Below are 50,643 nucleotides of genomic sequence, written 5' to 3' on the forward strand. Positions count from 1 at the left end.
GCAGACTGTGGGCACCATAAAACTTTGCAGGTAGGCCCGCTTTTGTGCAATATTTTTTAATGATGCGATAAATATCATCTCCCGTGAGAAAACCACTATTTTTATGTAAACTTGAATTAGCTTCAGAGTGATGTTCTACTATTTGATAAGGGCGTAAATATTTCCCATCACGGGAAAGCGATCTAAATAAATGTCCATCCTCAATATTGGCGAGTGATAACCAATTTTTTACCGCGTTGAGTGCTGCAAAAGGTTCATGATCTGGCAGGTCTTTCCATTCCCGTTGACCTTGCTGATTACTCTTCGAATAAGGTAGGCGCACTTTTAGCTTATTACGTAAAAAACTGACATATTGAACTTTTATATCTGCAAGTTCAGAACGGCGAAACCCACCTTGTAATCCTAACTGAATAATGGCTTTGTCTCTTGCTCGGGTTAATGGCTGCACTTGTTCATCGATAGCTTGAATGAGCATTTCCACTTCATCATACATAATCGGTTGTTGATCATAATCACTCACATGGCGAGATTGATTTCTACTCAAGCCACGCATCACTCTGATCACCAGAGGGTGCTCGGTAGGCGAGTGGAATCCTGCTTGAATATGATGGTAGCGAATCGCCGCGAGTCGAGTCGTTAATGTCTGTTTAGAAAGTTGTACTCCAGTACTCTCTTGGATCAATTCTTTTTGATGACCAATAAATGAAATTACGCTTCTTGGATCTGCGGGCAGGGCCTGCAGTTGGTGCTCCGCACAATAACGGCTAAATAGACTAAAGCTCGTATTATAAACACGGCGGGTGTTGGCTGAAATTTCATATTCAGTTTCTTCGGCAGCACTTAAATAATCACTTCGAACAGATTGTGGCAGGAAAGTCTCTTCAAAAAAACGTAGCTGTTCAGCACGGTTATTATTGTGATGATCTGATCCAGTCACTCTTTCATTCGATACATTGGTGTTATTTTGAGCATTACTATTTGTCCGGATCATTTTAGACATGCCGTTGAAGTCACCTGATATCGAATTAAGAAGGCGTAATTATACGCAAATCACGCCTACATCTACCAGTGATAATCGTCATTATCACTGGTAGAGTGCTTATTTGTTCAAATAAACTTCTGTTATCAGAATAGGGCGCATTAAATAGCATTTAGTTGGTTTTTTAGTTTAAAAAATAGCTAAGATAAAGCCGTTTGAACAATGGCGATTAATTATGCAGATATAGAATTGAAAGCAAAAATAGTATGTAATTCGTACTTCCTACATGCGGTGGTTTCTAACTTGGTTAGCCAAAGAATCACAATTTTAAAGAATGGTTTAACCATTTTATTGGCTTTGTTGAATGGAATGCCGCTAAACTAGGCTTGTATGTTGGATGAAATTTAAGCTAATAAGTACAACAGCTTATTGTGTATTTGACCTGATATGAGTTGAGTTATTCTTCCTAAAGTAAAAGGAAGCACAAGGAATCGATATCACACACAAAAAATGGTTGAACCATATATTAATACTTATCGATTTGTACTAGCATAAGGACCGATTTATTTCATCTGCATTAGACGCATGCTTAGCTAAAGAAACGTATTTATGGAACCGCAAGCCTGGATATATCAACAAGACAAACCAACAGCAGGGAGAAAATTATTATTGCTTGAGGAAGCAGAATTAATTTTTGCCTTACCCTTAATTTATCGCCTTATCAATCCTGAAGTTGTGGCATCTAAACCGGATTGGTTTTGTGACGCTGAGTTACAAACGGTTTTCTATACTAAGTTGGTGACACAACTAAATGAATTGGTCCGATTACGCAAAAAGGCACTGCGGATCGACAACGAGCTTACTAATGTAAACAAAATGCTCAATCAGTATTTTACTGATTTTGGCTGGCGTATGGTTCGCAAAGAATTATCTCAAATAAAAAAACGGCAAAAAAAGTCTCATATTGAGCTGAGCAGGGATATTATTTTGAGGTTAAAACGTTATATGGAAACTCAAAAGTTAGACAGTTTTGACCAAGCCATTGATACCCTATTGTCAGAGCATAATGAAAATATTTCGCTTAATGTTTTACAACATACTGATGAGGATGTTGTAGGTGACATTATTGATGAATAGAACAAAATAACCGCGGATCTATGTTTTGAAGAATATGATTTTAAAGTTGTTTTATTGCCTAAAATGGATTATCTAATAAGGGTAAGTTAGCCGTGACTTATCTGTGCAGACACGTAAAATTACTGTTAAGATCTTATGTTTACGACTAGATAACGCGGGGCATTAGAGATGAGTTTAAGTATTGCAAACGATAGGAAAATTGCGGTTTTATGCCGAATTGAACCTGGCTGTCTCGGACCTGATGGCGTAGATCATATTGAGGCTTTTTGTGCTTTAGCCCAGAAAGCGATGCAACATTTTGACGTCGATGTCGGCACTTGGGTATTGATCCCAAGATATGATAAAACCTTAGAAGAGATGCAATATAGTCTTGCAAATAAGCTGCTTTCGCGTGAGCAGGCAACTAAATATTTAGTTTCTATAGGGCGTGACATTGATGGTTTTGAAGAAAGATTTCAGGACAAACTGACGTCGCTGATCAATGTATATCTTGCTAGAAAACCTTAAATGCTCAATTTATCGGAGATGTATTTTTTTGCTGAGATTCATCTGACGTCTTGTTTTTTCATAGGAGATATCGGATCGAATTTTTACAAATCGGTTTTATTTTCATATTTAATTGCTGACTGAAAAAGTAAATTAATTATATATTAATCATCGTGTTGTAATGAAATCTGCACCTATAATTACGCTGCTGATGAGCAGTTAAGTTGGCTTGAAAACTCAGTTGTTGCTAATTAACTCCGTAAAGTACGTCAAAATTTGCTAGACTAGTCGACTCACTTAATGCTGAATCTTTTTCTTGCGGTATGCCCGAATTTTGTGGGTGGTAAGGATAAGTGTAAAGGACGGTTGATGTTCAATCCCATTCCGGAAACCAATCCATACGTTAGTTTGTTGCAGCAGGATTTCGGGTTTTCTGAATTTCGCCCTGGCCAAGCGCAAACGATAACACAACTGTTAGCAGGGAAGTCGAGTTTAGCGATTTTCCCGACAGGTTCTGGTAAATCCCTTTGTTATCAATTTACAGCATTGCAGTTACCCCATTTGAGTTTAGTGATTTCGCCTTTACTCGCCTTGATGAAAGATCAGCTGGAATTTTTACAATCTAAGGGAATTCATGCGGCTAGCATAGATTCAACCTTAAGCGCCGAGCAGAGTCAGCAAGTGATGACAGATGCGCGCTCTGGCAAACTGAAAATTTTAATGGTGTCGGTGGAACGTTTCAAAAATGAACGCTTTAGGCAGTTTATTCAATCGGTTCCGTTGTCTATGTTGGTCGTCGATGAGGCGCATTGTATTTCAGAATGGGGCCACAATTTTCGGCCTGATTATCTTAAATTACCCGATTATCGGCGCGAGCTTGAGATCCCGCTGGTACTGTTACTGACGGCCACCGCGACACGTAAAGTGAAACTGGATATGGCCAAGCGCTTCGATATCGCGCCCGAACACATAGTACAAACGGGATTTTATCGACCCAATTTAGATTTGACTGTTCTGCCCGTGTCGACGCAAGAGAAAAATTCCTTACTGGTTAAGCAGATAACATCATTCTCAGGTGCTGGTATTGTGTATGTGACTTTGCAGCAAACCGCCGAAACGGTCGCACGACTCTTGAGCCAACAAGGCATCGTCGCCAGTGCTTATCATGCTGGATTTGAAGATGAAAAACGTCAGCAAATTCAAAATGATTTTATGCAAGATAAGCTGCAAGTGGTGGTTGCTACCATCGCCTTTGGTATGGGAATCGATAAGAGCAATATCCGTTTTGTGATCCACTATGATTTGCCTAAATCTATTGAAAACTACAGTCAAGAAATCGGCAGAGCAGGGCGTGATGGTGCGTTATCCCATTGTGTGACTTTAGCCAATCTTGATGGACTCAATACCGTTGAAAATTTTGTGTATAGCGATACGCCTGAGCGAGAAGGTATAGCGCAAGTCATTGAAGCTATTAGACTTGAACAAGATTCTGCTCAGTGGGAATGTCAGCTTAATGGCGTGTCGACTGCGAGTAATATTCGCCAGTTGCCGTTAAGAACGTTACTTGTGCAGTTAGAAATTCTAGGTGTGGTTAAGCCGTTATTTGCTTATTACGCCGATGTTAATTACAAATTTTTAGTGGACAAACACGCCATTTTGAGCCGCTTTAATCCAGAGCGGCAGGCGTTTTTGACGCAAATTTTTAATCATACGCAGATGAAGAAAATATGGGGCGCGTTAGATTTTGATGCCTTGTACAGTGCGACGGGCCATGAACGCAGTCGCGTGTTGGCCGCGCTGGAATATTTAGCTGAACATCAGTTGATTGAATTAGAAACCAAACGAATTACTGATGTGTATCGGGTGGATGTTGCCGCATTAGCGCGTCCGGAACTCATCGATGAGCTGTACCATTATTTTATTGATAAAGAGCAGAAAGAAATTGCGCGAATAGCGCAGTTAGTCCGCTTTTTTGAACTTGAGACGTGCTTAAGCCACAATTTATCCCGTTATTTTGATGATAATGAGACGCCGGCTGTCTGCGGTCATTGCAGTGTTTGCCGCGGTCATTTCGCTAAGTTGAGTTATTCGACGGAACCTACTTGGCCGACAGATCAGCAGATATTGGCTGATTTACATGAATTGAAGCACCATTTAACGGCCAAAGGCATAGATGCTTTATCACTTGATACCTATTGTCGTTGCCTCGCTGGTATGTCAGTTCCTTTGGTGAGTCGTTTTCAAGTGCGTAAGTTGAGTGGTTTCGGCCGCTGTGAAAAATTGAGATATGCTGAAATTAAACAGAAAGTTGAGTCACTGTTGTCGCAACTAGATGATAAAAGAGTTGAACATGAATAAGGCCGTAAAAAAGATGTTAGCCACCCATGAACATTTAGTTCACTCTGAAGGTGTGACTGTGGTTTCCCATATGCAAAGGGAAAAGGCAGAGTGGGTACAACATACTGTTATGATTGAAGATTGTGATGTACCGTTTAAATTTAGACGGGTGAAAAAATATCGTAATCTGCAAGGGCAAAAGATCAATGTCATCTATTACCCAGAGACAGAAACTGTGGCAGGTTTTGAAATAGAAATTATGCAAGTCGTTAGAATTAAACGATTCTAGTTAATGCGCTTCGAGTCTTTGCTTTTATCAATCAGCAAAGACTCGAAGCGCATTTGATTGATGACGCAAGAGTTAAATTTGGCTATTTACTTGGAATATTGATAGGTTGAGTCTACTTTCCAAGTTCTGAAACGCAGTTCAGCGCCTTCTGGTAGATAAAACACCTTAGGCAAGCGACTGTCGTAGCGCATTTTTAGCTCAGCTGGAATACGTACAAAAGCTTCTTTCTTCGCCAATTCGAAACAGGCCATCATAGTGCTCGGGCCTTCAGCGATTTCATCTACTTGATAGTAGTTATAACCCCAACCTTGCACTGTCAGTTCCTTCAATTCCCCGTTTAATCCATGCTTATTGCAATCAACCATTTGAGTCTGACCAATTTGGATTTCGACCATGTAGTCATCTTCGTTTTCTAATTTAGGTAAACTTAAAATGTGCTGCACCATACCTGCTGCCGGAGCAGGGAACATCTTAGTGGCTTCCTGTGCGCTGTAATCTTTTGGATCGAAACGTTGAATATTGATCATAGGCGCATTTAACCCTGTTGGATGTGGTGGGCTCACCGCCGCGGCATTGAATGACAATAGTGCAAATGCAAGGGGGACAGCGCTAACGCTAAATAAGGTCTTCAATTTCATTTTATTTCTCCTAATCGAACTGAATTGATGTCGATAAATTTGTCTGTGTGTTCTGCTCCCTATAAACGCAGCAGAGGTAAAAAAGGGTTAAATTATTCAATAAAAAATCGATTTTTTATTCAAATAATTTTTATCAATCTGAATAATAAGGGTTAATTACACTTTCCAATGACTTATTTTGTTAAGTTCTCAGCTATTTCAATTCTTTGCTGTGGCTGTTTTATGACTCATATCATGCGAAAAATATACGAAATAGCCTAGATAAAAACCTTAAAACTTGGATTTCAACTTGCACTGAAAAGCCACCGCTGTGTCTGTCTATAACTGCGTAAGGCTGTAATAACAGCGATGTGAGCTGTTTTTACCCATAAATCAAGCGCTAATCCATTAAACCTTGCCTGATATCCTTTGCCTAGTCTAGCTGCCTATCTTAATTTACATATCAGTGTCTCGACTGATGGCAGGAGGGCTGATGCATTATGGGGATTCAAATACACGTTTAAAAGTTTGAAAACAGTATATCTTGATAAATAGTTAATTTGATCTTCATATATTTTGATTTTCAAACTATAATTCAAGCGACGAGTTTTTCACCATTAATAGCGATAGAAATGGAACAGGGGCCATACAATGAAATCAATGACAGCCGAGCAAGCGACAGGGCATCAAGCTACTACGGGAAGCCGCCAAGGGCACTCACTCGCCCAGTGGCAGCACGCCCATGAGTTTTCCAGTCAGAACCGCGATGGCGAGAAGAACACTCGCTATGTACTGTATTTAACCGTGATCACTATGGTGGCTGAAATTGCTGCCGGAACCATCTACGGTTCTATGGCACTGCTCGCCGACGGTTGGCACATGGGAACCCATGCCGCAGCCTTTATGATCACGCTATTCGCCTATTCGTATGCCCGTAAACACGCTAACGATCCTGCATTTGCTTTCGGTACTGGCAAAGTGAGTGTGCTTGGCGGTTATACCAGCGCAATAGCGCTAGGACTTGTGGCACTGGTGATGTTGATTGAATCGGGAATGCGACTGATTAACCCTGAGCAAATCCATTTTAACGAAGCCATATTTGTGGCTGTTATAGGTTTGAGCGTGAATGTGCTGAGTGTATTTTTACTCAAAGATCACCATACCCACGACCATGGGCACACTCATGGTCATAGTCACGATCATGGACATCAAGATGATCATGAAGACGAGCATGCTCATCACAGCTGCGAAGCACACTCCTCCCATGACGATCACGTCCATACGGCTCATTCACATGGTGCGGGTCCACATACACATGATGACTCACATGCACACGATGAAAGTCATCAAGATCATAGCCATTGCCATCATAAACAGGAGCACCATGTTGCTCAGCATGAGCATGAGAGTCAGAAGGCACACGGTGGTCATGATCACAACCTACGCGCCGCCTATTTTCACGTATTAGCCGATGCGTTAACGTCAGTGCTCGCCATTGCGGCCTTGTTGTTTGGTAAATACATGGGACTGACTTGGCTCGATCCGGTTATGGGTATCGTGGGTGCTGTAATTATTAGCCGTTGGTCATGGGGACTCATTCAGCAAACGAGCCCTATCTTACTTGACGGTGGTGTTAAAGCGTCATTGCAGCGTAAGGTCGTGGAAACTCTTGAGGCCGTACCGGATCATCAAGTGGCCGATTTACATCTTTGGCGAGTGAGTGCCGATCACCATGCTATTATGGTGTCTATCGTGTCCCATTCACCGAAAGATGTCAGTTATTTTAATCAGTTACTGTCACAATTTCCTGAATTGGCTCATATTACTATTGAACTCCATACTTGTCGTCAGCGCGAGTGTATGGCTAAGGAAGCCTAAATGACTGTTGAACATCATCATTCATCAAACCTGAATTCAACGACTGCTCATTCAACGGCCGCACATTCAACAGATCATGCATTAAATCATGTGATTATTGAATTTTATGAAAAGCTGTCGTCTTGGGAACACGCTATTGTGCGTGACAAAGGTTTTAGCCTATCGCAGGTGCACACCATTGAGTTACTCGGCGTGCACGGCGCTATGAGGATGAAAGAACTGGCAGATAAAATTGGTGTCACAACAGGCACACTAACGGTTCAAATCGACAAAATGGTTGAAGCTGAGTGGGTTGTACGTCGTCCCCATGAAACCGATCGTCGTTCAATTCTGGTGGAGTTAACCGAAAAGGGCCAAATTTTGTTCCTCGAACATGATGCATTACATCTACAACTCACTACAGATCTCACCGCTAAAATGAGCAGTGAGGAACGAATCGTACTGCTCAATTTGTTGTCTCGTATGAATAACGAGTTTTAATTTACCCTATTTCATCCACTAAAAAGCGTCCCTCGTGGACGCTTTTTTATAGCATGACATTTTTAAAAACGCGATTCATTCTAGATTAATCATCAGCTATTACAGTACCTTACCTTTTGTTACATTCTTGTTGGATTAATAGTTGAACTGGATATTAATTAAGGTAATGTAAGGGCAGATCTCAAGATGGACTTTGTTTAAAAGGAATAGAATGAATAATAAATTACTGCCTTGGTGCATTGCAGGAGTGCTCGGTATGAGCGGTCAACTTCACGCAGAAGAAGATAAATACATTTGGTTAGAAGATGTTGAAGGCGCAAAGCCGATGGAATGGGTGAAAACCCAAAATGCAGGATCTGCCGCCGAAATTAAAGCGTTTAAAGGTTTTGATAGCTTAGTGGCGAACAGTCTCGCCATCCTGAACGATAAAGAACGCATTCCCTACGCGACCCACATTGGCGACAAGTTATACAACTTTTGGAAGGATGATACCCATGTGCGCGGTATTTACCGCCGTACTACCATGGAAGAATATGCTAAACCCGATCCCAAATGGGAAACCGTGCTTGATATCGATGCCTTAGGTAAAGCCGAAGCCGTCAATTGGGTATTTAAGGATATTAGCTGTCAATATCCCGAAAATGAGCGCTGTTTTGTCTCACTTTCCCGCGGTGGTGCCGATGCGGTGGAAGTGCGAGAATTTAATTTAAATACTAAATCCTTTGTTGCCACCAAAGATAAGCCATTCTTTTTGAAAGAAGCCAAATCAAGTCTGAGCTGGATAGATAAAGACCACGCCTTTGTCGGTACTGATTTTGGTGATGGTCAAAGCATGACTGACTCAGGTTATCCACGGGAGGTGAAACTCTGGCAACGTGGTACAACACTCGAGCAAGCGAAACCGATTTTCACTGGTGACAAAACCTCAGTCGCAGTATCAGGCTGGGTTTTATTCGATGATAAAACGCCGCTGAGTTTAGTCACCGAGGCACATACTTTTTATACCGCCAGCCAATATGTCTATCAAGATGGCAAACTCATAGGGTTGCCATTACCTCAAGATGCTGAGATTAAAGGTTATTTTAAAGGTAAGTTATTTATTGAGTTAAAGAGCGATTTAACCAATAAAGACGGTAATTTTAAGCAAGGCGCGGTCGTATATGCCGATGTGGCGGATCTTATCGCCCAAAAAGCCAAATTCAGTTTATTTGTGAGCCCGACTCAGACCGCATCGATAGCGCAGCTTAGTTTTAGTAAGAGTGCGATTTTCGTGAATTGGCTCGATAACGTGAAAAGCAAATTAGTACGGTATGAGCAAGACGAAAAGGGCGCTTGGCAAAGCACCCAAGTCCCATTCGAAGCGAATGGCGCCTTGACGGTAATGGACGTTGAGCAAGACAGTGATGATTTTTTTGTGAATTACACCAGTTTTCTTGAGCCTTCAAGCCTCTATACGGTTAATGCAAAAACCTTAAATCCGAAGAAAATTAAAGGTATGCCGCAACAGTTTGCTGCGGATAAGTTTAAAACTGAGCAATACTTTGCGACGTCTAAAGATGGCACTAAAGTACCGTACTTTGTGGTGATGGCTAAGGATCTTAAGTTAGATGGCACTAATCCTACGCTACTTTATGGCTATGGTGGGTTTGAAGTCTCACTGCGTCCATCCTATTCGGCCACCATTGGTAAGAATTGGTTAGAGCAGGGCGGCGTATATGTGTTATCTAACATTCGTGGCGGTGGCGAATATGGCCCAGCTTGGCATCAAGCGGCGTTAAAGCAAAATCGACATAAAGCCTATGAGGATTTCGAGGCAATAGCGGAAGATTTGATTGCCCGTAAAATTACATCAAGTAAACATTTAGGCATCCAAGGTGGCAGTAACGGTGGCCTGTTAATGGGAGCGGCATTTACCCGCAGACCGGATCTGTACAACGCTGTCGTGTGCCAAGTACCTCTGCTTGACATGTTTAGATTCAATAAGTTACTCGCCGGTGCCAGCTGGATGGGCGAATATGGCAATCCGGATATTCCTGAGGAATGGGCTTACATTAAAACGTACTCTCCGTACCATAATCTGCATAAAGACGTGCATTATCCAAAGGTCTTTTTCACCACATCGACCCGTGATGATAGGGTTCACCCAGGTCACGCCCGTAAGATGGTTGCTAAGATGAAAGACATGGGAATTGATGTCTTGTACTACGAAAATATTGAAGGTGGCCACGCCGGCGCTGCAGATAATAATCAAGCTGCGGAACTTAATTCAATGGCGTTTGCCTACTTATTACAGCAATTAAGATAATTACCGCTGGGTTAGCATGAATTGTTAACTCTTCACTGGTAAAACCGAGCAAGACCCTAATAGGTTGGGGAGCAGAAAACGGTCGAACTTATTGAGGTTCGGCCGTTTTTTTAAGTTTATTATTTAATGTTAACAATACCCACAGATAATTTGAGCCATTGCCAAGAGCTTGCTACTATTGCGAAAAAATTTCACTGTCAAAGGCTAAGACTACCTTAAGAATACTAAGTTATTCTCGACAAACAACTAATTTGAGTGAGAGCTATCAGTGTTAGCAAGATTTAAGACTCTATCGGTGAATCGATTCACTTTTATCACAGCGTTATTTTACGTCTGTATTTTCAATATCCCATTGTTTGGCATCATTAAGAAAGGCATTGAAAAACAACCTGATGTCGATCCTATCTTCATCGCTACTGTGCCGTTGTTTTTAACCTTTGCACTCAGTTTTATATTTTCCTTATTTACGGTGAAGTATCTCGTTAAACCGTTTTTCATCTTACTCACCTTGTTATCATCGAGTGTGTTCTTCGCTGCCTACCAATACAATGTCGTCTTCGATTACGGCATGATAGAAAACACTTTTCAAACCAATCATGCCGAAGCGTTCATGTATGTGAATTTTGCTTCGATAATGAATATGTTACTGACTGGGATTTTACCCGCGTACCTTATCTATAAAGCGGATATTCAGTACAAACCTTTCCTAAAAGAACTACTGCATAAAGTGCTTTTTATGCTGGCGATGTTGGCGGGACTGGGCATTATTGCTTTCTTCTATTTTCAAGATTACGCGGCCTTTGGCCGTAACAACGACGAGCTAAAACGTTACATCGTGCCGACATATTTTATCGGTGCTGTGTCTAAGTACATCAATGTGCAGTACTTGCAAACGCCAATGGAATATCAGCAACTTGGCCTCGATGCAAAAAATGTCAGTGCCAACTCAAATGGTAAACCGAATTTATTAGTCCTCGTCGTGGGGGAAACCGCGCGTTCAATGAGTTATCAGTATTATGGCTACGACAAGCCAACCAACGCCCATACCCAAGACCAAGGATTAATAGTCTTTAAAGATACCCATTCATGTGGCACGGCAACGGCGGTATCTTTGCCTTGCATGTTTTCTCGCATGGGACGGGAAGATTACGATTCACGCCGTGCCTATGCTCAAGACACCGCCGTTGATGTGTTGGATCATGGTGGTATTAAAGTGCAGTGGTTTGACAATGATTCTGGCTGTAAAGGGGTGTGTGACCAAGTTGAAAACATAACCATTGATTTGAACAGTGATCCTCAGTTGTGCACTGGCCAATATTGTTTCGATCAAGTGTTACTGAACAAATTAGATGAAGCCTTAGCCAACGCAGAACGCAAAGATACTGTGATTGTATTGCATGTTATTGGTAGTCATGGCCCGACTTATTTCTTACGTTATCCAGCAGAACACCGTAAGTTCACACCGGATTGTCAGCGCAGTGATATACAAAACTGCAGTGAAGATGAGCTGATGAATACCTATGACAATAGTATTTTGTACACTGACTATATTATTAGCGAAGTGGTTAAAAAGTTAGAAAACCAACAAGATAAATTTGATCCAGCCATGTTGTATCTGAGCGATCATGGCGAGTCTTTAGGCGAAAAAGGCATGTATTTACATGGCGCGCCTTACAGTATCGCACCGATTGAGCAGACGAGCATTCCTATGCTTGCTTGGGTGTCAAAAGATTTTAGCAAAGATAATCAATTGGATATGGATTGTTTGGCTGAGCATGCGGCGAAAGGTGGTTTCTCCCATGACAATTTATTCGATAGTCTATTAGGACTAATGAATATCAAAACTGAGGTATATCAGCCTGAATTAGATATCTTTGCTCGCTGCCGCGGTTAATTGTGGACTTAATTGTCGCGAGGTTTAGCTCGTTCTAGTTGGTTCGGTACCGTGATGAGGAAGAGGATGGCAACATCCTCTTTTCTTTTGCTCCCTGTCATAATAATTGATTTCTCCCATATCCAAATCGAACCAGTTGAGTTAACTTAATATATACAAAAACATAACAAATTTATGGTTCGCGATTTATGTCTTCTACTGCAGAAAATAAAGAACTTGATTCTGCCGCGCAAATTTTGCGTTTGGCCGTGCCGCAAATGTCTGCCCTCGATATTCCTGTTACTCCTGAAAATTACACTGTTTGGTATGAATATTTTGCAGGTACAAATCTCGATTTAAATCGCGCGATTGATGGTTTTTTGGCGAATTCGGTCTCTTTTACCAAGGAAGTTAATACCAGTCTTTATAAAACCTTTATCCAAGAACAGTCACCAGAAGTGATTGAAAATGTTCAGATTGAAACACAAATATTGATCAATAGCCTGTTGAATAAAATCAGCCAGTTGAGTCAAGGAACCGCGGCATTTTCTGGCTCATTAGCCGAGTTTGGTTTGCGATTACAGACTAATCCCGATATCAATACCTTGAACGAGCTGGTTGATGGTGTGGTCGATGAGATGCAGATGCTACTTATCAACAACCGTGAGATGGAGCAAAGTCTGTGTACCATGGGTCAAGAAGTGCAAAATCTTAAATCTGAAATGGAAAATCTTAGCCTCGCGGCTATGACAGACCAATTAACGTCTCTGCATAATCGCCGCGCCTATGAATTGAGTATTCAGGATCAAATCTACCGTTCTCAAGATCACCAGACCCGCTGTAGTCTCTTACTGATTGATATCGATAATTTTAAAGCCTTTAACGACACCTATGGTCATTTAACGGGTGATAAAGTATTGGCCTATGTCGCATTAGCCTTAAAGCAATGTGTGCGTGGGGATGACTTTGTTGCGCGTTATGGCGGCGAAGAATTTGTGGTGGTGCTACCTAACACCCATTTTCACGACGCATTGCAAGTGGCTGAAAATCTGCGTGAACGTATTTCTGAGCGGCGCTTAACGGTAGGGAAAGACAAAAAACTTTCCCTTGGCGCGATTACTGTCTCGATTGGGATGGCCTCATTGCAACAGGGGGATGATGCTGAAACGCTGTTTAGTCGCGCCGATAAAGCACTGTACCAAGCTAAGTCCGAAGGCCGTAACTGTGTTAGAGGCTGAGAATGTGGGTGCGAGTGTCGATGTTTCAAGGCGTTAAGTATTAGCTCGGTCGCTATTTCGTTAAATAATCATTTACTTAGGATAACAAAACGCCGCAATGATTTGCGGCGTTTTTGTTCGTCTGGATAGGTGCTATTGATCACTGGGCGGTTTTAAATCCATGTGCATTTTGATCAAATGCTCCTCCATATCGAAGGTCACTTTAAAACCGAGACTCTTGGCAAGACTGGCCATATTGCGATTCTCAAACATGGTAAAGCCGGTGAGCACGGGCGTGTCGTTGGCCTGATAATATTTGATTAGTTTTTCGAGTAACAACTTACCTAACCCTATACCTTGATGATCGCCACGCACCGCCATGGCAAACTCGGCCTCGGTATTATCAGGGTCAATAGATGCACGCACGGCACCTAAGGTGATGTCATCGCCATCGGGTCCCTTAGCCGTGGCGATAAAGGCCATCTCACGGGCGTAATCGATTTGAGTTAATACCGCCATTTCTTCATGGGTCATTTTCGATCGCACCCCAAAATAACGTTTGTATCTGTCTTCATCGGAGAGCGAATTATCGAAGGCCAAATGTTTAGGTTCATCTTCGGGCAAAATCGGCCTTAGCATTACCTTAAGGCCATTTTTTAGCTCGGCGAATTCTTCTAATTCCTTCGGATAGGGCATGATGGCCATCCGCGATGAACTGTCGGCATTGGCATCATGCAAACGGATATTCACATCGAGCAGAGTGATGTTTTCACCCGCGGCCAGTACTGGGTTTAAATCTAACGAGGCGATTTCAGGGCAATCGATAATAATATGGGATATTTGCGTTAACATCACGCACAGGGCATTCATGTCTAGACCCAGTGGTAAATGTCTGTCCTTTAACTTATGGGTCTTTAACGCTTGGATCACCATATAACGCGCCAGTGCCATATTCAGGGGAGGCAGGGCAACGGCAGCATCATTGGTGGGGTCCCATTCTGAGCCACCTTCGCCAAGGCAAATCGCAGGACCAAAGACGGGATCGCTTATCACGGCCACGCGGATTTCCTGTGCGCCAGCGGTCAACGCCATTTTCTGCACTATCATGCCTTCAATAATGGCTTCGGGATTGGCTTGATGCACCCTCTGGGTAATCGCATTCGCGGCGTGGCGGATATCTTCAGCCGAGGTTAAATTGAGCATCACTCCGTGCACATCGGACTTATGCAAGATGTTAGGGGATTGCACTTTTAACGCTAAGGGATAGCCCGCTTCATTCGCAATGGCCACCGCTTCATCGGCATCTTTCACAAACCAAGTGTCTATGGTGTTAAGCCCATAAGCCCGCAAAATAGGGCTGGCCTCATGGGTTTCCAGTACTGATTTTCCTTTAGCTTGAGCCGCTTGCAGTAATTTGCGCGCCGTGAGGCTATCTGTCGGAATATTGTCGGGGATCGATTGCGGCACTTCTTGCAGCAGTTTTTGGTTACGACGGTATTCAACCATGTGCATAAAGGCACCCACAGCACCTTCGGGTGTACGGTAGGTTGATATACCGCCCTTAGTGAAGCGTTTTCGTGCCTGATAAGCCGAGTCTTCACCGCTCCAGTTCGTCAAAATATTGAGGCGATTCTTTTTGGGATGCGCGTGGATCACACTCACCAAAGCATCAGCTATCTCAACACTTTCACCGAGTGCTGAAGGGGAGTGCAAGACCAAAATAGCGTCAAGTTCATTGGAATCCATCAAGATAGTCAAAGCTTTAGCATATCGTGATGCGTTCGCATCACCAATGATATCGATGGGGTTTTGCCTTGACCAAGTATTAGGTAACACCGCCTCTAATTTCGCTATGGTGTCTTCTGATAACTCCGCCAGTTTACCGCCGCGCATAATGAGTTCATCTACCGCTAATACGGCAGGACCGCCACCATTACTGATAATCCCTAAGCGCTCACCTTGCAGCGGATTGGAATGCGCTAAACTTTCAACCGCGGCAAACAGTTCAATTAAATCGTTAACCCGCAACATACCTGCACGGCGAAACGCCGCTTCATATACTGCATCGTTACCGCCAACACCGCCCGTATGCAATTTTGCGGCGCGGGCACCTTCGGCGCTGCGGCCCGATTTAATCACTAGAATTGGCTTATTGCGTGAAGCGGCTCGAGCAGCCGAGAGGAAATGGCGCTTCTCATTCACTGAGTCGATATAAAGCATGATGGCGCTGGTGCGGCTATCGCGGCCAAGGTAATCGAGCAGTTCGTCAAAGTTAATGTCGGTGGCATCACCGAGGGAGATAAAGGAGGAAAAACCAATACCTTTGTTATTGGCCCAATCGAGTACCGTTGTACAAATAGCAGCCGATTGAGACACAAAGGCTATTTTGCCCGGTAGGGCGCTGGCGTGGGCTAAGCTGGCGTTTAACCCCAACGGGGGTAATAGCATTCCTAAGCTATTTGGCCCCAGAATACGCATCCCGTAACGCTTAGCATTTTGCATGGCAAGGTCGAGCAGGCTCACGCCATCTTCGTTAAATTCCTGCGCCATCCCTGCTGCCATAATAATGGCCACCTTACAGCCAAATTGCGCAAGGGTTTCAACGATGGCGGGCACACGGCAAGCGCGGGTACAAATAACCGCTAAATCCGGTTTGATGGGTAAGGCTTCAATATTGGGATAGGCGAGCACACCCATCACTGCCCGATACTTAGGGGTGACTGGCATGATAGGCCCCGAAAAACCACTCGATAGTAGGTTTTTCATCAGCACATTACCCGCGCGTTTTTCGGTATTCGAAGCGCCGATAATAGCAACGGAAGTCGGTTTAAATAAGGAGTTTAATGTACGTTGACTCATAAGCGATCCCATCCCAATCCATGACGCTTCCAGTGTAACCTAGGGTATGAGGACTGCACAGTTAAGTTTCGGGTTCCATTAAGACAAGTTTATTAGCAAATCATGAATTTACGGCAATTTACTGAGAATTAGCGCTCAATGATGGGGATTTCTATCGCGATAACTGCATTTTCCGCATTGCGACACGTAACAATGTGAATAATTTCACTTTCGTGTTTGAAAATCACCCAATATGAAACTACTTTTTAATCACTGTACAATTATTGTGAAGTCCATATGACATACAAGGATGGGGTCGTTGCGGTGCTCGCGGCAGGCGTTGGATTTGCGCTGAGTTTGATGACATTGTGGGCTATCGGTCCGGTTATTTCTGTATTGATGATGTTGCTGTGGCAATTTTATCAGCATAAGCAAATGCAGTCAGTTCAACAGCATGATGATAAGTCCTTCAATAACCAACTTGCCGCAGATTGGCAAGCCCATATCAATCTGTATCAAGAGTCAATCACGACGCTTAACGGCTGCGAGGCTAACATTGACAGTGTGCTAGCGGTGCAAGGTGACGCAGTCAATTTGCTCGGTGAGTCATTCGATGGTTTAGGGCGGTTAATGACGGAGCAGACAGGATTTATTTCAGATCTCGTTAAGAGTACTGATGATGCTGAGTTATTCCATTCAGATCAAATGAAGCAATTTGCCAACAATACCTCAATGACGTTAGAGCGCTTTATTCAATCCACCATAGAAATGTCGGCATCAACTATGGAATTGTTGGAAAAAGTGAATCTCATCTACGAGTCTATGCCTCAAGCAATGAAAGCCTTGCAAGACATAGATCAAATCTCGTCCCAGACTAATTTGCTCGCTTTAAATGCGGCAATTGAAGCGGCGCGGGCGGGTGATGCGGGTAGAGGCTTTGCTGTTGTGGCAGATGAAGTGCGCGCTTTATCCACTCGTAGTGCAGGTTTTAGTGAAAGCATACAAAAACAGCTTAAATCAATTCAAATTCAGATTGAGCAATTAACCGTACACGTGAGTAAAGTCGCCGCCCAAGATATGACTTATATTATTGATGCAAAAAAGGATATAGATACTGCACTAAGGCAGATTATCGTTAAAGCAGAGAAGGATTCTCAAGTGATTGAACGTATCGATTCATCGGCACATGAACTAGAACAAGCCATCTCGGATACTATTCGGGGATTACAGTTCAGTGATATTACTTCCCAAAGCCTGATTTACACAAATCAGTCCCTAAACCATTTAAAAGAATCGCTCAATCGCGTCACCACTATGTCACAACAGGAGTTTGGCATTAAGGGGGATGACATCACAATACAAATGAGTCGCCGACGTCAGGAGACTCATAATCCCGTTTCAAGGGATCAAATAACCTGTGGTGAAATTGAACTCTTTTAATTAGGGATAACACAATGTCAAATATTAAAGTTATTTCATTGCCAGAGCGCTTTGACTTTTATTACCACAAGAAATTCACCAGTGATTATCAAGATATTTTAACGCTTCCAGAGGTTAACCATATTATTTTAGATTTTAGTCGAGTGCTTTACCTCGATAGTTCTGCTTTAGGCATGATGGTACTGCTGCATCGTAAGGCGCAGGAGTTACATATTTCTACGTCGGTAAAAGGTGCACATGGTCAGGCGAATGAAATCCTTAGTATTGCCAATATGCAGAAAATCTACATCATAGAGTAACACTCATTATGGTATCGCTTACTCAACCGGAAAATTTTATTTTAGTTATCGATGATGACGCTATTGCGAGTCAAAGGATCAGTGACTTTATTCACAGCAAAGGTTACAACGTTATTGTTTGTAGTGATCTAGAAGAAGGTTTATTTGAAATAACGCAAAATACGGTTGATTTAATTCTGATTAACTATTGGTTAAAGGATGGTACCGCACTGGCGTTACTGGATAAGTTGAATAAGGATAAAAAAGAAACACCTGTTATCGTCATGAGCGAGACAAAAGAAAATCAATCCGTGTTAGCCTGTTTTAGAATGGGGGTTTTGGATTTTGTTGTTAAACCGATAAATGTTGAAATATTTTGGTACAAGGTTGAATGTTTACTTACCCGGGTGCAACTTCAGCATAAAGTAGAGCATCAAAGAATTGAACTTGAAAAAATGCTTTATGAAAAGGCCAGAGAAGAACACATGGCCCGGCATTTATTTGAGCACTTAGTCAATATTGATAATACTGACTTTGATTTTGTACATACTTACTGCCAAGCCAGTGCCAATTTTAGCGGTGATATTATCCTCAATGGCATAGCACCTAATGGCAATTTCTTCTTAATTCTCGCCGATTCAACGGGTCATGGCCTGAGTGCAGCCATGCCCATCATGCGTGTTGCCAGTACATTTAGGGCCATGGTTTCAAAGGGATTTTCTTTAGTTACGTTTATTTATGAACTGAATGCTAAGCTCCACCGAGAAAACCCTGAAGACAGATTTGTTGCCTGTATTATTTTAGAAGCCGATTTTAATCGTAATAAATTACACATTTGGAATGGTGGTATGCCCCCCGTGTATATTCAAACGGGGGGGATTGACTGTTTAACAAACCACAATATTAAAGAAATTGACCATCCTAATTCAGTCAGTAATCAATCCATTGATAAATTTAAATCGACAAATATGGCCCTTGGCATTTTACCTCCGCATACTTTTATAGCGGATATTGTTACGGTTGATTTACCATCCCATGGGCATGCTTGTCTTTTTAGTGATGGTTTAATAGAGCAATATACCCATGACGGCAATCCATTTGGCATTGATAAATTAAAAGATCTATTTATTCATTTGTCAGGTGGTTTAATAAAGTATTTAGAGAAAAATATTCATGAGTACTGTTCTGCTGAAAATATTGCCGATGACATCACTATTTGTACCTTAGATTTTGAACGATTAAACACTTGGCATCAAGATCGTGATGTCAATCGTATTAAAGCCATTATGGATGGTGAGTTCTGCTGGGATGTCAGTATTGCAGGGCCTATGTTACTCAGCGCTGATTATTTAAGTTCATTGAATCAGTTTCTCAGTATATTGGGATTTGCGACCAATTTCTGTCAACGGGTTTTTACTGTTGTCGCAGAGTTATTTAGCAACGCTATTGATCATGGTGTACTAAAATTAGATTCTCGACTAAAAAATGATCCAGAAGGCTTCGAACTGTACCATAGTATTAGGGACAGTTTTGCAGATAGGCTCACGGCAAATGATTGGGTAAAAGTGAGCATCATCTGGCGTTCATCGCAGGATGAATTACATATTAGCGTGGCTGACAGTGGCAAAGGCTTTGAGGGTGATGAAAATTTGATGGCGGACATTCCTCAGTTGTCTGGGCGCGGTCTATCGCTGGTGAAAACATTATCTAAGACATACGAATTAGTACCGCCAGGGAATATAACTAAAGTCATAATGGAATAGCGCATGAGTAAAAGAATATTAATTGTTGATGATTCCGCAGCGATTCGACAAATGGTCGAAGCGACCCTTAAATCGGCTAATTATCAAGTGGTACTGGCCAAAGATGGTCGAGAAGCCCTCGATATCTGTAATGGGCAGAGATTTGACTTCATTCTGACTGACCAAAACATGCCTCGAATGGATGGGCTGACCTTAATTAAATCCTTACGTGCTATGTCAGCATTTATGCGTACGCCGATCATTATGCTCACCACGGAAGCGGGCGATGACATGAAGGCCCAAGGGAAAGCCGCGGGTGCGACGGGATGGATGGTAAAACCCTTTGATCCTCAAAAGTTGTTGGCTATTACGGCTAAAGTGCTGGGTTAACTGCAACGGGGTGCGCTATGTCCATCAATATGGCCGAGTTCCATCAGGTCTTTTTTGAAGAAAGTCATGAACATCTTGAAAATATGGAACAATTGCTATTGGCATTGGACCTTGCTTCTCCCGATCCTGAAGAACTGAACACCATTTTCCGTGCTGCACATTCTATAAAAGGCGGCAGTGGTATTTTTGGTTTTACCGCATTAACCAGTGTCACCCATGTGATGGAAAATCTGCTGGATAAAACGCGTAAGGGTAACTTCCTATTAACGTCATCTATTATCGATTTACTGCTGAGTACTGTGGACACGTTATCCCATATCTTGAGCTTGTACCGCGAAGAAGATCAGATTGATTGGCAGGAGGTCGAATACAGTAAAAGTCAGTTGGTTGCAGCGTTAAATGGTGAGCCTTTTAGTTCATCAGTTGCGATACGTAATGGTACAGACGCCGCTACTAGCACTCCCATCATAAATGCAACACCCACCGTACCAGTGGAGGCAGAAGATCTGGGTTTTGGATTTTTTGAAGATGAAATGGCACGTGATATTGCCATCGAAGGTGAAGACTTTGGATTTTTTGATGAGGCTTATCAAGCGGAAGACATCAGCGCTGACAGTGTGGCAAATAATAAAGAGCGTACTGCTGAGCTGTGTGATGTGACAATTGACGATGATGAGTTAGGCTTTGGTTTTTTTGAAGCATTAACGCCAGAATCCTTCGCCAATGAAATCGAGTTATTAAGTTCAAAACCGCTAGTGCAGAAGGTTTATAAGCCAGCGACCACTCGAGCACATCAAGCCCAGGAAACTGGAAGTAGCCAATCCAAAAACACCCTATTTAAAGCCAAAGCGACTGAGCCCACCGTACCTGATTCAACCGTGCCCACGAGTCCTTCTGTGAAAGCAAGCTCGCCTGCAATACTGAGTTCAAATGCAACATCAAACTCATCCGTTGCCCCAAAGCCCAATACCACAGAGGTGAAAACAGCGACTAAAAAATCAGCCACGCCAGCCCAAGATGCCACCTTAAGGGTCGAAACCTCCAAAATAGATACCCTGGTTAATCTCGCGGGCGAGCTGGTGATCACTCAGTCTATGTTGACCCTCATTGGTAACGAGATGACGGGCGATTTAGGTGAGCGACTCAAGACCGCACTCAATGAATTGGAACGTAATACCCGTGAGATGCAAGAAGCTGTGATGTCGGTACGTATGCTGCCGGTATCTTTTGTGTTTAACCGTTTCAATCGTTTGGTGAGGGATCTTTCTGAGCAACTGGGTAAAAACGTCAATCTCGTGATTGAAGGTGGCAACACAGAAATTGACAAGGGAATGATTGAAAAGCTCGTCGATCCGCTGACCCACTTAGTGCGCAATAGTTTAGATCACGGTATCGAAAAACCTGAAAAACGGCTCGCAGCGGGTAAATCCGAAGTAGGTGTGTTATCCCTTAAAGCCAGTCAAAGGGGCGGCAATATCGTTATCGCTGTGCACGATAACGGCGCAGGCTTAAATCGTGAACGCATTATTCAAAAGGCGCGGGAAAACGGTTTGCAAGTGGCTGATAACAGTAGCGACAAGCAAGTTTGGCAATTGATTTTTGCCGCAGGATTTTCAACTGCGGAGGAAGTCACAGATGTGTCTGGCCGTGGTGTCGGTATGGATGTGGTGCGCCGTAATATTGAAGCCTTAGGTGGACGCATTGATATTGAGTCCACTGAGGGCCAAGGCTCAACCTTTGAAATACAGTTGCCACTCACGCTCGCCATTGTCGATGGTATGACGGTTTCTGTGGGAAATCAGATCTACATTTTGCCCTTAGTGCACATCATAGAATCTATTCAGCCGCAAACGGAACAACTTAAATTTCTCGCCAAAGAAAGACTCTTAAAAGTACGTGAAGAGTACTTACCTCTGCTCAATCTTTATCAGCTGATGGAAATTGAGCCCAATGCCCGCTGCCCAGAAGAGGGCATAGTCGTATTGCTCGAAAGCAACCACAAGCGCTTTGGCCTGTGCGTTGATGCCTTAGTTGGCCAGCAGCAAGTGGTGATTAAAAGTCTTGAAAAACATTATCGCAGGATCCCCGGAGTTTCCGGCGCCACCATCATGGGCGATGGTAGCGTCGCGTTGATCCTCGATGTCGAATCGCTCGCTCTGCACATTAAAAATTAAGGAAATAGCCATGGAGAGTCGATCAACTATGACCGCCAAAGTGGAATACAACGCCCATGATGAGGTGGAGTTTTTAAGCTTTATGTTAGGCGAAGAGCACTACGCCCTTGACATTATGTCCGTCAAAGAAATTCGCGGTTATGAGTCGGTCACTAAAATCGCCAACGCCCCCAGTTTTATAAAAGGCGTGATTAATTTGCGCGGTGACATAGTGCCCATAGTGGATTTGCGGATGAAATTTGCTGTTGGAACCGCCACTTATAACGAGTTCACTATCGTTATTATGCTCAACGTGTTTGAACGTATAGTCGGCATAGTGGTCGATGCCGTCTCCGATGTGATTAAGCTGTCGGCGGAGGAAATCTTACCCGCCCCAGAATTTGGGGTGGCGTTCGATAGCCGCTACCTCAAAGGCTTAGCCACGGTCGAGGATAAGATGATCATTTTAGTAAATATTCAGGCTCTGATCAGCAGTGATGAGCTGGGTCTAATTGATGCAAATAGTCTGACTGATCAGGAGTAACAATAATGAGTATTTTCAATTTTTTTGGCAATGATGAGGCGCGTGAGCAAAGGGATGAAGAGCGTCAGCGCTATTTTCAGCTACTTGATAACAGTGGCAACAGCTTTATGATCGCTGACAGTCAGCGCAATATTATTTATGCGAATAAAGCCGTCGTCCGTTTACTGCAAGAGGCAGAGGACGATATTCGTAAAGAGTTACCTCAGTTCTCGGTTGCCAAACTGATCGGCAGTAATATCGACATTTTCCATAAAAATCCTGCACATCAGCGCAATTTATTAGAACGTCTAACCCAATCCCATACCGCGCAAATCACCATAGGCAAACGTACCTTTAGGTTGATTCTGACGCCGATTATCACCGCTGAAAATAAGCATTTAGGCACAGGTGTTGAGTGGATAGACCGCACCGAAAGTATCGAAGCCGAGCGAGCAACCCAGCGCATCCTCGAAGCGCTCAATAATACCAGTACCAACGTCATGATAGCCGATGCTAACCGTACGATCATTTATATGAATCGCTCGGTCGAAACTATGTTGCGCCATTCTGAAAGTGAGATCAGACAAGCCTTACCGCATTTTTCCGTGGATAAAATCCTCGGCAGCTCGATGGATATCTTCCACCGCAATCCTGCCCACCAAGCAAGTTTACTCGATAAATTAGACCGTAAATATGAATCGCTTATTAAGGTCGCGAGTTGCCACTTTCGTTTAACCGCTAGCCCCATAGTGTCTAAAGAAGGTGAGCGCTTAGGGACTGTGGTTGAATGGCTCGACCGCACCATTGAAGTCCAAACTGAGCAGGAAATTTCCCGCATAGTCACAGCCGCAGCGGCAGGTGATTTCTCCCAAAGGGCGGAAACAGATGGCAAGCAAGGTTTCTTTTTAATGCTGGCGAACAATTTAAACTCGTTAATTGAAACCTCGGAACGTGGATTGCAAGATGTGGCGCGTGTGCTGATGGCGCTAGCGGATGGCGATTTGACCACTCGCATTTATAACGATTATGAAGGCACCTTTGATGATTTGAAAAATTACTCAAATCAAACTGCTGAAAAGTTATCCTTCATGATCCAAGATATTCAACGAGCTGCGGATACCATCAATACCGCTTCGGCAGAAATAGCCCAAGGTAACGCAGATTTATCCAGCCGCACCGAAGAGCAAGCTTCGAGCCTAGAGCAAACCTCGGCCAGCATGGAGGAACTCACAGGTACAGTGAAACTCAATGCGGATAACGCCAGTCAAGCCAATGCCTTAGCCTCTAAAGCGGCTGAAGTCGCAGTGGATGGCGGTGAGCTTATCCAGCAAGTCGTCCAGACCATGGCATCGATTAATGAATCGGCGCGTAAGATTGCCGACATTATTGGTGTTATCGATGGCATTGCTTTCCAAACCAATATCTTAGCGCTCAATGCTGCGGTTGAAGCGGCGCGGGCGGGCGAACAAGGCCGCGGCTTTGCTGTAGTCGCATCAGAAGTGCGCAGCTTAGCCCAACGCTCGGCCAATGCCGCTAAAGATATCAAGGCATTGATATCGGATTCCGTGTCTAAAATCGAGAGTGGCAACAGCCTTGTCGGTAAGTCCGGCGATACCATGAAGGAAATTGTCATCGCCATTAAACGGGTGAACGACATCATGGCGGAAATTGCCTCAGCCTCTAATGAGCAGGCCATCGGTATCGATGAGATCAGCAAAGCCGTAGTGCAAATGGATGAAATGACGCAACAAAATGCGGCATTGGTTGAAGAAGCGGCCGCTGCAGCGGAAAGCATGCAATCCCAAGCGCAGCAACTCTCAGACAGTGTTGCCAGTTTTCGCGTGGACGACGAAGATGAAGCCCCAAGACGCAGCAACGCGAGATTAGCGGCGCCCAAAGCGAAGGCGATGAAACCCATCAAACAGCAGCTTCAACCTATGGTAAGAGCCAGAGTGACAGAGAAACCTAAAACCAATGCGATGAAGCCCATTAAGCAAGATCAAGATGAATGGGAAGAGTTTTAATTGAGTGAAAACAAACCATTGGAACGAGAGTTTGCCTATACCTCGGTGCACTTTAATACCGCGAGGACGACGCTGTACCGCTTAGCGGGGATCAAACTCGCCGATAGCAAGGATGCTATGGTGTATAGCCGTTTAGTGCGGCGGATCAGAACATTGAAATTAGCCGGATTTTCGGCTTATTTTGAGTATCTGTTAAGCCATGAAAACGAACACCAAGAATTTATCAATGCGTTAACCACTAATCAAACAGCATTTTTTCGGGAGCCACATCACTTTGAGGTGTTAAAACAGTATTTAATCGATAACCCAGATACCCGCAGGATCTGGTGTGCTGCCAGTAGCACAGGGGAAGAACCTTACTCGATTGCGATTGTCGTCGCTGAACATTTCAACAGTTTTAAAACGCCTATCGAGATCATTGCTTCCGATATCGACAGCGGCGTGCTTAAAAAGGCTGAAATGGGTATTTATCCCTTAGACAGGATCGATACTGTTAGCGATATCCGCAAGAAACGTTTTTTTCACCGCGGACGCGGTTCACAGTTGGGCAATGTGCGCGTGGTGCCAGAATTAAAGCAGATGCTCAAGTTTACCCGCATCAATTTACTCGATTCTTTTTGGCCGCTAAAAACGCCAATTGATGTGATTTTTTGCCGTAATGTAATGATTTATTTCGATAAAGAAACGCAGGAAGTCATATTAAAACACATGATGAACTCCCTTAGTGAGGATGGGCTTTATATTGCGGGACATTCGGAAAATTTTAATATGTTCCCGCAAATCATCACTGCCGTTGGTCAAACAACCTATCGGCCAGTGAAGGGGCTCATGAGTGCTAAAACCTAATATCGAATATGCTATTGCAGAGCCGAATCGCTATCACGATCATCATTTTGGTTGCGATGCGGTAAAAATATTACCCGGCGAGTATTTTGCGACCCGTGAAGATACCATGATAGTGACAGTATTAGGCTCCTGCGTCTCAGTGTGCTTGTATGACCCTAAGCTCAAAATTGGCGGAATGAATCACTTTTTATTGCCAAGTGACAATAGCAATTGTACTGGGGTGCTCGCCGATTCAGCCCGTTACGGCGTGTATGCAATGGAGTTGTTAATCAACGACTTGCTCAAGCTTGGCGCACAGCGTAATTCACTCGAAGCTAAGGTGTTTGGGGGCGGCAATATGTTACGCAGTTTTACTGTGCACAACATTGGTGAGCGTAATGCTGAGTTTGTGATTGAATACCTCAATCTTGAAAATATCCCTATCGTTGCTGCCGATTTACTCGATGTGTATCCGCGCAAAGTGTATTTTTTCCCCCATTCGGGCAAAGTGAAAGTCCGCAAAATTAAATCCATGCATAACAGCACAATTCTTGACAGGGAAAGTGAGTACCGTTTACGGGTTCGTAATTTACCTTCGGGCGGCGACGTTGAACTATTTGGTGATTAAGTTATGACGATCAAAGTGTTAGTTGTTGACGATTCTGCGCTGATGCGCAGCTTGCTCGGTAAAATGATTGAGGCTGACTCCGAACTGTCTCTGGTTGGGCTCGCTGCCGATGCCTATGAGGCCAAGGATCTGGTGAACCAATTTTGCCCCGATGTGATTACCTTAGACATTGAAATGCCCAAAGTAGACGGTTTAACATTTTTGGACCGCTTGATGAAAGCCAGACCCACTGCGGTAGTGATGATTTCATCGTTAACCGAGCAGGGCGCTGATGCGACCTTTAACGCTTTGGCCTTAGGCGCGGTGGATTTTATCCCTAAACCGAAATTAGACTCGCCCCAAGGTATTCATGATTATCAGGATTTGATTTTAGATAAGATCAAATCTGCCGCGAAAGCCAAAATCATCAAGCCGCAGAAATTTGTTGAGCCAGTACGCCCTGTTTCAAGTAAGCGGCCAATATTGGCCAATACAACCCTGACACAGCATTTAGTCGCGATAGGCGCATCTACTGGCGGTACTGAAGCCATTCTTTATGTATTACAACATTTACCTGCGGCTATGCCGCCGATAGTGATCACCCAACATATGCCAGCGGGGTTTACCCGCACTTTTGCGGAACGTTTAAATCGACAGTCACGGATTACTGTCAAAGAAGCCGAGCATGGGGAACGACTCTTACCCAGTTATGCCTATGTTGCCCCTGGCGATCATCACCTTGAGATCATCAAAGTGGGTGGTAGTTATAAAGTTAAATTAACCCAAGATGAAAAGGTCAGTGGCCACAGACCTTCGGTCGATGTGATGTTTACGGCCTTGGCCCAATGTGCCGCGCCCAATATCAGCGCGATGATTTTAACTGGCATGGGCAAAGATGGCGCCGAAGGCATGGTGGCGCTACACCAAAAAGGAGTCACTACATTTGCCCAAGATGAACAAAGTTGTGTGGTATTTGGCATGCCACGAGAAGCAATAAAGTGCCGTGCGGTAGATTATGTGGTGGAGTTATCGCAGATGCCGAGCAAGCTCATTAACCATTTAAGCTCACTGTGACCGCCCACGCTGAGTGGGATTCAAAAGTGATGAATAGAGCGTGAGTCTCGCAGGAAGAGCATTACGCCGAACTGATTTGTGCGCTGCAGTGGCTCATTCTATCTAGTGCTAGTCAGTCGGAGAAACCACGAGCTGATTTCTGCCTAAACGTTTAGCTTCGTAAAGGTTTTTATCTGCTAGTAACAGACAATCTTGAAATTCCTCACATTGATCCGAAAAGGCTAAACCGCCGCTGAGCGTCACCTTAAATTCGACGCCATCTTCAACAAATACGATATGGCTAAAGCTTTCACGGATCGCATTCAACTTGGCAATCGCCAGTGGTTTTTGCATATCTGGCAGCACTAACATAAATTCTTCACCACCGTAGCGGCCGGTAAAGTCAGTTTGACGTAAGGATTGTTGTAACAGGTGGGCAAATGCCAACAACACCTTATCACCACCGGAATGACCATAAGTATCGTTGACCTTTTTGAAGTGATCTAAATCGAACATAGCGATACAAACTTGAGAGTTAATCCGTTTCGCTACGTTAAAACAGCGTCTCGCAGCCACCAGAATTTGGGTATGATTTAACAGCCCAGTTAAGCTGTCGCGACTAGCCGAACTGCGAATATCATGACCCCGTTGCGCACGGGAAATCACCTGCGCGACGAATAAACTCGGCGCGGTTTGCTTTGAAATTAAGTCATCTGATCCCGCTTGTATGATGCTGACTTTATTCTGCATCGTATCATCAGAGCTCAACACGAGAATTGGGCTCGAGGTGTATTTGTCCAATTGACGGATCATCTTTGCCAGCTCAAGCCCGTTCACTTCGGGCATGTACAAATCGAAGATAAACAAATCAGGCTCAAATTGCTCAAGGGCAGGCAAGACTTGCTCGGCACTCGATAACCCTTTTACCATCAAACCGTGACTGCGTAACAGACTTGAAAAGTAATCCACCATAGATTGTTGATCATCCACCAGTAACACCTTCAAGGGTTGTTTCTCTGACATTTTGAGGGATTGATGGATTTTGCGCACTAATAAAGTGGTCTCAGCGGGTTTGACAAAATATTCGCTGACATTGGCACGAATGGCCAATAGCCGCATGTCAAAATCTCCCCGCGAGGATAAAACAAACACTCGGGTATTATTCTTCTCAAACTCAGTGGCGGCTTCGAACAAGGCCTCTTCAGTCCAATCGGGTAGAATTAAATCTAATAAAATCAGATCAAAGGGCGTTTTATTTTGCACTACCAGAAAGCTCGTGAAATTCAAAAAATGCTGCACACTAAAACCGAACTCTCGCAGCTGCTTTGTGATCATAGCGCCGACATTACCATCGTCTTCTATGATGGCAATATGGTGCTCATGGCGCGCCTTTGATGGTTTATAGGGGCTTTGCTGCATTTGCGCCTCCACTACCGGCGCCGACGGTTGGCCGCGCATATTGTTTTGTAACAACTGGTGGAAGAGGGTATCTAAGCCTTTGATCGTAGGAAGTTCGGGGGCTGGCGCATTGAGCAGCCCCTTAAGCAGCAACTCCAGTTTATCGACTATGTGTTTGGTATCTGACAACCCAAAGGTCTCGCTCGACCCTTTTAAGTTATGCACCTCTCGGTATACGGCAGACAGCATGTGTGCGTCCCAATTTTTACGCAATGAAATCCACAAGGTAATGATTTGTTTCTTTTTATCCGGCAGTGCATGTAGAAACTGTCGTTTAAGTTGCTCTAACGAATCTTCAAAACTCATAGGCAATAGATATCCTAAATAATTGAGCCCTAGGTCTTAATCTCTATATAGACGCTACGCCAAGACGTTAAAACCCGTTCACTCCAACACTGAAATGGAAACTACTCTGGAGAAGCATGTAACAGATTCAATCAATTGCACTTATCTTTACACTCACTCATAGAGTGTAAACCACTGCAAAAAAAACGATGGGGAAATGCTGAGATTGCATAGGCATTGATAAGAATATTGGGTCGAATAGCCGAAATCAGCACAGTGATCGCGAACAGTATAATGCTAAATATTTTATGCAAAACAGCATGATAATGATGGCATGTATTTTTTATCAAATACGACTGTGATAAGTTAGCGTCTGTAAAAACAATCACTTGTTGCAAAAGGATCGTTGTCAGTGAGCACAGTGTTTTATAATGACCACGCCGAAATACTCGCGGCACAGTATTTGTCTAAAACCTTTGAAGAAGTGCATTCGAGTTGGTTGCATCATCTTTTGCCTCTACTTACTAAAAATACATTGTCGATATTGGATGTGGGAGCTGGTTCTGGCCGGGATGTGTATTATTTAGCCGAAAAAGCACAGGGCAAAAAGACACAAATTATTGCAGTCGAACCTGCGGTTGTTTTAGCAAAAATGGGGCAGGTGTTAACGCGGGATCTACCCGTGCGTTGGATTGAGGATGGTTTACCTCAGTTGCAAAAAGTGGTTGGCCTAGCGCAACAGTTTGATCTGATTTTACTCAGCGCTGTGTGGATGCATTTATCTCCCTCAGAACGCCCACTTGCACTAGCAACACTCTCACGCTTACTCAATTCGACTGGACTTTTAGTCATCAGTTTGCGCCATGGCCCAAGCCCCGATGCGCGCGTTATGCACCCAGTCAGTGCCGATGAACTGCTCACACTTGCTGCAGATTGTCAGCTACGACTTTTAGATTTGAGCCAAGATGAAACCGATAAACTCGGTCGCTCACAAGTGCATTGGCAGACGTTAGTTTTTACACCCAAACTGATGCCAAACGTAAATGCACCTGAAGCAAGCGTTATTATTCAGGAGCGACTGAATGCCGATTGATGCGAGAAGACAAGTTGAATTTATTAGCTATTTACAACGTCTGTTAGTTGAAGGGGATTTCGTTGCAACTTACAAATTTGCCTTACTGCATGCGATCGCCGATATCTGTATCGAACGGCCATTAATACTCAATGCCGATCCTGCGCTGAAAACCGCCATCAGTATTGATGATTTGGTAGAGAAGTTTATTGAACTTTACTGGCAACACTCTTTGCCTTTTGGTGCCAATGATGGGTATTTTGTCTTGATTCAAAATAGTGGAAAGCAATCAGCCTTGATCAACAGTTTGATTGAACTACGCCATCAAGGTGTTAACAGTCTATCCCAGTTAAAAGCGCATCTTAGTTATCCAGCTTTATTGCGTAAAACGCGCGGTACGTTAAAAGATGGCCCCTTATGGCGCTTACAAAACTTGTCACGTAATGAAGAATGTTTTCTTTATCCCCATGATAAAAAGAAAAATTACATCGAGTTGAATCCGGGGATCGCATTTTGCTTCAGGCGATTTCACGATTTAGTGGTGTCATTGGCTCGTACTCAATGGGTACAAAAAATCGCCGAGTTTCCCGCAAATCAGGTCATTATAGGCAGTAAAGGCAATTTAAGTGAGTTTCTGTTTGGTAGCGACAGACAGACGATCACCCATGCTAGACCTGTACTGCTTGATATCCAAAAAGGCCAATGCTTCTATTGCCAAAAATCATTAAAAGAAACAAGCGAAGTGGATCATTTTATCCCTTGGGCACGATATCCTAATGATTTAGGCCATAATTTTGTCCTCGCACATAGCAGTTGTAATAATCAAAAACGCGATCATCTTGCCGCTCAGCACCATAAAGATAACTGGTATGAGCAGAATATTATCCAGCATGGCCAAACGTTACACTCTGAACTCAGTCGATATTTTGTCTGTGAGAGTGATCGCTCTGAAGCCATTACGACTTGGGCTTATCAGCTAGCAGGACAAAATCGCTCGCCTCTCTGGCTCGATAAAAAGACCTTTGTGCCTTTTAATGCATTAGACAATGACCTGTCAAATACAGCAATTTAGAGCATGCTCACAGTTTTATGGCACTTATTTTTAGCACTCGCCAAGGTAAGCAACTGTGCTGCAATTGAATGAGCAACGCTGCCAAGCTAAAGTAATCAATGAACTATTTACATGTTATCTTGGTGGCATTACATTTTATCTTCATTGATTTTGTTACCTGTTGATAGTAAAGGTTTACTTTCTGCCAAGGTAATTGATTTCAAAGAGAATAAGGAGTATTTGGTAGACATATATGGCGCACTCGTTCAGTGACAACAAGCAGATGAATGCACCATGGAATTTATTGATAATACATGTCTAGTTTTGGAGGTTAGATGATGAAATCGATTTTCTTACTGCCCATATCTGTGCTTGTGCTGATAGGTTGTACAACGCCTAAATCGCCGAGTGAAGTGTATGACGAGTATAATGCTAAGGTACAGCAGGGGATAAGTTATCAAGAGGACAAGGCTTACTATACCCAACGTAAGCAAGCGGATGTTGAGTCTAAGTTCCCGCAGTATATGCAGCAGATGAAGCTGTCCCGCGATGAAGTGATCGCATCTTATCTTTCATTTTCAAAAGCGGCTGCCAAGTGCAAAGCACTCACCTTAGTGTCGCAGGTGATAGATGGGGATACGGCCGTCCTTGAATATGCACAAAAAGATCTTTGTGGTAATGCATCGGAGGCGAATGAAAAACAAAGAATTAGCATGATAAATGAAGGTGGTTGGAAAATTGATGAGCTCCAAATTAGTCTCTAAATCATTTGGAATGTCGTATCAATGACAGGATTTTATGAGTTTTTTAGCCTGCCAAACGGAGTTGAGGTTACTTGCCCCCATTGTACTGGCTGCGCCACTTTTACCTTTGCCCATGTTTTTCGTTTAGAGAAAAAAGATGTGCATTTATTTGAGGGTAGGCAGTTTGAGATCAAGCAGTTTAATCAAAGGTTTGCCCATAAATGGCCTGGTGTGCTGTTTTTCCCTCCGCTATTGGATGCTTCTTGGCGGGAAAAATTGCCAGAAAAATACCAAGGTACTTCGACTTGGGAACATAGGGCGAACAGTGCTTTTACAGATGGTACAGATCTTGGTCTTATTTGTTGTTATCAGTGTATGGCAAAACAGAAACATCGACTTGAATGGCCCAATGACGCATTTTATTCCCTTGAGTTTAAAGGTCATTCACTTTGGGCATTTAATAAACAGATGATGCTTCAGATCCGTGATTATATTCAGGCCAAAGATCGCGATGCGGTATTCGAGTCTGAGCCGATAGTCATTCGACATTTGCCGACAATTTTTAAACTGGCTAAAAATCGTGAGATATTGGTTAAAAAAATTAATAAGCTAATTTATAGCCCATAGTTTCTACATACCTATTTCAAAGACTTGTGTGGTCAATCTCATCGAGTAGTTGTGTTAAGTTGTCTGTGACTCGGATATTTGCTTTTCTATTAGTTATTACAGTTAGCGGGTCTATTATCATGTCGAAATATCATATTGGCACTACCGAGGATGAATTCGAACCCGGTTCCGGCGGCCATATACTTCGTAACAAACTCGCGATAACCGATGAAGAGGATATGGCAGAGGTAGAGACTCAGTTGTTACTAAAGCTTTATGAGTACGTGTTTCAATCTGGTGTTATTGAAAGCGAGCATCTATCGGTTGGTATGCTCTTTGAGTGGCATCGAAAATGGCTCGGTAATGTTTATTACTGGGCTGGTGAGCGGCGTACAGTCAATATGGGAAAAGGTGGTTTCGAATTTACGGCAGCGGCTCAAATACTTAAGTCTCTCACTCAGTTTGAAAAGGAATATTTAAGCAAGTTCAATGGTTTAAATTCGTTTTCTAGAGACGAAGTTGTGAGTTACTTGGCTGAAAGTCATGTGGAATTTATCCTAATTCACCCATTTAGAGAGGGAAATGGACGTTTGTCACGTTTGATACTCGATGTGATGGCAGTAAAGGCGGGTTATCTCCCACTTGATTATGGGATTTGGGAACAAAATAGAGATTTTTATTTTAAGTCAATTCAAGCAGGGTTGGGTGGGGATTATCAACATATGGCTCGTTTGGTAAACGATGTGCTCAGCGCTAAAAACGAATGAAGTTTAGGCTAAGGTCAAATGACTGAAACGGCTTTTTTTGGCCTTCAATTTTGCTTCAACTTCAGCCGTAGTTTTACCCGTCTCAATAGCGGTTGAACTGGCCACAGCGCGATAGAGTCGATTTTGAGTCACTTGTGTGTTTTTTGATTTAGTTTTCATAGGATCAACCTCAATTAAGTGCATGAATTATAGCACTCTAGATAACGAATAGACAGCTGTGTATCCAAGGCCCAAAGCAGCAATACTTCATGTTTTACCAATCATATCGCTCTTTAGATATCGATAAAAAGTCGTCAGTAGGTTCTCCAATGACGACTCTTTTAATCAAGCTGACATAGCCGATTAAGGTTTATCAAAGCACAACATTACGCGCTTTTTCTCGCTTCCATTTCTGCTTGGCTTGAAAGGTACTCATCGAAAGTGCCTTGGAAGTTAATCACTTTTTTATCTTTAATATCAATGATACGTGTTGCGAGTGACGATACAAACTCACGGTCATGACTGACGAATATCAAAGTGCCTTCAAAGTCTTTCAACGCATTATTGAGTGCTTCGATGGCTTCCATGTCCATGTGGTTAGTCGGTTCGTCCATGATCAGCACATTGATGTCTTGCATCATTAACTTACCGAATAACAAGCGGTTTTTCTCACCGCCTGAACAGTTACGGGCTTTCTTGTTCGCGTCATCTTCGGTGAACAGCAGACGGCCTAACATGGCGCGTACCATAAGATCGTTGTGCTTAGGTTGGCGCCACTGTGACATCCAATCCATTAACGTGTAGTCATTATCAAATTCGTCACTGCTGTCTTGTGGACAGTAGCCGATTGATGCGTTTTCTGACCACTTGATCACGCCTTTATTATGTTCTAAATCATTGACTAAGCAGCGCAGGAAAGTGGTTTTACCCACGCCGTTTTCGCCGATAATCGCTAATTTTGCACCGGCTTCGAGGATTAAGTCGCCGCCTTCGAATAGCAGCTCACCATCAAACCCGTGGGCCAAATCTTCGAGGATCAGTGCTTGGCGATGCATTTTCTTGCCGGCATCGAAACGAATAGAAGGGTGAATACGGCTTGATGATTTCACTTCATCAAGCTTGATCTTGTCCATTTTCTTCGCGCGCGAGCTGGCTTGTTTTGCCTTAGATGCGTTGGCACCGAAGCGGTTGACGAAGTCTTGCAGTTCTTCGATTTCAGCACTCTTCTTGGCGTTGCCCGATAATAATTGTTCACGGATCAAAGACGATTGTGCGAGGAAGTATTCGTAGTTACCAGGGTAAATGCGCAGTTCGCCGTAATCGATATCGGCCATGTGGGTACATACGGCATTTAAGAAGTGCCTATCATGGGAAATAATGATCATGGTGCATTTGCGTTTGTTCAACTCGGCTTCTAACCAGCTAATGGTATGTATGTCCAAGTTGTTGGTTGGTTCGTCGAGCAGCAAAATATCTGGGTTGGCAAATAGTGCTTGTGCCAACAGGACCCGCAGTTTCCAACCCGGTGCGACTTGTTGCATTAGGCCGTAATGGAAAGATTCTTCAATACCCGCTTCGAGCAGAATTTCACCGGCGCGGCTTTCGGCGCTGTAGCCATCCATTTCGGCAAATTCACTTTCAAGATCGCCAACGCGCATGCCATCTTCTTCGGTCATATTCGGATTGGCGTAGATTGCATCGCGTTCCTGTTTGACTTTCCACAGGGCAACATCCCCCATGATCACTGCATCGATCACACTGTATTGTTCAAACGCGAACTGATCTTGGCTTAGGGTACCGACTTTTAAGCCGGGCGTGATGGACACATTGCCAGAGGTTGGCGCTAACGCTCCGCTGAGGATCTTCATAAAGGTCGATTTGCCACAGCCATTCGCGCCGATCAAACCATAGCGGTGACCGTTGCCAAATTTCGCTGAAATGTTTTCAAACAATGGCTCAGGGCCAAACTGCATCGTGATGTTCGCGGTAGAGATCAAAGGAGCTTTCCTAGGTATTTGCTAACGGGGATTGTGACAAACAAGCCTCAAAATGAAACATGCGCTTCACCCACTCTAAGCCAAAACATTAAAGTTGGGATAATAAGGTCGCGGAGTATACAGACTAAGGGCTAAAGATGCGAGCAAGGATGTGATGCGCAGCTATAAATCGAGCCGTTTCAGTTGCGTTTATTTTGAGGCTGACCCAAGGCATCAGCGGATCATAGGTAAAATTTAGAAACGGGTTTGAGCTTGATGCTGAGTTCATACCTGTTAGCGTGATATCGCGGATATGTAGATTAAAACCGTCAGCTGCGGCGTATTTTCTTTGCCCTAAAGCCGATACCAAACCTCGCTAGCGCAAATAAAAGAAGGCGTTTAGCTTATTTACCGTTATTATTCCCGCAGTTTTGTCGAGCAGCAGATTTTACGGCTAATATTTAATGGCTCTGTTTGGAGGCTTTAGGCCCTTAAGATTTAAGATCTAAGCATCACGAGTAACAAGGCTTAACGCCCTATGCTATTGCCGTAACAACGTCAGTGGCTCATGACTTCATAACTTGAGTGATTTCTCTAATCGCGAGTTTTAGTAGCGAATTGAGTCACTCGTTTAACAACTCAAAACCGTAAACTAATACAGTAAAATCAGCCAATAGGGCTGAACTTGGAATTCCCATGATTGAAGAGCAACAGAACAACCCATTACACGGCCTTAAACTCGAGACAATGATCACTGAGTTAGTCGATTTTTATGGCTGGAAAATTTTATACGCGGCATTAAAGCTAGGTTGCTTTAACACCAACCCGACCATTGAGGCCTGTATTATTTTCCTCAAGAAGACTGAGTGGGCGCGGGAGAAAGTGGAAAACTTTTACCTGTATCGATTCAAGCGTATGCCTAAAGCCGTCGGTGAGCAGTTTGACCTTAAGCCACGCGAACGAGGTTTTGCTTCAGGTATCGCGCCGCGTAAACCGATGGAACTCACCATAGAATCTATCGCTAAAATGCAGGCACAAGCCAGCGCCGAGTACGAAGCGGGTAATAAACGTCCTAACTCTGGTTATGGCTCAGGTAAGAGCTTTGGTAATGGTTCAGGTAAAAGCTCAGGCAAAAAACCTACGGGGGGACGTGGCACCGGCTCTGGATATGGTTCATCGAATAGCAACTCACAGCGCCGCAGCGAACCCCGAAACGATTTAAAAATGGCTGAGCGTTCAGGACCAAGCCCATCGACGGATGACAACGATCCGTGGGGCACTAAACGCGGCTAATCCCATGTCTGCCGAATTGAGTGGGCATGGTTTTTCACAGGCGTTAGTTTTACATTCGTTATTTACAGTGACGAGCCTCAGCTTGCTATTTTCGTACCCGTAAAAAATTAGCTCTGGTATGAGTTAGCTTTTGTAAGAGTCGTTTTGAAGTCATGGCTCTAGTTGTATGATAGAACATCTGATTTATCGCCTGATTTAAAGAGAAGAGGTTAGCTGTTGAATACAGCTAACCTCTTTTTTATGATTAACTATTCACTTTATTGCATTGAGGTGAGAAAAATCTCGGGGATTATAGTTTTAGACTTGCATATATAGTGCATAACCAGTTAATTCATCAATTTGCAATCAGATGTGCCGGTTGCTCATTTTTAGGACCAATACCAGCGCCTTCTCTAACACCAGTGCTTTATACTTTGTGCCTTTTGTTCATCTTAGTCTGCTAAATGCCAAGAGTTAACGTCAAGGTGTTTGACGATACAACTCCAAGATAACCATTTAAATGTTTGATTCTCATCGGGTAAGTAGTTTTAGCCGTCTTGCTCCACCAGCGTTCCCTGTTGCCAAACGCCGCTGCCGACTTGCAGATGCGTAACGGCCAAACCATCGGTTTCGGCGCTGCCGTCATTCAGCGCCAAGGGATATGTCAATCACTACTATATGCGAACTGCGGTTAGGCTTAGCGGCTGGTATTCGTTTGTGTCTAATGCGGGATAACTTAAGTTTGCCCGAGATGGATTTAAACTTTGGCCAACTCGCTGATACTTGCTGATGAGACCCGTTTACTCAAAGCACGCTATAACTTGGCGAGACCTGCGCAAGATGCTCACAGTATTCTTCTTTATCCTTCTGCGACGCCAGTGATTATAGGCGTTCCTTTAAACGCTGGACTGGCCAATTCCCCACTTTTTCGCAGCTGGCTTGCTTAAGCCATAAGCTATTAAAAACTATCCTAGTAATATCTCTAAGCTGATACTGTCGCGGTTTGCCTATTCCAAACGTGAATAACCATGCGTGAAAAACGTGGTTCAGTGAGAATAACCCCGGAGTTATATCCCGTATTTTGAATTTTTAGCGCATAAATAATCAATTTGGCGTTTTGTGGCCATTGCTGGTGAATCTTATATTTTATGCGGTTTTATAGGGGGTTCTGTTGATTGCGGTTTTATCTATGATGCAATGATTTAACCGAACGAATAACTAGACACTTTTTTCCATCGCTTTTTTGACTGTGCCATGGTCTCAGATAAACAATGGCATTTATACTCGTTTTCCTATTGCAAAAAAACGTGGTGAATAAAAGGCTGAGATGGAGGAACTGAGTGATGAGTGACGAAAAAATCACTGGACTTTATTTCATCGAGAAACTTCAACGCATTTGGATTACTTTTACATTTAGACATCCAGAGCCAGTAGATGACATCGACCATAAGACGTATATGGAGCTGCTAGATAAAATAAAAAATTCAGATGGAACGCGATATGATTTGTACACCTATCTCCTATCAAAGCAAAACAAGTGCACAGACATTCTCCAATTTCTTAAAACACACCCGCAGTGAGAATAATTTATCTCAAGAAGATTTATGTAGTCTGCTCAGGCAAAAAAGCTGCCTGTTCGATATGTTAGATTCCATCACTATTAGCCGTTGGGAGCGGGGAGTTAACATTCCATCCTTAGCTAAACAGTCTGAAATCGTTGAAATATTTGGCTCTGAACTGTTTGATATTTATCGGGAGGACAAAAAATTCATCAACGAAGGTTTAGCGTTAATTAACCTTTTTGAATCGACCATAGAACGCAGTGATCATCCGTACTACCGTAATACTCCTTATCGTGTCGAGTTTATCGAAAGCCACCATCAAAACTTTATGACCCTGCTGCAACTTAGTTTGATTTATGAAAGTAACCCGCGTTTATCCTTTGTGAGCCGTAAGTTATCTCAACCTTTTTTTCGTGGACTCTCATTGGTGGTGGCTTTTAGCTTTGGGGATCAAATCATTGGACACAGTCTATTCTGCCGCACTCAAGGCAAAATTGCCCTTGAATTTATGAATGATGAGGTGGACTTGTTTGAGGTCATTAACCATAACAGTCAAGCTTTGCCAGATACCTTAATGGTGTTCTCCTCCTTTGGTGTAACGCCTTATATTGAAAATTATATGATGTCTGTTTATCTCAATGAATTGGCCACGAGTCGCTCACTTAAGTTTTTGAGTTTTAATATCTGTGATGAGTCACTAAAACGAAAATTGACGCAATTTAAGTTGCCCATATTTAAAGTAAGAACGATAGAAGGCGGCTTCAAACCAGTCAAAAACTATTCGTTTTTCTCCAGTCGCACAGAAGTCATGGCGAATCGTAATTTACTCAAGCTTTCTGTCATCCCTACATCCAAATCCCAGACGATCGATCCCATTTTCTTTATGCAGTTAGAGACCAATATATGAATATTCTCATCATAGATGATCAACGCTTTATTAGAGAAACCATGAAAGCTGATATCCATAAGTACTTAGCAGAGGACAATGTGGAGATCTATGAAGCCAGTAATGGTAATCAAGGAATTGAACTGATCTTAGCTGTAGAAGCAAAACTTGATTTAGTCATTTTAGATTTAAAAATGGATCAAGGTGACGGTATTGCGGTGATTAATATGTTGGCCTCCGAGCCCCGATTTACTGCCATTCCGATTGCGGTGATAAGCTCCTCGGATAAACGGACTTTAGAACTGGTGGATAGCATTATCACGGGTTTGAAGCTCAACTTGCTTGGCGTATTTGCTAAACCTATCAATGTGAATGACATTTTAACGCCATTGCTAGACGCCTCCGACGATAGAAACCTTGCCCATCAACATGAGTCTATCGTGCAAGACATGGCGGCGAATATCAATGTGCGGCAATTGCTCAAAAATGAACAATTAATTTTGTGTTATCAGCCTAAGATTAACCTTAAAACAAAGGAGATCATCGGTTTTGAAGTGCTTTCACGGCTTTGCGATCAATCCAATGGCTATATTTATCCCGACGTTTTTTTGCCACTGGTGAATCAGCAGGGGCTAAATAGCTTGTTTTCGCGGATGGTTATTTCCCAAGCATTGCAATGTTGGTCGCGTCAACCGTTATTAATGGCGTTTGCCCTGTCGATTAACATTACCGCAGATGATTTGACCTGTGATGAACTCATTGAGTACATCATCGAATGTGGTCGTGAGTATAAACAAATCCATTTGATTTTAGAGCTCACCGAATCACAGGAAATCATTAACCAAGATAGAGTGCTTAACTCAATTGCACGGCTGATCATCAATAATATTGATATTTCCCTCGATGATTTCGGTAAAAGTTATTCTACTTATGATCGTCTTGATGCCATTCCCTTTAAAGAGATCAAAATTGATAAAAGTTTTGTCTCCGATATGGATATCAATCACCAACATTATCTCATCGTAGAATCCACCATCGCGCTTGCGCAGAAGATGCACGTAAAGGTGGTTGCAGAAGGCGTTGAGACAAGTGCAATAGAGTTAATTCTCTCTGAGTTGGGGTGTGATGTTGCCCAAGGTTATTTGTACAGCCCCCCGATTGAAGGTCGTTATCTTATTGATTGGATTGCTCAATATAATAGGAGTGCCTAATGTATGAATGCTAATACTGAGTTACTCAAGGCCTTATCTGTATTCTTTGAGCAATACAGCCAAGAACAGCAATCGCGACTGCGATTGACACTGATTGCTGAATTACAGCGAATGCGACTTGAGCTAGAACAATATGAGTCCTCTGACAGTATCGAAGGGCTGAAACATCAATTTACGGGTATTGCGCGCTACTTGGAGCTTAAAGATATGCTGTCTGTCATGGATGTTTGCGAGCGAGAGCAGTTTGAGTATCAGTTATGCAGCTTGCTAAAGGCCGTAATGGACTACGCTAATGAGCATTAAATATAGCGCTTGTATCAATATGTTCAGTGGTTTATGGGTCACTCTGTTGGTGCTGTGGTTAACCTTGTCCCACTCACGTTATGAATTTGACTCCATTTACAATAAAAAAGCAGAAGCGGTTTTTACTTCTTCACGGGATATGTTCTTACAACATGAAATTATGTTGGATGCGCTAAAATCGTTTTTTTATGCTTCGAGTGAGGTAACGTCACAGGAATTTGAGATTTTTGCAAAGGACTTACTGAAGATCAAATCTGCTGTCGCTTTTACACTGACCCCCGAACTTGAACTGGCCTATATCTCTGATCAGACAATGGCGCCAGAACTTAAGCCACTTAAATTAGTCAAGAATAGTAAAGGGGAACTTCAGGCTAGCCTTGCCGATTACACGTTAGCGGTTGTTAATATCGATGGGCCTAATATGCTTTATTTAGTCTATGCCATTTCTCATCAGCGGATATTAGCGCGGATTGAGCAGGAGCAGGGTGTATGTATTAGCTATCAATTTGAACAATCGTTATTGCAAAGTTCATCCTGTAACCATGAGTTTTCCACAGGCATATTTTCAATGTTTAGCTACTCAGATAACCGAACTTTGGATATTCCTGGATACCAAACCCGTGTAGATTTACGCATAGAATATCAAGTGCCACAAAAAGAGGTTGTCGAGCTAATCGTGATTATCTTACTGATTGCTTCTCTTGGTATTACTCTGTCTTTTCTTTTGTACTTTAAGTCTAAAAATCAGCATATTGTAGAGCAGATTAAGCTCGATAATCGATCTAGATTAGCAGTACTTTCCAGCATAAATCATGAGATCCGCACTCCTATCAATGCCATTCTTGGCTACAGTCGCATGTTAAAAAAAGCGCGCTCACAACCACAAAAACTGGACGAAATTATCGATAAAATGACCTGGTCAGCTAACTTACTTTACTCGGTTGCCGAAAATACGTTGAATTACAGTAAGGCTGAAGCTGGGCAGTTAAAATTGAATCGGCATTTAGTCAATTTACACGAATATCTGAGCAATATTGAGGATTACTATCGTGCTTTTAGTGCGACATCGGGTAAACGTTTACAGGTTGTCGTGAATGAGTCTCTGCCGAAGTTTATCGAGCTCGATGGGACTAAGTTATTCCAACTCATGACTAACATTATCAATAATGCCTTTAAATACAGTACGGGTAGCGAAGTGCATTGTTATATGGACTTACGCCTTAAACGTCACCATAAAGACCATAGTCCTATGCTTAGGGTACTGATCCGCGATTTTGGTGAGGGAATGTCAAAGGAAGCGCAGCGCGCTTTAGTTGATCCCTTTATGCACGCATCTAACTCATATACAACAACATCGGGCATGGGATTAGGACTCTATACTTGTAATCGATTGCTTGAGCAAATTGGCGGTAAGTTTATGTTGCGCAGTCAAAAGGGCAAAGGCACCACAGTGCTGTTACATTTTCCCTGCCAACTTACCGAGGTGAAAGAACGATTAATGATTCAATATGATCAACAAAAAGTGTTAATCATAGATGATAATCTGTTTAACCTTGAGATTTGCAAAGCCATGCTAGAGCACTATCATTTTCAAACCTTCAGTGTTGATAACGCCGCGCAAGCACTTAAGATGTTGATTCACTCATTGCCACATATTGTTATTGTGGATTACCGTTTACAAGATATGAATGGCTTGCAACTTATCAAACAGATGCAACAAACATTACAAAACCTTGCCAGTGATACCCAGCTTGAGCATCACTGTCGCTTCTTTTTGCTTTCAGCTAATGATAGCGATGATATTCCTGAGTTAGCATTATTCCCTGAGGTACATTTCATGCAGAAACCTTTTAGTGCTGAAATATTTCTCAGTAAATTGGCCGTAAAATCGTAAATTATCAAAGTATTGGATCTGATTTTTAAAGCTTATTTGCCGAATGTGTGGGATTTACATCGCGGTAGAGCCAATCCCGTTGCGGTAATATGGGGGTAAAGACAAAGACGCTGTGATTAGTGTAGAACGCTGCTAATCTAAACATGTCGGAGATCTTCTCTAAAAGCGTCATTGCTAGGAATAATCGATGGAAAAAGAATCTCTTGAGTCTGTTTACCCCTTTTTAACCGAAGCCTTACGGCTAAGCGAGAATGGCCTCGCTGTTTTGGACAAGCACAATCATTTTATCTTTTATAACCATACCTTTGCGAAAATGTTTGGTTTTGTTGATCAAGACATGGCTGGCCGGCATTTTGACGACATGATGCACTTTGCCTTCACCCATAAGCAAGGGCCTAAAATTGATCATGAAACCATAGAGGAATGGCTTGAACTTATTCATGCGAATCAACGTAAATCAGCTTTTCGACGTTTTGAAGTGGATCTGGTCGACGGTAGCTGGTTGCAACTTTCTGAGCAGGTTTATCACAATGGCGATATGGTCATTGTTTGCACCGATATTACCCAGTTAAAACAGGTCGAATTTGCCCTAAGGAATGCGCAGACTGAGTTGAATCGACTCGCACTCACCGATGAATTAACCGGTATTGCCAATCGACGGCATTTTTTCCAGCAGTTAGAGCATGAAATCAAACGCTTGAGTCGTCTACAGTTACCTTTGTGCCTGGTCATGATGGATATCGATTATTTTAAACTCGTTAATGATCGCTATGGGCATCAAGTGGGTGACAAGATATTGCAGCATTTTACCCAATTTATCAGTGCTCGCACGCGCCCATACGATATCTTTGGTCGCTTCGGCGGTGAAGAATTTGCGCTATTACTGCCAGAAACGTCGGTCGATGTCGCGCAGAAAATTGTGACGCGTATGATGTTAGCGCTTGCGAATGAAGATATTTCAGCGATAGTCGCCGATTTTCACTATCAATTTTCGGCAGGAGTGAGTGCGTTAACACCTGTAATGACTCATCATGCCATCGAAGAAAACAGCGGTATTTTAGCGCTTCAGTCTGTGCCTTCACCGATTGAAATCGGGAGTCAGTGCCGTTCAGATGCTGAAAAGCTGGTGGCCGAGGCCGATAAAGCCTTGTACCACGCTAAAACTACGGGGCGAAATTGTGTCGTGGTTTGGGATGATGTGATATTAACGGCTAAAGCTTAGCGAACCCAATGGTTGACGAAATCTAAGCATCGCGATACCAAACCAAGAGTAAGCGCTGCTTGGCTCCTATTCTTAACTTGATATTGCACTTAATGCAGCGTTTTGTTCCTGTGCATTTTCACCTAAAATAGTCAGCTTAATTTGTCTCTCATTGCAAAGGGTTCAAGGGAAGCCGTGTTAATCAATCAGCAATATAACCGCCATGGACCCGATTATCGATTTGGTGAGCAAGTCACTTTTCTTGATATTAAACAAACCTTTGGTTTTAGCCATGTGCGTGTTGGCCGCTGGGTGACGCGGGATGAATCGCGGATTGCTGCGGATTTAGTGTTTGATTCGCTCGCCGATTTGGCCTTTATCTTAAAATTACCACCTTTAACTTTAGGGCTGCGGGAAACCGTCAGCCTGGCCTTTGGTCATGGCGGCCAAAAGGGCGTTCAGGCCCATTATACACCCGCGACCCGAGAGTTGGCATTGGCTAAAAATGCAGGTGCTGGTGCTTTAGCCCATGAGTTTTGGCATGCGTTTGACCATTATATTGCCGCTAAATCATTCAAACCTACTAATAAGCGGTTTCAGTGTGCGAGCGATCTTTGGCTATCCGATCTGCCCATCATAGAGCATCCATTAAATGCTCGATTATCTGAGATCTTCAAAGTGACATTGTTGAGTGGACAGGGTGATGAGCCCCATGATTATGTTCGCCGAGCGATTGCATTAGATAAAAAACATGGGATGCAGTACTTCTCTCGGCCAACGGAGATGATGGCGCGAGCATTTGAAGCCTGTATAGAATCCTATACTGATATTTCGAATCCGTATTTAGTGTCGGGAACCCGTTTTTCAGCAATGGCAAAGGAGGGGGCTTATCCCGATGAGGCCCACAGGCAAGTGATTTTTCAGGCGCTGATCAATTACTTTGAACCGCTGGGGATCGCATTGGGTAAAAATCCCCTTAACTAGGGTGTGTTGACGTTTTGAGTCATGCATTTGAACAGAGGTTAATTTAGCGTCGCTAGAGGGCAAGGCAAAATGTAAAACGACATTCGCCTTAGGTATTTTGAATGCGAATGGCAGTGGACAGGGGAGGGTCACGAGCCGTTTGAAGGCTCGTTTCCAATTAAGCTCGCGTGCTTAGTCGACAACGTTTGCCAACAATAGGCCAAACTATGGCGAATCGCATCAAGATATTGAGATGCCTGAATATCCATTAAATACCAATAGCTTGGTTTTGATTCTGGCATGTGGTTGAAAAATAAAGCTTCAGCATTGATGAGCTGGCTAGGATGAGCAAATTGCTGCCAAATGTTGATGGGTGTATGCGCCAGTGTGATTAGCCATTCAAGTTGCATCTGCCGCGTGGCTGGATTTAGCGCATCTGCGATTAATAAGCTCGACTCCTGTAAACGCTCAAGCAAATCAAAGGGATTATCTGCGTTTATCCTAGGTGTAACTTGGCATGGTTGCATGTGGTTTATTGCGGATAGGCGAGGTAAAAATACGGACGCTAAGCTAAATTCAGGCCAGTCGACCGATGGTACCAAAGCTTGGGCAATCCGCCGCTCGCCTAACCAATTATGCACCATGCAAGGTAAGTGATCGTCAGGTGGTAAATCATTGGGTCTTGCTAAACTCGGAAACAGCGACATACGCTGCACTTGCACATGCTGAGACAACTGCTGCATCAACACGATTGTGGTTAACCCAGATGAAGGCCAGCAGCCAAGCTGAGGCGTTAATTCAATCGCAAATTGTGTCAAGGCTTGCGTAAGCAGACCACTTTGTGGATGACCTTGTACTACAAAGGCATATTTTGATTCAGCAAAACCACCATTGGCGATATTCACTATCTGATTATTTACATTGCTGTTTTCAGCCCATTGAGTACCGTTAAAAATAAATGTCGTACCTGTGGTCGCAGGCTGCCAATCGCCAGAAGCATTACCAATAATGGTCACTTGCTCAAAGGCAAGGGTGCCCGCTAGAGCTTGCAGATCTAATTTAGCATGTGGCATCTGCAAATGTTGATGCATGTGGGTGTGAGACTTAGGCATAGGCGGAACATCTGTTTTACGAACTCAAAATGGACTTCATTGTAATGGATTATCCCCCTGAGCCCAAAGGGTTAATCCATTGAAGTTTACCGGATGCTGTTTTAACGCAGGATAGTTTAGCTTTAGGTATACCGCGCATAAAAGTGATGCGCGGTATTGGCGATTAACAATTAGACTAAAAATTATAACTCAGGCTAAGTTCGACATTTCGCGGTTCGCCGAAGAAACCTTGATTGTAGAAATCGATACTAGAGTAGTAAGAAGCTATTTGGCGTAGGAATTCGGCGCTAACAATAGGCTCGAAATGAGCGCTGCTAACAAGGTTTTATCCATCATGATTCCCCATCATAGTATTTTGTGACCGGCATTCTAATTGAAAACAATTCCCAGCACATCGTATTGATAACAATTTGCATTACCTTTACACTCGCGAAATACGATAAGTGTTAGGAAAGTCACAAATGGCGAAGATCAGTAACCGATTCTGGTTTATGTTGCATGGTTGGGTGTCGCTCCCAATTTGGTTGTTATTTTGTTTTATCTGCTTGACGGGGACGATTGCGGTACTGAGTCATGAGATCACTTGGTTAACGAATCCAGCATCGAGGGCGTTGAACCCTAATGATTTACCCGTAAAACCGGTTAGTGAATTAATGACGATTGTTGAGGAAGCCTACCCAAGTGCGGCAGTCTCTGGTGCTATGACCTTAGAACCGTATATGGTCAATGTGATCATGTTCAGTGACGTGGATAAACCCTATGCCATGGCCTATGTCAATCAATACACTGGTGAGATCCAACAGATTAATGAAGGCATGACATTTGCCGGCTTTATCAGATCTTTACATGCTTGGTTATTATTTCCTTGGCAAAGCGGTTACAGCTTGGGCTATTACCTTGTCTGTTCGATGGCGCTGTTTATGCTCGCGTCTTTAGTGACGGGACTCATTGTTTATAAACGTTTTTGGCGAAGTTTTTTTGCTCCGAAATTGCGTGTGAGTCAAGGTAAAAAGACACTATTGGCCGATTTGCATAAATTGTCTGGTGTGTGGTCTATTTGGTTTATCGCGATTATGGCCGTTACCGGATTATGGTATTTAGTCCAAGCCATTTTTTGGCATGCTGATATTGATATTGAGCCACATGCGCCATTGGTTGCAGCTGAGCAATTGCCCTTTATCCAAAAGGGTGATGTGAATCCAGTTGATCCAAGCGTGTCATTTGCACAAGCCTTAACATTAGCGCAAACGCACTTTCCAGACTTTCAACCAAGCTATGTGATGAAACCCGAGCATAATCGTGACATGTATCATCTGAGCGGTAGCGGCGAGCACATTTTTTACGATCAGTATTCTTACAACCTTAGCATTAACCCTTGGACGGGGGAGATTGCAAGAGCGACATCACCTGAGACGATGACAGGGATACAAACGCTAATGCATATCGCAGATCCTTTGCATTACGGTACCTTAGGTGGTATCTGGACAAAAATCATTTGGTTTATTTTTGGGGTGATCCTATCGGGTATGTCAATCACCGGATTTATGATGTGGGGACTGCGTAATGTGCGTGCAATTAAAAAAGTGGAATCCCCCAGTACTGTGGCAGATAGGTTAGAGGAGGTACGTTAATGGCTTTCATTCATTCAACTTTTTGGCAAAAAAATAAATATAAACTGAGTGGGTTTATTCTATTGCTCCCCCTATTGTTTTTGTATCAGTCGCTAACACCTACATTTCCACCGGCCTGGCAGACTCAAGAGTTAGGTGAATTTAAAATAGCCCCTTTACCCTTAGATCTAAAAGCACCCTATGTGCATCATGATGACTATGTGAAAGATTTCATGTTGGTTTTTGAAAAAGGTGAGGTAGGCAATATACGCCAAGGCTATGCCAATATTGGAACGCAGGCTTTGCCAATAGCAGATTTACAGCGCAGTGAGAATGGTATTTTGCACGGTAATAAGCATGGCCAACACGTACACGCCATCGCAACTAAGACGCTAACTTCCGCCGATAGTCTGTGGATATCGATAGAGAATTGGCAAGGTGAGTGGCAAGTGGCAAAGTGGCCTCTGCCTGCCGAGCTAATAGTACAGACACACTGATGAGATAAAAACTAAACACTAAACACTAATGGCGATCCTATGGAGTAATAATCTCAGGGTCGCTTTTAGTGGCGTAGATTAAGAATGATTAACCGAATACGGGTAAAGAATAACCTTTTTCACCGTAAACGCTCACTTTTGAAGGCATAAACACAACGGGGACGTTTATTCCTCATTAATAAATGATGAATTTGTTATATTCATCACCAAAATACAAATGAAAGTGATTCGCAATAGTGTTACCGTATGTTCATCCTAAATAAACTCCCTAAATTACTATGCGCTTTTATCTACTACCTCTCGCGTCTGCCATTACTTTGGCATTAAACCCTTTGTCAGTTTTGGCTGCAGAGCCGTCTTCTGCTGCAGATGCAAATGATCAAAATATTGAAAAAATAACAGTGATGGGCAAGTACACTGTGAGTCGAACTATTGATACCGCCACAGGTTTAGGGCTGTCACTGCAGGAAACGCCACAGTCAGTGAGCATCTTGACCGCTGAACGGATCCAGGATCAGGCACTCAATACCGTTGTTGATGTGGTTAATAACACAGTAGGTTTGTCTTCATCTAAAACAGATAACGTTCGAAATGGCTTTATGGCCCGTGGTTTTGCGGTTCAGAATTACCAGATTGATGGCGTACCTTTATCTTGGAGTTTGGGTGGCGATGCAGGTGAGACTGTGTCTGATATCTCTCTGTATGAGCGTGTAGAGGTGGTGCGTGGTGCAACAGGCTTACTAACGGGGGCAGGGGATCCTTCTGCTTCAATCAACCTAGTACGCAAACATGCCGACAGTGACGAACTTAAGGGCTATGTTGATGTTGCTACGGGTAGCTGGGATAAAAAACAAGTTACCGCAGATGTTTCTAATGGCCTCAACGACAGTGGCAGTGTGCGCGGTCGCATGGTCGCGAAATATGTCAATAGCGATTCTTATCAGGATCTTTATCAAGACCGTAAGACCATTCTTTACGGCGTAATTGATTCAGACATTACTGACAACACTATGCTGCGCGTTGGCGGTAGTTACAATAACAACAACCCCAAAGGAGCGATGTGGGGTGCGTTACCAGCAGTATTCAGCGATGGTTCGGCTACTGATTGGGATGTTTCTACTACAACAGCGGCAGATTGGAGCCGTTGGGAAACGACTAACATCAACTATTTTGCTAACTTGAACCATTATTTCAGCAATGGTTGGCAGTTGGTGGCGAACTATAATCGCATGGAATATGAAACCACCACCAAAATGATCTATATGTCTGGCTTGCTGAATAAAGAAACCGGTGCAGGTTTGAGCGGTCAGCGTTATCACAGCCATGGTGAAAGTAACTCTGATAATTTCGATTTTCAGTTGAAAGGCGATTACCAACTCTTTAACCGTGAGCATCAATTTGTGACTGGTGCCTTATACAGCAAACAGAAATCCTATGCTGATACCTATGAACCCATCCGTGAGAATATGACGGGCTGGGACTCAAAGGCAGTTGAAAACTTTTATGATTGGCAAAGCAACGCCTTTGAAGAGCCTGAATGGTCAACAAACGCCAATCGCCAGTTGAATATGGATACTGAGCAGAAAGGTTTCTACGCAGCAACTCGGCTAACACTTACCGATGATTTAAAAGTGATTGCCGGTGGCCGTATTTCTAGTTGGAACCGCGAAGGGATCAGTTATGGTACTGATACTAACTTTGGTGATGATGGCGTGTTCGTTCCTTATGTTGGCGCCTTGTATGACATAAACGAAGAGCATCGTGTTTACGCCAGTTATACCGAAATATTTAATCCGCAGAACAGTAAGGATATTAACGGTGATTATTTAGATCCACTCGAAGGTAAAGCCTATGAAATTGGTTTAAAGAGCGCTTATCTAGATGATCGTCTGCACACTGCTGTGGCACTGTTTAAGATTGAACAGGATAATTTTGCTAAGCAAGATACAGACTTTGAGCCGACGGATGAGCAAAAAGCAAATGGTCAGACAAGTGCTTATTATGCAATACAAGGTACTAAAAGTACTGGCTTTGAGTTAGAAGTTGTGGGGGAGTTTATTGATGGCTGGAATATTTCGGCAGGTTACTCTCAATTCACCGCAGAAGATGCAGAAGGCAAAGAACTTGAGACCACGAGCCCTCGCAAACAGTTTAAACTCTTTACTACTTATCAGTTTGTCGATCATTTACCTGAATTAACTGTTGGCGGTGGCGTTAACTGGCAGAGTGATAGTTACGCACAAAATGGTAGCGTTGTAATTGAGCAAGATGCTTATTCACTAGTTAACCTAATGGCTCGTTATAATCTGGCGGAAAATATGGACCTACAACTAAATCTCGAAAACCTGCTGGATGAAAAATACTATGCCTATATGTCTGCAGCATCCTATATGCCTCTTGCATACAGTGTGTATCACTACGGAACCCCACGTAATGTGACCCTGAGTTTTAATTACCGCTTTTAAATTTTCCGCTAAGTAAAGAATCCGCCTTCTTAGAAGGCGGCTTTGACTTGCCCCTGGAAGGGGCTATTCCAAGAACCTACATCATCTGCAACGACAATTGAGCCTCATGTTCCTGATCTTGTTTATCTTGATGGCGCACATATCGTCTAATGATTTCTTCATTAACACCTACTGTATCTACAAAATAACCTCTGGCCCAAAAGCTATTGCCCCATAGCTTTTTACGTACATGAGGAAATTTATTGAATAACCTTATCGC

General features: G+C 43.2%; 41 protein-coding genes and 1 pseudogene (1 of these 42 cut by a window edge). 34 read left to right on the forward strand and 8 right to left on the reverse strand.

Going from position 1 to position 50,643, the window contains the following annotated elements; genetic code table 11:
* On the reverse strand, positions 1-1,000 hold the 5' portion of the coding sequence (locus L5L98_RS04600) for a tyrosine-type recombinase/integrase (RefSeq protein WP_263138875.1). Its footprint begins 116 nt before the window's first position; 1,000 of the gene's 1,116 nt are visible here — the first part of the coding sequence; the start codon lies at positions 998-1,000; the stop codon falls past the left edge of the window.
* Positions 1,001-1,588: 588 nt separating this feature from the next.
* Here L5L98_RS04600 and L5L98_RS04605 point away from each other — a divergent pair.
* From L5L98_RS04605 to L5L98_RS04620, 4 genes are all read left to right on the forward strand, one after another.
* Positions 1,589-2,116, forward strand: coding sequence for a hypothetical protein (locus L5L98_RS04605; RefSeq protein ID WP_263138876.1), 528 nt, complete (start codon positions 1,589-1,591; stop codon positions 2,114-2,116).
* Between the two features lie 168 nt (positions 2,117-2,284).
* Positions 2,285-2,623: a hypothetical protein gene (locus tag L5L98_RS04610; RefSeq protein WP_263138877.1), complete on the forward strand. Its 339-nt coding sequence runs from the start codon at positions 2,285-2,287 to the stop codon at positions 2,621-2,623.
* A gap of 348 nt (positions 2,624-2,971) precedes the next feature.
* Entirely contained in the window at positions 2,972-4,960 is a 1,989-nt protein-coding gene (locus tag L5L98_RS04615; protein ID WP_263138879.1) for an ATP-dependent DNA helicase RecQ, read from the forward strand.
* Positions 4,953-5,228: a hypothetical protein gene (locus L5L98_RS04620; protein WP_006081699.1), complete on the forward strand. Its 276-nt coding sequence runs from the start codon at positions 4,953-4,955 to the stop codon at positions 5,226-5,228. The genes L5L98_RS04615 and L5L98_RS04620 overlap by 8 nt, the downstream gene beginning before the upstream one ends.
* Before the next feature lie 86 nt (positions 5,229-5,314).
* On the opposite strand, the gene eco is transcribed toward L5L98_RS04620, so the two are convergent.
* Positions 5,315-5,866 carry a serine protease inhibitor ecotin gene (gene eco, locus L5L98_RS04625; protein WP_263138884.1) on the reverse strand — a complete coding sequence of 184 codons (552 nt, stop codon included), beginning with the start codon at positions 5,864-5,866 and terminating at the stop codon, positions 5,315-5,317.
* A 630-nt stretch (positions 5,867-6,496) separates the two neighbouring features.
* On the opposite strand from eco, the gene L5L98_RS04630 reads away from it, so the two are divergent.
* The 5 genes from L5L98_RS04630 (at position 6,497) to L5L98_RS04650 (ending at position 13,619) form a co-directional block, all read left to right on the forward strand.
* Positions 6,497-7,723: a cation diffusion facilitator family transporter gene (locus L5L98_RS04630; protein ID WP_168827088.1), complete on the forward strand. Its 1,227-nt coding sequence runs from the start codon at positions 6,497-6,499 to the stop codon at positions 7,721-7,723.
* The gene (locus L5L98_RS04635; protein WP_263138886.1) at positions 7,724-8,203 is read left to right on the forward strand and encodes a MarR family winged helix-turn-helix transcriptional regulator; all 480 of its coding nucleotides are present in this window, start codon (positions 7,724-7,726) and stop codon (positions 8,201-8,203) included.
* A gap of 211 nt (positions 8,204-8,414) precedes the next feature.
* The gene (locus tag L5L98_RS04640; protein WP_263138888.1) at positions 8,415-10,508 is read left to right on the forward strand and encodes a prolyl oligopeptidase family serine peptidase; all 2,094 of its coding nucleotides are present in this window, start codon (positions 8,415-8,417) and stop codon (positions 10,506-10,508) included.
* A 268-nt stretch (positions 10,509-10,776) separates the two neighbouring features.
* The gene (locus tag L5L98_RS04645) at positions 10,777-12,402 is read left to right on the forward strand and encodes a phosphoethanolamine transferase (RefSeq protein WP_263138890.1); all 1,626 of its coding nucleotides are present in this window, start codon (positions 10,777-10,779) and stop codon (positions 12,400-12,402) included.
* 188 nt (positions 12,403-12,590) lie between these two features.
* Positions 12,591-13,619: a GGDEF domain-containing protein gene (locus L5L98_RS04650; RefSeq protein ID WP_028759897.1), complete on the forward strand. Its 1,029-nt coding sequence runs from the start codon at positions 12,591-12,593 to the stop codon at positions 13,617-13,619.
* A 132-nt stretch (positions 13,620-13,751) separates the two neighbouring features.
* On the opposite strand, the gene L5L98_RS04655 is transcribed toward L5L98_RS04650, so the two are convergent.
* Complete coding sequence (locus L5L98_RS04655) at positions 13,752-16,457, reverse strand: acetate--CoA ligase family protein (protein WP_105252534.1); 2,706 nt, start codon at positions 16,455-16,457, stop codon at positions 13,752-13,754.
* Between the two features lie 276 nt (positions 16,458-16,733).
* Here L5L98_RS04655 and L5L98_RS04660 point away from each other — a divergent pair, with 276 nt between their 5' ends.
* From L5L98_RS04660 to L5L98_RS04705, 10 genes are read left to right on the forward strand one after another with little or no spacing between them, the layout of a single operon-like run.
* On the forward strand, positions 16,734-17,876 hold the full coding sequence (locus tag L5L98_RS04660; RefSeq protein ID WP_263138896.1) for a methyl-accepting chemotaxis protein: 1,143 nt from the start codon (positions 16,734-16,736) through the stop codon (positions 17,874-17,876).
* A gap of 14 nt (positions 17,877-17,890) precedes the next feature.
* Positions 17,891-18,175 (forward strand): STAS domain-containing protein, encoded by a 285-nt coding sequence (locus L5L98_RS04665; RefSeq protein WP_028759900.1) that lies wholly within the window; start codon positions 17,891-17,893, stop codon positions 18,173-18,175.
* A gap of 8 nt (positions 18,176-18,183) precedes the next feature.
* Positions 18,184-19,917, forward strand: coding sequence for a SpoIIE family protein phosphatase (locus tag L5L98_RS04670; protein ID WP_263138901.1), 1,734 nt, complete (start codon positions 18,184-18,186; stop codon positions 19,915-19,917).
* A gap of 3 nt (positions 19,918-19,920) precedes the next feature.
* Complete coding sequence (locus L5L98_RS04675) at positions 19,921-20,286, forward strand: response regulator (protein WP_028759902.1); 366 nt, start codon at positions 19,921-19,923, stop codon at positions 20,284-20,286.
* A gap of 17 nt (positions 20,287-20,303) precedes the next feature.
* A complete protein-coding gene (locus L5L98_RS04680) occupies positions 20,304-22,460 on the forward strand; it encodes a chemotaxis protein CheA (protein ID WP_263138905.1) in 2,157 nt (718 codons plus the stop codon).
* Between the two features lie 10 nt (positions 22,461-22,470).
* The gene (locus tag L5L98_RS04685) at positions 22,471-22,983 is read left to right on the forward strand and encodes a chemotaxis protein CheW (RefSeq protein WP_049821692.1); all 513 of its coding nucleotides are present in this window, start codon (positions 22,471-22,473) and stop codon (positions 22,981-22,983) included.
* Between the two features lie 5 nt (positions 22,984-22,988).
* Complete coding sequence (locus L5L98_RS04690; protein WP_198573197.1) at positions 22,989-24,986, forward strand: methyl-accepting chemotaxis protein; 1,998 nt, start codon at positions 22,989-22,991, stop codon at positions 24,984-24,986.
* Positions 24,987-25,832: a CheR family methyltransferase gene (locus tag L5L98_RS04695; protein ID WP_028759906.1), complete on the forward strand. Its 846-nt coding sequence runs from the start codon at positions 24,987-24,989 to the stop codon at positions 25,830-25,832. It begins immediately after the preceding gene.
* Positions 25,819-26,439: a chemoreceptor glutamine deamidase CheD gene (gene cheD, locus L5L98_RS04700; protein ID WP_105252529.1), complete on the forward strand. Its 621-nt coding sequence runs from the start codon at positions 25,819-25,821 to the stop codon at positions 26,437-26,439. Before L5L98_RS04695 ends, cheD begins: the two co-directional genes overlap by 14 nt.
* Positions 26,440-26,442: 3 nt before the next feature.
* Positions 26,443-27,492, forward strand: coding sequence for a chemotaxis response regulator protein-glutamate methylesterase (locus L5L98_RS04705; protein ID WP_263138909.1), 1,050 nt, complete (start codon positions 26,443-26,445; stop codon positions 27,490-27,492).
* Positions 27,493-27,600: 108 nt separating this feature from the next.
* On the opposite strand, the gene L5L98_RS04710 is transcribed toward L5L98_RS04705, so the two are convergent.
* Positions 27,601-29,235, reverse strand: coding sequence for a diguanylate cyclase (locus tag L5L98_RS04710; protein ID WP_105252527.1), 1,635 nt, complete (start codon positions 29,233-29,235; stop codon positions 27,601-27,603).
* A 391-nt stretch (positions 29,236-29,626) separates the two neighbouring features.
* On the opposite strand from L5L98_RS04710, the gene L5L98_RS04715 reads away from it, so the two are divergent.
* From L5L98_RS04715 to L5L98_RS04735, 5 genes are all read left to right on the forward strand, one after another.
* Positions 29,627-30,307: a class I SAM-dependent methyltransferase gene (locus L5L98_RS04715; protein ID WP_173496900.1), complete on the forward strand. Its 681-nt coding sequence runs from the start codon at positions 29,627-29,629 to the stop codon at positions 30,305-30,307.
* Positions 30,297-31,358 (forward strand): HNH endonuclease, encoded by a 1,062-nt coding sequence (locus tag L5L98_RS04720; protein ID WP_263138913.1) that lies wholly within the window; start codon positions 30,297-30,299, stop codon positions 31,356-31,358. The genes L5L98_RS04715 and L5L98_RS04720 overlap by 11 nt, the downstream gene beginning before the upstream one ends.
* A 314-nt stretch (positions 31,359-31,672) precedes the next feature.
* Positions 31,673-32,101 (forward strand): hypothetical protein, encoded by a 429-nt coding sequence (locus L5L98_RS04725; protein ID WP_173496902.1) that lies wholly within the window; start codon positions 31,673-31,675, stop codon positions 32,099-32,101.
* Positions 32,102-32,122: 21 nt separating this feature from the next.
* The gene (locus L5L98_RS04730; protein WP_263138916.1) at positions 32,123-32,707 is read left to right on the forward strand and encodes a hypothetical protein; all 585 of its coding nucleotides are present in this window, start codon (positions 32,123-32,125) and stop codon (positions 32,705-32,707) included.
* Between the two features lie 119 nt (positions 32,708-32,826).
* Positions 32,827-33,453, forward strand: a complete 627-nt coding sequence (locus tag L5L98_RS04735; RefSeq protein ID WP_219250805.1) for a Fic/DOC family protein — start codon at positions 32,827-32,829, stop codon at positions 33,451-33,453.
* Between the two features lie 3 nt (positions 33,454-33,456).
* Here the strand turns inward: L5L98_RS04735 and L5L98_RS04740 are convergent, their stop codons facing one another.
* Both L5L98_RS04740 and L5L98_RS04745 read right to left on the reverse strand, forming a co-directional pair.
* Positions 33,457-33,612, reverse strand: coding sequence for a hypothetical protein (locus L5L98_RS04740; RefSeq protein ID WP_173913200.1), 156 nt, complete (start codon positions 33,610-33,612; stop codon positions 33,457-33,459).
* Positions 33,613-33,818: 206 nt separating this feature from the next.
* A complete protein-coding gene (locus tag L5L98_RS04745) occupies positions 33,819-35,429 on the reverse strand; it encodes an ABC-F family ATPase (RefSeq protein ID WP_131524739.1) in 1,611 nt (536 codons plus the stop codon).
* A 675-nt stretch (positions 35,430-36,104) separates the two neighbouring features.
* Between L5L98_RS04745 and L5L98_RS04750 the strand changes: the two genes are divergently transcribed.
* The 7 genes from L5L98_RS04750 (at position 36,105) to L5L98_RS04780 (ending at position 44,721) form a co-directional block, all read left to right on the forward strand.
* A complete protein-coding gene (locus L5L98_RS04750; RefSeq protein ID WP_263138921.1) occupies positions 36,105-36,701 on the forward strand; it encodes a VF530 family DNA-binding protein in 597 nt (198 codons plus the stop codon).
* Positions 36,702-38,180: 1,479 nt separating this feature from the next.
* Positions 38,181-39,149, forward strand: a complete 969-nt coding sequence (locus tag L5L98_RS04755; RefSeq protein WP_263138924.1) for a helix-turn-helix transcriptional regulator — start codon at positions 38,181-38,183, stop codon at positions 39,147-39,149.
* Positions 39,146-40,339, forward strand: a complete 1,194-nt coding sequence (locus L5L98_RS04760) for an EAL domain-containing response regulator (RefSeq protein WP_263138927.1) — start codon at positions 39,146-39,148, stop codon at positions 40,337-40,339. The genes L5L98_RS04755 and L5L98_RS04760 overlap by 4 nt, the downstream gene beginning before the upstream one ends.
* Positions 40,340-40,342: 3 nt before the next feature.
* Positions 40,343-40,642: a hypothetical protein gene (locus L5L98_RS04765; RefSeq protein ID WP_263138930.1), complete on the forward strand. Its 300-nt coding sequence runs from the start codon at positions 40,343-40,345 to the stop codon at positions 40,640-40,642.
* A complete protein-coding gene (locus L5L98_RS04770) occupies positions 40,632-42,536 on the forward strand; it encodes an ATP-binding protein (RefSeq protein ID WP_263138932.1) in 1,905 nt (634 codons plus the stop codon). The genes L5L98_RS04765 and L5L98_RS04770 overlap by 11 nt, the downstream gene beginning before the upstream one ends.
* 187 nt (positions 42,537-42,723) lie before the next feature.
* Positions 42,724-43,758, forward strand: coding sequence for a GGDEF domain-containing protein (locus L5L98_RS04775; protein WP_263138935.1), 1,035 nt, complete (start codon positions 42,724-42,726; stop codon positions 43,756-43,758).
* Positions 43,759-43,932: 174 nt separating this feature from the next.
* The gene (locus tag L5L98_RS04780) at positions 43,933-44,721 is read left to right on the forward strand and encodes a CLCA_X family protein (protein ID WP_263138939.1); all 789 of its coding nucleotides are present in this window, start codon (positions 43,933-43,935) and stop codon (positions 44,719-44,721) included.
* A gap of 128 nt (positions 44,722-44,849) precedes the next feature.
* On the opposite strand, the gene L5L98_RS04785 is transcribed toward L5L98_RS04780, so the two are convergent.
* Complete coding sequence (locus L5L98_RS04785; RefSeq protein ID WP_263138942.1) at positions 44,850-45,812, reverse strand: hypothetical protein; 963 nt, start codon at positions 45,810-45,812, stop codon at positions 44,850-44,852.
* 461 nt (positions 45,813-46,273) lie between these two features.
* Between L5L98_RS04785 and L5L98_RS04790 the strand changes: the two genes are divergently transcribed.
* The 3 genes from L5L98_RS04790 (at position 46,274) to L5L98_RS04800 (ending at position 50,384) form a co-directional block, all read left to right on the forward strand.
* Positions 46,274-47,443, forward strand: a complete 1,170-nt coding sequence (locus L5L98_RS04790) for a PepSY-associated TM helix domain-containing protein (protein ID WP_263138944.1) — start codon at positions 46,274-46,276, stop codon at positions 47,441-47,443.
* Complete coding sequence (locus tag L5L98_RS04795) at positions 47,443-47,919, forward strand: hypothetical protein (RefSeq protein ID WP_028759925.1); 477 nt, start codon at positions 47,443-47,445, stop codon at positions 47,917-47,919. The genes L5L98_RS04790 and L5L98_RS04795 overlap by 1 nt, the downstream gene beginning before the upstream one ends.
* A gap of 278 nt (positions 47,920-48,197) precedes the next feature.
* Entirely contained in the window at positions 48,198-50,384 is a 2,187-nt protein-coding gene (locus L5L98_RS04800) for a TonB-dependent siderophore receptor (protein ID WP_263138947.1), read from the forward strand.
* Between the two features lie 76 nt (positions 50,385-50,460).
* Here L5L98_RS04800 and tnpA read toward each other — a convergent pair.
* Positions 50,461-50,643 (reverse strand): annotated as a pseudogene (gene tnpA, locus L5L98_RS04805) (IS200/IS605-like element ISSod23 family transposase); the annotation flags it as partial.

It is taken from the genome of Shewanella sp. SM23, from assembly GCF_025654295.1.
Classification (GTDB): Bacteria; Pseudomonadota; Gammaproteobacteria; order Enterobacterales; family Shewanellaceae; genus Shewanella; species Shewanella oncorhynchi.

Bases quoted from the DNA above. Each gene is read 5' to 3' on its own strand.
- L5L98_RS04605 (WP_263138876.1), top strand. From the start codon at position 1,589: ATGGAACCGCAAGCCTGGATATATCAACAAGACAAACCAACAGCAGGG.
- L5L98_RS04610 (WP_263138877.1), top strand. From the start codon at position 2,285: ATGAGTTTAAGTATTGCAAACGATAGGAAAATTGCGGTTTTATGCCGA.
- L5L98_RS04615 (WP_263138879.1), top strand. From the start codon at position 2,972: ATGTTCAATCCCATTCCGGAAACCAATCCATACGTTAGTTTGTTGCAG.
- L5L98_RS04620 (WP_006081699.1), top strand. From the start codon at position 4,953: ATGAATAAGGCCGTAAAAAAGATGTTAGCCACCCATGAACATTTAGTT.
- eco (WP_263138884.1), bottom strand. From the start codon at position 5,866: ATGAAATTGAAGACCTTATTTAGCGTTAGCGCTGTCCCCCTTGCATTT.
- L5L98_RS04630 (WP_168827088.1), top strand. From the start codon at position 6,497: ATGAAATCAATGACAGCCGAGCAAGCGACAGGGCATCAAGCTACTACG.
- L5L98_RS04635 (WP_263138886.1), top strand. From the start codon at position 7,724: ATGACTGTTGAACATCATCATTCATCAAACCTGAATTCAACGACTGCT.
- L5L98_RS04640 (WP_263138888.1), top strand. From the start codon at position 8,415: ATGAATAATAAATTACTGCCTTGGTGCATTGCAGGAGTGCTCGGTATG.
- L5L98_RS04650 (WP_028759897.1), top strand. From the start codon at position 12,591: ATGTCTTCTACTGCAGAAAATAAAGAACTTGATTCTGCCGCGCAAATT.
- L5L98_RS04655 (WP_105252534.1), bottom strand. From the start codon at position 16,457: ATGAGTCAACGTACATTAAACTCCTTATTTAAACCGACTTCCGTTGCT.
- L5L98_RS04660 (WP_263138896.1), top strand. From the start codon at position 16,734: ATGACATACAAGGATGGGGTCGTTGCGGTGCTCGCGGCAGGCGTTGGA.
- L5L98_RS04665 (WP_028759900.1), top strand. From the start codon at position 17,891: ATGTCAAATATTAAAGTTATTTCATTGCCAGAGCGCTTTGACTTTTAT.
- L5L98_RS04670 (WP_263138901.1), top strand. From the start codon at position 18,184: ATGGTATCGCTTACTCAACCGGAAAATTTTATTTTAGTTATCGATGAT.
- L5L98_RS04675 (WP_028759902.1), top strand. From the start codon at position 19,921: ATGAGTAAAAGAATATTAATTGTTGATGATTCCGCAGCGATTCGACAA.
- L5L98_RS04680 (WP_263138905.1), top strand. From the start codon at position 20,304: ATGTCCATCAATATGGCCGAGTTCCATCAGGTCTTTTTTGAAGAAAGT.
- L5L98_RS04685 (WP_049821692.1), top strand. From the start codon at position 22,471: ATGGAGAGTCGATCAACTATGACCGCCAAAGTGGAATACAACGCCCAT.
- L5L98_RS04690 (WP_198573197.1), top strand. From the start codon at position 22,989: ATGAGTATTTTCAATTTTTTTGGCAATGATGAGGCGCGTGAGCAAAGG.
- L5L98_RS04705 (WP_263138909.1), top strand. From the start codon at position 26,443: ATGACGATCAAAGTGTTAGTTGTTGACGATTCTGCGCTGATGCGCAGC.
- L5L98_RS04710 (WP_105252527.1), bottom strand. From the start codon at position 29,235: ATGAGTTTTGAAGATTCGTTAGAGCAACTTAAACGACAGTTTCTACAT.
- L5L98_RS04720 (WP_263138913.1), top strand. From the start codon at position 30,297: ATGCCGATTGATGCGAGAAGACAAGTTGAATTTATTAGCTATTTACAA.
- L5L98_RS04725 (WP_173496902.1), top strand. From the start codon at position 31,673: ATGATGAAATCGATTTTCTTACTGCCCATATCTGTGCTTGTGCTGATA.
- L5L98_RS04730 (WP_263138916.1), top strand. From the start codon at position 32,123: ATGACAGGATTTTATGAGTTTTTTAGCCTGCCAAACGGAGTTGAGGTT.
- L5L98_RS04735 (WP_219250805.1), top strand. From the start codon at position 32,827: ATGTCGAAATATCATATTGGCACTACCGAGGATGAATTCGAACCCGGT.
- L5L98_RS04740 (WP_173913200.1), bottom strand. From the start codon at position 33,612: ATGAAAACTAAATCAAAAAACACACAAGTGACTCAAAATCGACTCTAT.
- L5L98_RS04750 (WP_263138921.1), top strand. From the start codon at position 36,105: ATGATTGAAGAGCAACAGAACAACCCATTACACGGCCTTAAACTCGAG.
- L5L98_RS04755 (WP_263138924.1), top strand. From the start codon at position 38,181: ATGATTTGTACACCTATCTCCTATCAAAGCAAAACAAGTGCACAGACA.
- L5L98_RS04760 (WP_263138927.1), top strand. From the start codon at position 39,146: ATGAATATTCTCATCATAGATGATCAACGCTTTATTAGAGAAACCATG.
- L5L98_RS04765 (WP_263138930.1), top strand. From the start codon at position 40,343: ATGAATGCTAATACTGAGTTACTCAAGGCCTTATCTGTATTCTTTGAG.
- L5L98_RS04770 (WP_263138932.1), top strand. From the start codon at position 40,632: ATGAGCATTAAATATAGCGCTTGTATCAATATGTTCAGTGGTTTATGG.
- L5L98_RS04775 (WP_263138935.1), top strand. From the start codon at position 42,724: ATGGAAAAAGAATCTCTTGAGTCTGTTTACCCCTTTTTAACCGAAGCC.
- L5L98_RS04785 (WP_263138942.1), bottom strand. From the start codon at position 45,812: ATGCCTAAGTCTCACACCCACATGCATCAACATTTGCAGATGCCACAT.
- L5L98_RS04790 (WP_263138944.1), top strand. From the start codon at position 46,274: ATGGCGAAGATCAGTAACCGATTCTGGTTTATGTTGCATGGTTGGGTG.
- L5L98_RS04795 (WP_028759925.1), top strand. From the start codon at position 47,443: ATGGCTTTCATTCATTCAACTTTTTGGCAAAAAAATAAATATAAACTG.
- L5L98_RS04800 (WP_263138947.1), top strand. From the start codon at position 48,198: ATGCGCTTTTATCTACTACCTCTCGCGTCTGCCATTACTTTGGCATTA.